General features: G+C 51.5%; 53 protein-coding genes (2 of these 53 cut by a window edge). 35 read left to right on the forward strand and 18 right to left on the reverse strand.

Translation table 11 applies throughout. The features are described from left to right. The 3 genes in view from HP555_RS07795 to HP555_RS07805 are tightly spaced (at most 3 nt apart) and all read right to left on the reverse strand, a layout consistent with a single transcriptional unit that may run on beyond the window. Positions 1 to 90, reverse strand: partial view of an efflux RND transporter permease subunit gene (locus tag HP555_RS07795; protein ID WP_199261236.1) — the beginning only. The gene continues 3159 nt to the left of window position 1, outside the view; the window shows 90 of its 3249 coding nt (coding positions 1–90); the start codon lies at positions 88 to 90; the stop codon falls past the left edge of the window. Beyond that, complete coding sequence (locus tag HP555_RS07800; protein ID WP_199261238.1) at positions 87 to 1127, reverse strand: efflux RND transporter periplasmic adaptor subunit; 1041 nt, start codon at positions 1125 to 1127, stop codon at positions 87 to 89. The genes HP555_RS07795 and HP555_RS07800 overlap by 4 nt, the downstream gene beginning before the upstream one ends. Before the next feature lie 3 nt (positions 1128 to 1130). Next, entirely contained in the window at positions 1131 to 2468 is a 1338-nt protein-coding gene (locus HP555_RS07805; protein WP_233249109.1) for a TolC family protein, read from the reverse strand. A gap of 209 nt (positions 2469 to 2677) precedes the next feature. Between HP555_RS07805 and HP555_RS07810 the strand changes: the two genes are divergently transcribed. Further along, on the forward strand, positions 2678 to 3163 hold the full coding sequence (locus tag HP555_RS07810) for a hypothetical protein (protein ID WP_199261242.1): 486 nt from the start codon (positions 2678 to 2680) through the stop codon (positions 3161 to 3163). 85 nt (positions 3164 to 3248) lie between these two features. On the opposite strand, the gene HP555_RS07815 is transcribed toward HP555_RS07810, so the two are convergent. The 4 genes from HP555_RS07815 to HP555_RS07830 form a co-directional block, all read right to left on the reverse strand. Continuing rightward, on the reverse strand, positions 3249 to 4637 hold the full coding sequence (locus tag HP555_RS07815; protein WP_199261244.1) for an MBL fold metallo-hydrolase: 1389 nt from the start codon (positions 4635 to 4637) through the stop codon (positions 3249 to 3251). Between the two features lie 475 nt (positions 4638 to 5112). Then, positions 5113 to 5688, reverse strand: coding sequence for an HDIG domain-containing metalloprotein (locus tag HP555_RS07820; protein ID WP_199261245.1), 576 nt, complete (start codon positions 5686 to 5688; stop codon positions 5113 to 5115). A gap of 24 nt (positions 5689 to 5712) precedes the next feature. Beyond that, a complete protein-coding gene (hemE, locus tag HP555_RS07825) occupies positions 5713 to 6738 on the reverse strand; it encodes a uroporphyrinogen decarboxylase (RefSeq protein WP_199261247.1) in 1026 nt (341 codons plus the stop codon). Between the two features lie 21 nt (positions 6739 to 6759). Then, entirely contained in the window at positions 6760 to 7860 is a 1101-nt protein-coding gene (locus HP555_RS07830) for a radical SAM/SPASM domain-containing protein (RefSeq protein WP_199261249.1), read from the reverse strand. A gap of 300 nt (positions 7861 to 8160) precedes the next feature. On the opposite strand from HP555_RS07830, the gene HP555_RS07835 reads away from it, so the two are divergent. Together HP555_RS07835 and HP555_RS07840 are read left to right on the forward strand one after the other, a co-directional pair. Continuing rightward, positions 8161 to 8625 carry a universal stress protein gene (locus tag HP555_RS07835; RefSeq protein ID WP_199261251.1) on the forward strand — a complete coding sequence of 155 codons (465 nt, stop codon included), beginning with the start codon at positions 8161 to 8163 and terminating at the stop codon, positions 8623 to 8625. A 257-nt stretch (positions 8626 to 8882) separates the two neighbouring features. Continuing rightward, positions 8883 to 9074, forward strand: coding sequence for a hypothetical protein (locus HP555_RS07840; protein WP_199261253.1), 192 nt, complete (start codon positions 8883 to 8885; stop codon positions 9072 to 9074). A 4-nt stretch (positions 9075 to 9078) separates the two neighbouring features. Here the strand turns inward: HP555_RS07840 and HP555_RS07845 are convergent, their stop codons facing one another. Next, positions 9079 to 10179: a hypothetical protein gene (locus HP555_RS07845; protein ID WP_199261255.1), complete on the reverse strand. Its 1101-nt coding sequence runs from the start codon at positions 10177 to 10179 to the stop codon at positions 9079 to 9081. Here HP555_RS07845 and HP555_RS07850 point away from each other — a divergent pair. Continuing rightward, the gene (locus HP555_RS07850; protein WP_199261257.1) at positions 10178 to 10543 is read left to right on the forward strand and encodes a hypothetical protein; all 366 of its coding nucleotides are present in this window, start codon (positions 10178 to 10180) and stop codon (positions 10541 to 10543) included. The two genes, HP555_RS07845 and HP555_RS07850, sit on opposite strands and share 2 nt — an antisense overlap. Here HP555_RS07850 and HP555_RS07855 read toward each other — a convergent pair. After that, positions 10497 to 11297 (reverse strand): LbetaH domain-containing protein, encoded by an 801-nt coding sequence (locus HP555_RS07855; RefSeq protein ID WP_199261259.1) that lies wholly within the window; start codon positions 11295 to 11297, stop codon positions 10497 to 10499. The genes HP555_RS07850 and HP555_RS07855 overlap by 47 nt on opposite strands. Before the next feature lie 225 nt (positions 11298 to 11522). Here HP555_RS07855 and lon point away from each other — a divergent pair, with 225 nt between their 5' ends. The 6 genes from lon (at position 11523) to HP555_RS07885 (ending at position 20454) form a co-directional block, all read left to right on the forward strand. Next, a complete protein-coding gene (gene lon, locus HP555_RS07860; RefSeq protein ID WP_408639847.1) occupies positions 11523 to 13916 on the forward strand; it encodes an endopeptidase La in 2394 nt (797 codons plus the stop codon). Between the two features lie 101 nt (positions 13917 to 14017). Next, the gene (gene mltG / locus HP555_RS07865) at positions 14018 to 15007 is read left to right on the forward strand and encodes an endolytic transglycosylase MltG (RefSeq protein WP_199261263.1); all 990 of its coding nucleotides are present in this window, start codon (positions 14018 to 14020) and stop codon (positions 15005 to 15007) included. 231 nt (positions 15008 to 15238) lie between these two features. Beyond that, a complete protein-coding gene (locus tag HP555_RS07870; protein WP_199261265.1) occupies positions 15239 to 15439 on the forward strand; it encodes a cold-shock protein in 201 nt (66 codons plus the stop codon). A gap of 172 nt (positions 15440 to 15611) precedes the next feature. Continuing rightward, positions 15612 to 17240, forward strand: coding sequence for an NAD+ synthase (locus HP555_RS07875; RefSeq protein ID WP_199261267.1), 1629 nt, complete (start codon positions 15612 to 15614; stop codon positions 17238 to 17240). A 121-nt stretch (positions 17241 to 17361) separates the two neighbouring features. Next, positions 17362 to 19134, forward strand: coding sequence for a hypothetical protein (locus tag HP555_RS07880; protein WP_199261269.1), 1773 nt, complete (start codon positions 17362 to 17364; stop codon positions 19132 to 19134). 108 nt (positions 19135 to 19242) lie between these two features. Then, the gene (locus HP555_RS07885) at positions 19243 to 20454 is read left to right on the forward strand and encodes a pyridoxal phosphate-dependent aminotransferase (protein WP_233249110.1); all 1212 of its coding nucleotides are present in this window, start codon (positions 19243 to 19245) and stop codon (positions 20452 to 20454) included. 72 nt (positions 20455 to 20526) lie between these two features. On the opposite strand, the gene HP555_RS07890 is transcribed toward HP555_RS07885, so the two are convergent. Beyond that, positions 20527 to 21510, reverse strand: coding sequence for a LysR substrate-binding domain-containing protein (locus tag HP555_RS07890; protein ID WP_199261271.1), 984 nt, complete (start codon positions 21508 to 21510; stop codon positions 20527 to 20529). A gap of 259 nt (positions 21511 to 21769) precedes the next feature. On the opposite strand from HP555_RS07890, the gene HP555_RS07895 reads away from it, so the two are divergent. From HP555_RS07895 to HP555_RS07955, 13 genes are all read left to right on the forward strand, one after another. After that, positions 21770 to 22177: an NADH-quinone oxidoreductase subunit A gene (locus HP555_RS07895; RefSeq protein WP_199261273.1), complete on the forward strand. Its 408-nt coding sequence runs from the start codon at positions 21770 to 21772 to the stop codon at positions 22175 to 22177. Then, entirely contained in the window at positions 22147 to 22665 is a 519-nt protein-coding gene (locus tag HP555_RS07900; protein WP_199261275.1) for an NADH-quinone oxidoreductase subunit B, read from the forward strand. Before HP555_RS07895 ends, HP555_RS07900 begins: the two co-directional genes overlap by 31 nt. Before the next feature lie 13 nt (positions 22666 to 22678). Further along, on the forward strand, positions 22679 to 23218 hold the full coding sequence (locus HP555_RS07905) for an NADH-quinone oxidoreductase subunit C (protein WP_199261277.1): 540 nt from the start codon (positions 22679 to 22681) through the stop codon (positions 23216 to 23218). Then, positions 23215 to 24333 carry an NADH-quinone oxidoreductase subunit D gene (locus HP555_RS07910; RefSeq protein ID WP_199261279.1) on the forward strand — a complete coding sequence of 373 codons (1119 nt, stop codon included), beginning with the start codon at positions 23215 to 23217 and terminating at the stop codon, positions 24331 to 24333. The genes HP555_RS07905 and HP555_RS07910 overlap by 4 nt, the downstream gene beginning before the upstream one ends. Positions 24334 to 24351: 18 nt before the next feature. Next, the gene (gene nuoH, locus HP555_RS07915) at positions 24352 to 25344 is read left to right on the forward strand and encodes an NADH-quinone oxidoreductase subunit NuoH (protein ID WP_199261281.1); all 993 of its coding nucleotides are present in this window, start codon (positions 24352 to 24354) and stop codon (positions 25342 to 25344) included. A gap of 2 nt (positions 25345 to 25346) precedes the next feature. Further along, entirely contained in the window at positions 25347 to 25802 is a 456-nt protein-coding gene (locus HP555_RS07920; RefSeq protein ID WP_199261282.1) for a NuoI/complex I 23 kDa subunit family protein, read from the forward strand. Then, on the forward strand, positions 25790 to 26362 hold the full coding sequence (locus tag HP555_RS07925; RefSeq protein ID WP_199261284.1) for an NADH-quinone oxidoreductase subunit J family protein: 573 nt from the start codon (positions 25790 to 25792) through the stop codon (positions 26360 to 26362). Before HP555_RS07920 ends, HP555_RS07925 begins: the two co-directional genes overlap by 13 nt. Before the next feature lie 3 nt (positions 26363 to 26365). Further along, positions 26366 to 26692, forward strand: coding sequence for an NADH-quinone oxidoreductase subunit NuoK (nuoK, locus tag HP555_RS07930; RefSeq protein WP_199261286.1), 327 nt, complete (start codon positions 26366 to 26368; stop codon positions 26690 to 26692). A 15-nt stretch (positions 26693 to 26707) separates the two neighbouring features. Then, positions 26708 to 28204 carry a monovalent cation/H+ antiporter subunit D family protein gene (locus tag HP555_RS07935; protein WP_199261288.1) on the forward strand — a complete coding sequence of 499 codons (1497 nt, stop codon included), beginning with the start codon at positions 26708 to 26710 and terminating at the stop codon, positions 28202 to 28204. Then, positions 28186 to 28479: a hypothetical protein gene (locus HP555_RS07940; RefSeq protein WP_233249111.1), complete on the forward strand. Its 294-nt coding sequence runs from the start codon at positions 28186 to 28188 to the stop codon at positions 28477 to 28479. The genes HP555_RS07935 and HP555_RS07940 overlap by 19 nt, the downstream gene beginning before the upstream one ends. Beyond that, the gene (locus HP555_RS07945; protein ID WP_199261290.1) at positions 28476 to 30266 is read left to right on the forward strand and encodes a Na(+)/H(+) antiporter subunit D; all 1791 of its coding nucleotides are present in this window, start codon (positions 28476 to 28478) and stop codon (positions 30264 to 30266) included. Before HP555_RS07940 ends, HP555_RS07945 begins: the two co-directional genes overlap by 4 nt. Before the next feature lie 12 nt (positions 30267 to 30278). Next, positions 30279 to 31796 carry a complex I subunit 4 family protein gene (locus HP555_RS07950; protein ID WP_199261292.1) on the forward strand — a complete coding sequence of 506 codons (1518 nt, stop codon included), beginning with the start codon at positions 30279 to 30281 and terminating at the stop codon, positions 31794 to 31796. A gap of 91 nt (positions 31797 to 31887) precedes the next feature. Continuing rightward, positions 31888 to 33303, forward strand: a complete 1416-nt coding sequence (locus tag HP555_RS07955) for an NADH-quinone oxidoreductase subunit N (RefSeq protein WP_199261294.1) — start codon at positions 31888 to 31890, stop codon at positions 33301 to 33303. Between the two features lie 83 nt (positions 33304 to 33386). Here HP555_RS07955 and HP555_RS07960 read toward each other — a convergent pair whose 3' ends face one another. After that, entirely contained in the window at positions 33387 to 34640 is a 1254-nt protein-coding gene (locus HP555_RS07960; RefSeq protein ID WP_199261296.1) for a serine hydroxymethyltransferase, read from the reverse strand. 491 nt (positions 34641 to 35131) lie between these two features. Here HP555_RS07960 and HP555_RS07965 point away from each other — a divergent pair, with 491 nt between their 5' ends. Next, positions 35132 to 35572: a gamma-glutamylcyclotransferase family protein gene (locus tag HP555_RS07965; protein ID WP_269846836.1), complete on the forward strand. Its 441-nt coding sequence runs from the start codon at positions 35132 to 35134 to the stop codon at positions 35570 to 35572. Between the two features lie 121 nt (positions 35573 to 35693). Here the strand turns inward: HP555_RS07965 and yhbY are convergent, their stop codons facing one another. From yhbY to HP555_RS07985, 4 genes are all read right to left on the reverse strand, one after another. After that, positions 35694 to 36038, reverse strand: a complete 345-nt coding sequence (yhbY, locus tag HP555_RS07970) for a ribosome assembly RNA-binding protein YhbY (RefSeq protein ID WP_199261300.1) — start codon at positions 36036 to 36038, stop codon at positions 35694 to 35696. 185 nt (positions 36039 to 36223) lie between these two features. After that, entirely contained in the window at positions 36224 to 37672 is a 1449-nt protein-coding gene (locus HP555_RS07975; RefSeq protein ID WP_199261302.1) for an SDR family oxidoreductase, read from the reverse strand. A 165-nt stretch (positions 37673 to 37837) separates the two neighbouring features. Next, positions 37838 to 39616 (reverse strand): LysM peptidoglycan-binding domain-containing protein, encoded by a 1779-nt coding sequence (locus tag HP555_RS07980; protein ID WP_199261304.1) that lies wholly within the window; start codon positions 39614 to 39616, stop codon positions 37838 to 37840. A gap of 27 nt (positions 39617 to 39643) precedes the next feature. Further along, the gene (locus HP555_RS07985) at positions 39644 to 39787 is read right to left on the reverse strand and encodes a hypothetical protein (protein WP_199261306.1); all 144 of its coding nucleotides are present in this window, start codon (positions 39785 to 39787) and stop codon (positions 39644 to 39646) included. Between the two features lie 387 nt (positions 39788 to 40174). Here HP555_RS07985 and HP555_RS07990 point away from each other — a divergent pair, with 387 nt between their 5' ends. Continuing rightward, positions 40175 to 43447, forward strand: coding sequence for a transglycosylase domain-containing protein (locus HP555_RS07990; protein ID WP_199261315.1), 3273 nt, complete (start codon positions 40175 to 40177; stop codon positions 43445 to 43447). A gap of 316 nt (positions 43448 to 43763) precedes the next feature. Next, a complete protein-coding gene (locus HP555_RS07995; RefSeq protein ID WP_199261317.1) occupies positions 43764 to 45470 on the forward strand; it encodes a tetratricopeptide repeat protein in 1707 nt (568 codons plus the stop codon). Between the two features lie 13 nt (positions 45471 to 45483). Here HP555_RS07995 and HP555_RS08000 read toward each other — a convergent pair whose 3' ends face one another. Next, positions 45484 to 46500: a Card1-like endonuclease domain-containing protein gene (locus HP555_RS08000; RefSeq protein WP_199261319.1), complete on the reverse strand. Its 1017-nt coding sequence runs from the start codon at positions 46498 to 46500 to the stop codon at positions 45484 to 45486. 236 nt (positions 46501 to 46736) lie between these two features. Here HP555_RS08000 and HP555_RS08005 point away from each other — a divergent pair, with 236 nt between their 5' ends. From HP555_RS08005 to HP555_RS08045, 9 genes are all read left to right on the forward strand, one after another. After that, positions 46737 to 47336, forward strand: a complete 600-nt coding sequence (locus HP555_RS08005) for an alpha/beta fold hydrolase (RefSeq protein WP_199261321.1) — start codon at positions 46737 to 46739, stop codon at positions 47334 to 47336. Between the two features lie 20 nt (positions 47337 to 47356). After that, the gene (locus HP555_RS08010; protein WP_199261322.1) at positions 47357 to 49837 is read left to right on the forward strand and encodes a DNA topoisomerase III; all 2481 of its coding nucleotides are present in this window, start codon (positions 47357 to 47359) and stop codon (positions 49835 to 49837) included. Between the two features lie 67 nt (positions 49838 to 49904). Next, complete coding sequence (gene rsfS / locus HP555_RS08015) at positions 49905 to 50297, forward strand: ribosome silencing factor (RefSeq protein ID WP_199261330.1); 393 nt, start codon at positions 49905 to 49907, stop codon at positions 50295 to 50297. A 24-nt stretch (positions 50298 to 50321) separates the two neighbouring features. Continuing rightward, the gene (gene gpmI, locus HP555_RS08020) at positions 50322 to 51896 is read left to right on the forward strand and encodes a 2,3-bisphosphoglycerate-independent phosphoglycerate mutase (RefSeq protein WP_199261332.1); all 1575 of its coding nucleotides are present in this window, start codon (positions 50322 to 50324) and stop codon (positions 51894 to 51896) included. A 55-nt stretch (positions 51897 to 51951) separates the two neighbouring features. After that, positions 51952 to 53343 (forward strand): threonine synthase, encoded by a 1392-nt coding sequence (gene thrC, locus HP555_RS08025; RefSeq protein WP_199261334.1) that lies wholly within the window; start codon positions 51952 to 51954, stop codon positions 53341 to 53343. Between the two features lie 30 nt (positions 53344 to 53373). Further along, positions 53374 to 54213, forward strand: coding sequence for a purine-nucleoside phosphorylase (locus HP555_RS08030; RefSeq protein WP_199261336.1), 840 nt, complete (start codon positions 53374 to 53376; stop codon positions 54211 to 54213). Next, positions 54210 to 55541, forward strand: coding sequence for an amidohydrolase family protein (locus HP555_RS08035; RefSeq protein WP_199261338.1), 1332 nt, complete (start codon positions 54210 to 54212; stop codon positions 55539 to 55541). The genes HP555_RS08030 and HP555_RS08035 overlap by 4 nt, the downstream gene beginning before the upstream one ends. 68 nt (positions 55542 to 55609) lie before the next feature. Then, complete coding sequence (gene tatA / locus HP555_RS08040; protein ID WP_199261340.1) at positions 55610 to 55792, forward strand: twin-arginine translocase TatA/TatE family subunit; 183 nt, start codon at positions 55610 to 55612, stop codon at positions 55790 to 55792. A 36-nt stretch (positions 55793 to 55828) separates the two neighbouring features. Next, positions 55829 to 56077 (forward strand): twin-arginine translocase TatA/TatE family subunit, encoded by a 249-nt coding sequence (locus tag HP555_RS08045; RefSeq protein ID WP_199261342.1) that lies wholly within the window; start codon positions 55829 to 55831, stop codon positions 56075 to 56077. Between the two features lie 87 nt (positions 56078 to 56164). Here the strand turns inward: HP555_RS08045 and HP555_RS08050 are convergent, their stop codons facing one another. After that, positions 56165 to 56926, reverse strand: a complete 762-nt coding sequence (locus tag HP555_RS08050; RefSeq protein WP_199261351.1) for a glycosyl hydrolase 108 family protein — start codon at positions 56924 to 56926, stop codon at positions 56165 to 56167. Between the two features lie 36 nt (positions 56927 to 56962). Further along, positions 56963 to 57383, reverse strand: partial view of a lysozyme inhibitor LprI family protein gene (locus HP555_RS08055; RefSeq protein ID WP_199261353.1) — the 3' portion only. 35 nt of this gene lie beyond the right edge of the window; only the last 421 of its 456 coding nucleotides appear in the window; its start codon lies beyond the right edge, outside the window; its stop codon occupies positions 56963 to 56965.

Genomic DNA, 57383 nt, shown 5'->3' on the forward strand with positions numbered 1-57383 from the left:
GATGAGGACTATCGGGATCAGCTTTGAATGGACAGAGGCCGCAGCAAGGCTGCCGGCAAAACCGAGCCTGGAGTTCTTCTGTGCACTCATGGCTGAACCTGTACAGCCTGACCGTCAACAAGCCGGCTGCTGCTGGTTGTCACCACCTTTTCACCCCGGGTAAGGCCGGCCAGGATTTCCACCATGGCATCATCTTGGGTCCCGCTGCGTACAATGCGCAACCGTGCCTGTCCGTCGGCAACAACGAAGACGGTTTCCATCTGTCCGGATTGGATGAGCGCACTTTTCGGCACAAAGAGACTGTACTTTTCATGGTCTGGTACCAAGACCCGACTGAGTTGGCCGGAACGCAGCGCAGTATTTGATGGAACGGCAAGTTTGATGACAGCACTGCGCGAGCGGGGATCCACAGCCGGGGCGATTTCGATGACAATGCCTGTGGTTGTCAGGGGTATTGTTTCAACGAGAACCGTGAGTTCATCACCAGGGTGAATGGTGTGCAGCAGCCGTTCCGAGATCATCACCTCTATCTGCAAGGATTGGTCGTTTTCAAGATGGAGCAACACGGCCCCTGGTGTTGTCAGATCGCCGCTGGTCAGTAATTTTCGAGCCACCACACCAGCAAACGGGGCAGTGATGCGTGTGTAACCGGCCATGGCTCTGGCCTCGTCATATCCTGCCTGGGCAATGGCCGTCTGTTCAGCCGCGGTTTTTGCACTCTCCGGAGTGGTGGCGTGTTTTTGAAGAAGAGTCTGTTCTCTTTTCAGTATGCGCCTGGTCTGCGCCAGGGTCGCTTCGGCCTGGTGGAGACGGGCGGTCAACTCTTCAGCATGGATTTTGGCCAGAAGATCGCCTTTTTTGACGCGTGATCCTAACTGTACCGGCATGGTGACAACAGTACCGCTGATCTTTGCTGCGATGGCTGCCTGTTCGGCAGCCTGCACTGTTCCTGTCACCACGGTGAAATGGGGGATTTCCTTTCTATCGACCGTTGCAATACGCACCTGTACCGCTGCCCCGGCCCCCCGGGGTGCCGCCTCTACTCCTGCCGTAAAAATGACGAGCAGCCATAACCACAGGACACCGGAGATAAAAGACTGTTTTGTGAGCAGTTGGTGTAGAGGCATAAATCATCTCTCCTGGTCGAATTGGCGCAGACCGATGGCACGGCGTAGATCAGCGATGGCAGTCTTTCGGGCGGCCGTGGCCTGATCATGGCTTAAGCGGGCGTCAGTGAGTCTGTTTTCAGTGTCAATGAGCTCTGCGGTCAGCAGGGTTCCCTCTTGAAAACGAAGCCGGGCAAGTCGAGCGCTTTCAGTGGCTGCAGCCACTCTTGCCCCGGTTACTTTCAGCCGTTCTTCTTCCTGGCGGAGGGCAAGAGCTGCCTGCTCCATCTCCAGATTGCAGTCCAACTCCATCTTTCGCTGTTGCTCTTTAACAGCTCGCCATTGTGCTTCCGCCCTGGCAACAGATGCTTCGACCTGTCGACCTTCATAGAGCGTGTAGTGTAATCGGACTCCAGCCACCCAGGAGTTGCCGGAGCCTTTTTCCAGCTCAGTTCCTTTGTCTGTCTGCACACTGCCAAAGGCATCGGCTGTCGGTAAAAATGCTGCTCTGGCCTGCCGGATATGCGCTTCCTGTGCCTTGACAAGCGCTGCAATACCAGCCAGCTCCGGGCGATTGTGGGTGTGACGCTGGGTAGGAACCTCGGGGCCTGATTCGGTTGTGGCGTCAATGGACACCGTTTTTTCAGGAAGTCCGAGTAGTGAAAGAAACGCATGTTTCGCAAGCTTCAGACCATGTTCAGCCCGGATATACAGCTCCTGAGTCCTGGCCTGCTGGACTTCAAGATTCAACACTTCCTCGTGCAGGAGACTGCCCTCTTCAAAACGGGCCCGGCCCACCTGCAAAGATGCCTGTATCGCCTCAACTGCAGACCGCATGATTTTTACCGTATCTTCACTCTGGGCAATGGTGTAGAAGGCCCGCACAACCTCATACTCCAGGCGGTTACGGACGGCCTGGTGGTCATATCGTGACATCTTGCTGCGTTCATCGGCGGCCTGGATAGCGGCCAGATCATGTCCACCGTTGTACAGCTGGTACTGCACGGTCGCCTTGGCCCGCAGGTTGTCGGTGGTACCGGGGTTGTTGAAGTTGATGGTCTCGTTAAATACTCCCTGATTGAGGATGTTGCCGAATGAGTACATGGGATTGTCTGTACGATGATACTCGGCGCTGACCCCAAGGCGCGGGTAAAGAACAGCCCTGACGCGCTCTATGTCGTGATCCGCAGCCCGGATTCGTTCCAGGGCGGCCCCGATGTCTGGATTGTGGGTAAGAGCATGCTGGACCGCTTCACGAACAGTCCATTGTTTTTCTGCAGAAGGGCGGTCATCGGCTGACAGGAGCAGCGGAGCACCTGTTGCTGCACACAGCAGAAGGAGGATGAGGAGATAGCGGAGCATAAGCATTGGCTATAAAATAAAGTTTTCAGGTACAGAAAAAAGTGATTGTCAATATATGCAGAATTTATGTAATAAATAGCTGTAAAAGTGTAGAAAAAAATTCTTCGAACGAGATTTTATAAATAGAGTATCAGTCTGTATTTTGCAATAACAATACAGGTCCGTACGGCCATACACTCATACGGTCGAGTGATGAAGAGGAGAGAGCAATGAAAGCGATGCAGAGAATACAGCGATTATGGCTGCTGCCTCTTGTGGGAATACTGACGGTTCTGCCCGTGCAAGGCGCAGAGCAGCCGCCGCCGGAAGAGAATGTTCCCCAGGAAAAAAAGATCGAGCAGCAACCGGATAAGTGGAGTGAGGCCGGTAGAGAGGTGAGGCAGGCAACGGGCTCAGTGGCGGATGCCACGAAAGAGAGCGCCGGTACAGCCTGGGAGTCCTTAAAAACGGGATCAACAACAGCCTGGGAAAAGACCAGGAGCGGCTCTGTGCACTTATTTGAGTCAGTGGGAGAAAAATCAAGAGAAGCGTGGTCAGTTACCAAAGAAGAAACCGCGGATTTCTGGAACAAGGGGAAATCTCTGATTCATGAAGCCACAGCTCCTGATCCACCAGCACCCCCGGTGCCGCCACAGGAGCCGGTCCCGCCCCCGCCGGCCGACGTTCCCTCCGGCGACACAGGTCAGTCTGACTGATTCGGGAGCAGGGGCCGGATCGATATCCTGTGAGCGGCAATGATGATGAAAACGGTCACATCAATGCCGCGGTATGGCCGTGCACCTACAGATCAAAGGATTGGTGCAGCATGGGCATCTCGACATGGGTTGCCGTGAGATGATCTGCCAGGGCAAGCATGGCTTTTTCTTCACCATGCACCAGAAAGGTTCGTTCGGGTTTGCCGGTTTGGCTGTGCCAGCGAAGGAGTTCGCGCTGATCGGCATGGGCTGAAAAACCACCGATTGTGTAGATGTCAGCGTGAACTTCTATCTCTTCCTGAAATATTTTAACGACCTCTGCCCCGTCAATGATCTGCCTGGCCAATGTTCCCTGGGCAGCATAGCCGACAAAGACAATGGCCGCCTCTTTGCGCCAAAGATTATGGCGAAGGTGGTGACGGATACGACCTCCGGTGCACATGCCCGAGCCGGCGATGATCACCGAGCCACGGGTATGTTTGAGTGCCGTTGATTCGGCAACATCGCGAACAATTTCAAGGTCGGGCAGATCAAAAGGATCACGGCCGGCTGAGATAACCGCCCAGGTCTCTTCATCAAAACATTCCCGGTGTCGCCGGAAAATCTGGGTGGCTGAAACAGCCATCGGTGAATCAAGATACACCGGCAAAAAAGGTGGCAGTTGCTGTTGTTCAATACCTTCCCGTAAATAGTAGAGTAACTCCTGTGTACGCTCCAGGGCAAAGCTGGGGATGAGTACATTGCCGTTACGGGCTATGGTGGTGTTGATTGCCTGGTACAGCTCATCAAGGGAGGGGGCAAGTGATTTGTGGAGTCGGTCGCCATAGGTGGATTCCATGATAACGATATCGGCATGGGGAGGCACGGCAGGGTCCGGCAGAATGGCCCGGCCGTTGTAACCGAGATCACCGGAAAACAGTACCCGCCGCTGTTTGCCGTCTTCTTCCAGCTCCAGGAGGATGCAGGCAGAACCGAGGATGTGACCGGCCTCGTAGAAGGTTGTGCGGATACCTGGACAGAGATCATGGGGACGGGTAAATGAGGCAATATCGATGAAGGTGTCCAGGCTGTTGAGCGCGTCCAGGGTATCGTACAGCGGCTGCACCGATGCTTCCCGTCCTCGTCGTCTGCCGGCTCTGGAATTACGGTATCGGGCCTCTTCCTCATGGATTCGGGCTGAATCAAGCATCACAAGGCGGGCCAATTCCCGGCTGGCAGCACTGGTTACGATGGTTCCCTTAAAGCCCTGTTTGCAGAGAAGCGGAATGCGTCCGCAGTGATCAAGATGGCTATGGGTCAGTAACAGATGATCAATGTCGGCGGGATCAAATCCGAAGTCGTTTAAATTTTCTTCATCTGTCTCCCGTTTTCCCTGGTAAAGGCCACAGTCAATAAGGATACGCTTATCCCTGCATTCGACCAGGAAACATGAACCGGTTACATTGCGGGCAGCTCCATGAAAGGTGATACGCATGGTCAGTCCTCTCGTGCACTTGATTGAAGATGATCGGTTGGGTGATGCTTGTCTCTGATTAAGCTGTTTGTTTGAGCTCTAAATGTCTGTGGGTGTGCTCAGGAAGAGCGGTTCTGCATCAGCGCATCGGGATACCGTGATGCTGGTGTTTTTTAGTGCCTTTGTCCCTGTGCAGTGGAGCGGTGGATGCTGCTGGTCCTCTGCAGTGTCTTCTGATCACTTCTGTCTTTAAAACTATACCGGATTTTTTCATAGGCGTAATGAAGATCTTCGGTCTTGCTGTTTTGCTGTGGTCAACGAACCTGAGCAGGGGGCATTGTGCCTTGCCGGTTGTCTGGCGGACTTTTTTTGCATGGTGGTACAACTATATCGACCAGTCAGGGGACTGGCTGCTGCAGGTAAGCATGGCTAGGGGTTTTTTCAGCCGGCCGGAGATGTTGAACAAGATAGGGTGTTTTTTTAAGAAAGAGGCGGGTCAGAAGCGTCCCAGATCTTTCGGGTCAAAGGAGATCCAACGAAAAAGAGAGTCTTCCAGGGTGACACATTGGTCAAAGTTATCCCTGATCAGACCTTGGCGGGTCGGATTGCCTTTGCCGTAGTGGTCCAGGATGTATTCCAATCGTTCGCTCAGATGCACCACAACATTATGACGAACGCGTTTATCGGCATAGTACACAATTTCAGGGGCAGTGAAACGACCGTCCAGATACCGTTGCGGATCATAATCGGCAAGAAGTACATGCTGTTCAACAATTGTCGCAATATCCGGATATCCGTGTTGCCGGCAGATGTCACCGCCGATCTTGGCGTGGTCACAGGTGCTGTTCAGACACGGGGTTTTGGCGATGTCATGGAGCAGGGCGCCGGCGATCACCAGGCGTTGATCGGCCTGGGATCGGTCGGGCGCAAAGGCACATAACCCTGACAGCAGATGGTCAGCCAGCCGGGTAACGACCAGGGAATGATGACGGATATTGGCGAGCATTCCATACTGATCCATGAGCTTGATGCACTGTTTCAGGGAAGGGATGGAGGGGCGCGATGGTTCCATGCTCGTTAAAAGGTATGTTGTTGTTCACGATTTACCGCTGAATCGGTGCACTGCGTTCACTGCAATCCGGACGTGTTCTGTTGGCGTCTCCGGTTGGATGCCATGACCGAGGTTAAAGATGTACCCCTGCGCATCCTGGGCATCTATCAGCATTGTCCTGATGCGTTCTTCCAGTTGTTTTGGCGGTAAAAAGAGGGCGAGCGGGTCAATATTGCCCTGGACGGCGTGCCGTCCGGCCCGGGCAACAGCCTCTCTGATGGGCAGCCGCCAGTCAAAACCAAGCACATCAGCACCCACGGTGGTGGTGAGGTCGGTCAATGTGGCACCGTTATTTGCAAAGTAGATGATCGGAACATCGGTGCCGGCCCGCAGATCTCTGATAATGGATCGGGTGTAAGGAAGAACAAATTCTTCGTAATCGCAGGGGGCCAAAATGCCGACCCAGGAGTCGAACAGCTGCAGCGCCTGGGCTCCGGCTCTGGCCTGTGCTTGAAGATAGACACTGGTGCAGGCGGTAATTTTTGCCATCAGGTTATGGAAGAGCTGCGGCTCCTGGAACATCATCTTCTTGGTGTGAAGAAATACTTTGGAGCTGCCGCCTTCGATGAGATAGGTCGCAAGCGTGAAGGGAGCACCGGCAAAACCAATGAGCGGCACCTGCAGGGTGAGACGCAGGAGGCGAATTGTTTCCAGCACAAAGGGAAGTTGTTCTTCAGGTACGGGAATCACCAGGGCATCAACAGCTTTCTGGCTTCGAACCGGTGTGGGGAAAAGCGGACCCCTGCCCTCATGAAACTCGAGTTCAAGGCCCATGGCCTCCATGGGAATGAGGATGTCGGAAAAGAGTATTGCCGCATCAAAACCGAAAATATCAATGGGCTGTAACGTCACTTCAACAGCAAGTTCAGGTGTCTTGCACAGTTCGAGAAAACTGACTTTCCCTCTGATTTTTTGATACTCAGGTAAATATCTGCCGGCCTGCCGCATGAACCAGACAGGTGTGTGGGTTGTTTTCTGACCCCGGCAGGCTTGGAGAAATGTGTTGTTCATCGAATATCCGTGTTTGTGGGTTTATGATTCACAGGTTGTCTGTGTTGGGGTACCAGGTTGTTGGCTCAGGTGCCGGCCGGGAACATGGTTGCAGAAGGGCTCGCCAGCCAGGTAATCTCCGGTCAGTGCATAAGCTCTGGCCCGACAACCGCCACAGACCCCGACATATTCACAACGGCCACAGTTACCTTTATAGCCGGAAAAGTTGCGCATATCGAGCATGAGCTTTGAATTCTCCCAGATATCCTGGAAGGATTGCGTCTGGAGATTACCGGCAGCCAGGGGGAAGTAGCTGCACGGCAGAACATTGCCATCAACATCGATCAAACAGATCAGCTGTCCGGCGAGACAGCCTTTGGATCCGCCGGTGGAGAATGAAAGACTGCGGCGTTTGAAACGCTCTCCCTCAGCTTTGGAGCGCTGGAGTACAAGGCGATAGTACTGGGGGGCACAGGTCGGGCGGACCAGGAGCTCATCCTCTTCCTTCTCCATATCATAATGCCAGTTGAGCATCTCCTCATACTCATCAGCCGGAATCAGTTCTGCCAGGATATTTTCACCACGGCCGGTGGGTACAATCATGAACAGGTACCAGGCAGTGGCTCCCAGTTTTTTTACCAACTGATAGATTCTGGGTGCTTCTTCTTTGTTACGTTGAGTGAAGGAGGAGTTGATGAGAAAATCAATACTATGCTCGTTGAACAGGCGAATGGCGTTCATGACTCCGGAAAAGGCTCCGGGCTGGTTTCGGAAATCATCATGCACCTCGGCGGTGGCACCGTCCAGGCTTAAAGAAACCATTTTGATACCACTGTCTTTAATGTGTCGGCAGGTTTCGGCATTCACCAGTGATCCGTTGGTTGCCAAACACATGCGTAAACCAAGCTCCGTCCCGTGGGCGGCAATATCAAATACATCCGGCCGCAGGAGCGGTTCACCGCCGGAAAGCACGACGACCGGATTGGCATAGGAGCGGATCTCAGCCAGGATTCGCTTTGCTTCGGCTAAAGAAAAATCGGGATGTCCATCAATCTCAAGCTGGGAAGAGGAACGGCAGTGTACACAGTGGAGATTACAGCGGCGGGTAATTTCCCAGGCAATCCATTTGGGGACGAAATCCATAGTCTGATATCCGATCTTGTGAAGGCAGTAGCGATGTTGACACCAGTTTGAACAGAGTATAAACCGGATACTCCAGATCGTAAAACGACCAGAGAGAAAAAGAAGAACAAAAGATATAATCAGTTGAACAGGTTGGACTATATATATGATTGATTGGTCTTGCGGTCAACAGCTTTATAAGGATGACGCACGATGATGGCGGGTATCGTGGTTATTTCTGATGAAAAAATCTGTAAACGATTTATCTTTATATCATAAAGTAGTTGATCGCCCACCTTCTTTTATGCAAGGAGTCGCCTTATGCAGAGTATTAAAAGTATCCTGACCCCCATCGATTTTTCAGACAATGCCGAAAAAATCATCAAGGCAGCTGCTTATATGGCAGGAACATTCAAGGCGGAACTGCACCTGGTGTTTGTGGCACAGACTTTTGAAGATTACAGTGGTTTTTTTGTTCCTCCCATAAATCTCCCGAACCTGGAGGAGGAGCTTTTTGCCTCGGCCCAGCAACAGATGGAGACCTATATCGAAGAAAACAGGGCCGGACTTCTCGAAGCCGGAGTACAGCATGTGACAGGGAAAGTACTTTCCGGTGATATAGCCGAAGAAATTCTGAAGTATGCCGCAAAGAAAAAAGTGCAGCTGATTATTATGGGGACCCACGGCTACAAAGGTCTTGAGCGAATCATGTTCGGCAGTGTTGCTGAGAAGGTGGTGAAGTCGGCCAGTTGTCCGGTTATGACTGTTAATCCGTATCGTGAGTAGTATGAAAACCGGGCAGCCTAGGCGCGGGGAAGCGTTTTGTCGCCTCGATGGTCCTGACCAGGAGCGCATCCTGATGATAAAACCACGACGCAGGTCAGGAGGGTAACGCTATAAAAAAACGAAAGTATCCACGGGTGCTGGTTACCAATATGTTTATTGATGTCTCTGACGGCATAGGCTTCTGTACAGGGACGGTCCAAGACGTTTCGCAGGTGGGTCTTTGTCTGACTGATTTAGCCAAAAGATTCGGTCAGGATATGGATACCTATACCGCTGTGACCTCCAGTGGAAGTGAGTATTTTAAGTTCAGGGTTCGACCACGATGGGAGCAGACCGGAAGTGTCAGCAAGCGAATGGGAGTGGAGATCACCGAGCCGTCCGGATCATGGATGGATTTCGTTTCCAGGCTTGAAGCCCGGAACAGAAAGGGGGCACAGCAGGGCCACTGAGACCCTATTGCGGAGCCAGTATGCCGACAACACAACCCGCTGCCGGTTGCGTTGGTCGACAGTACTCCTGTCCTGCGGCATAGCTCTTGGCGAACAGCGAGGGCAGGGAGATGTTTTCAAACAGGTAGAGTTCAAGTTTCCATTGAACATGTTGTGTCGAATCGGAGTTGGCAGCCGTACATTGCGACCATTCCAAGATACCCTTTTCAAGAAGCTGGATCAGTTTCTCACGAGAGTACGCCTCTGTCCGGCCGGTGTACAGTGTGCTGAGTGCCATCTTGAGGCTTTGGCATTGTTTTGCCGGCGACACTTCCAGTGTCTGCGCAAATTCAGAGTCTTTTTGTGTTGCGGGGATCTTCAACGTGGCTAACAGGCGAGGACTCTGTCGCTCTTGTTTTTCATAAAATTCGTGGAGCAGGTCCAGTGCGGTTTGGTACCTGGTGATCAGGAGCCCCGGGATAACGGGTTGAGCAGCCGTGTGAAAAACAAGCCGGGTCCAGGCCCTGAGCCGGTAACGCAGAAAACTGTCCATCTCCTGATCGGACGTTAAGGTTGCAGCGGGAAGGGTGAAGAGGTTGTTCTCATCGTCGCGCAACATTGCTAAGAGCTTGTTTTCCTGTTCAGTAATATCCTGAAAGGCCAGTCGCAGCCCGGCACGTTCTCGGTCGTACATCTCTGCCAACTGAAGAATAAGTCGCGATTGCCAGAGGAGTTGTTCAGTCTCCTGTTCCGGACGAATACCGCTGTTGTTGAGAATGTCACTGATGATGGTCCGGCGTGACTCCGACTGATCGCCGCGATTAAGACCTGCCAGGGTGAGCATGCCCAGCTGGCTGATATACTGACTGCCTCTTTGCTGCAGGTCCTGGTTGAGGGCAATGAACCGTTGACGTTGCTCGCCAAGGGGTACAGCGGTGAAGTACTGGAGCCTGTCTTCTGCATGGTATCGGCTGATCAGCTGCGATTCGCTCTTTGTCAACGGTAGACCATGTTCAATTGTTTGCAGGTAGACAACCTGATCGAAAACTTGTACAAGGGGGCGGAGAAAACGCTCTTCAGGCAGCGTGTCTGGAAATATGCAGGCAATACTTTTGTTTGGAACCATGGCAACACTTCGAGAAAAAATAACGTTTATTGGAACAGCACTGGCGTACATCCTGTTTCATCTGCGTTTAGGGGCTGACTGGTATGCCGTTTTTACAGGCACCCTGTACCAGGTTTTGCTCACAGCGCCCTATGCACTGGGGTTTACCTATATCATTGCCGTTATTATCCGGCGCTTAACCGGTAAAGGATGGCTGCCGTGGGACCGGTTGTTGCGTCTTTTTTTTACTGTGGGCATTCTTTTCGCCTTTTATTTTGCGCTGTACGAGTATGCCGGTCAGCAACCACCGCTTACGGATCGGCAACTGGAGTCTGACTCTAGCGTATCACGCTTTTTTGAGGATGTACTCCAGCGAGTGCGGTAGAGTTGGGCATAAGAAGGCTGTCCGGCCCTATAAGGGTACCCGGGCTGGTTACCGCGTTACAACCGGTTTGCACATTGTCCCCGAGCACAGCACCGAGTTTATGTAAACCGGTGTCAACAGAGCCGTTGCTGGTCCGAAGTTTGACCGTTCCTGTAAAGAAACGTAAGTTTGCACACTTGGTCCCTGCACCAAGGTTGACTTTTCTGCCAAGGATAGAGTCACCAAGATAGGCAAAATGACCGGCTTTGGCATCGTCCAGAAAAATGGAGTGCTTGACTTCAGTGGTATGACCAACCACACAACGCCTGCCGATGAGACAGTTGCCCCGCAGATAGGCGCCTTGGCGAATTTCCGAACCATCGCCGATGATGGCCGGGGATTTAATCATGGCCCCGGATTCAATGAGAACCCCTTTACCGATTGCAACATGCTTGCCCAGGATCACAGCACCCGCCATGATGACCGAGGCCCCTTCCAGAATCTGACCGTTTTCCCAGACTGAAAGACCGCCTTTGGTCGCATCTCCATAGGTGATAATGCACTCTCTGGCATTGCGCAGTTTGCCGTTGAAGGAGATGTACGGGCTGTCAAGAGGTACACCGTCGGTGATGCACAGGTGCTGGAAAGTCGGTTTGACCAGGCCGGCGATGTACTCCTTCAGCTTTTTTAAAGGAGCCCAGACATGGGGGCAATCTGCAAAAAGTTCCTGATGAGTGCAGTCATCAAGGGAAAAATAGGATTCGACTGATAGCATAGGGGGCTCCGATATAAATGAAAAATGAAACGGATGAATGATCTTTTGTATATTGAGCGGCTGGTAATTATTCAAGGAAAATCTTCGTTTACTGCATGTAGCGTCTGCTTGACTTCGGAAAGGGTCATGTTTACTGTCGTGGGACTATTTTGAGCATAGAAGCCATTACCTGAGGTAATGTTGAGGAGGAAAGACGTGGAATTTGATGATTCGTTGTCCACCAGTATGGGTGATTTTGACGAGCAGGCACAGGATTTAGAGATCCCGGATTCTCTGCCGATGATGGCGGTGCGAGATGTTGTGGTCTTTAATTATATGATTATTCCGTTGTTTGTCGGCCGTCCAGGTTCCATTGAGGCGGTGAATGAAGGGCTGGCCGCCAACAAGCTGTTGATGCTGGTTACCCAGAAAGATGCCACCAAGGATGATCCTGAAGAAAAGGATATCTATGAGGTGGGTATGGTCTCAATGATTATGCGGACTCTCAAGCTCCCGGATGGACGGTTGAAGGTGTTGGTCCAGGCCTTGTCAAAAGCCCGCATTCGTTCGTTTCTTCAGGAGAAGCCGTTTTATCGGGTGGAAATTGATCTGATTGAGGAACCCGAATCTCCTGAAATGACAGTGGAGATCGAAGCGCTGATGCGTAATGTGCGTGAGCAGACCGAAAAGATCATGTCGCTTCGCGGACTCCTTTCCTCAGACCTGATGACGATCATTAATAATATTGAAGAGCCGGGGCGCCTTGCTGACCTGGTAGGTTCCAACCTCCGATTGAAGATTGCAGAATCTCAGAAGATCCTGGAAACCATTGATCCGGTTGCACGCCTTCGTCTTGTTGCGGATTTGCTGCACAAGGAACTGGAAGTCTCGACTGTGCAAGCTAAAATTCAGTCGGATGTCAAAGAGGAGATGACACGCAGCCAGCGGGAGTATTTTCTCCGTGAACAGATCCAGGCGCTGAAGCGGGAACTCGGTGACGAGGACAGCTATTCTCAGGAGATTGAGGAGCTCCGTCAGCAGCTGCGCAAGAAGAAGATGCCGAAGTATGCCAAAAAAGAGGCCCGCAAACAGCTGCGGCGCCTGGAGATGATGCATCCGGAAGCTTCCGAGGCAACCATCGTCCGCACCTATCTTGACTGGTTCCTTGATTTACCGTGGCGGCAGTCCTCACCCGATGTGCTTGACCTGAAGGAGGCGGCAGCGGTTCTTGACGAGGATCATTACGGCCTTGACCGTATCAAGGAACGCATCCTGGAATATCTGGCTGTCCGTAAGCTTAATGCCGATACCAAGGGGCCGATCATCTGTTTTGTCGGTCCGCCGGGTGTTGGCAAGACTTCCCTTGGGCAGGCGATAGCCAAGGCCATGGGGCGAAAGTTTTACCGTCTTTCGTTGGGTGGTATGCGGGATGAAGCAGAGATCCGCGGTCATCGCCGCACGTACATCGGTGCCATGCCCGGTCGGATCCTGCAGGGGTTGAAAAGTGTCGGTGCCAACAATCCTGTGTTTATGATGGATGAGATCGATAAGATCGGTGATGACTACCGGGGTGATCCCAGCTCAGCCTTACTTGAAGTGCTTGATCCGGAACAGAACAACACCTTCTCCGACCACTATATGAACTTACCCTTTGATCTCTCCAAGGTCATGTTCATCACTACAGCCAACCGCAGTGATACTATTCCAGGACCATTGCTCGATCGTATGGAGGTGATCCAGCTTTCGGGTTACACGCTGGAAGAGAAAATGGCAATCGCCACCAAGTATCTTTTACCCCGACAGATCCAGGAAAACGGGATCAGGCCCAGCCAGATCAGGATTGACGACGCCACTCTGGAGACAATTATCAGCAGATATACACATGAGGCAGGGGTCAGAAATCTGGAACGTGCCCTGGGCAAGGTCTGCCGCAAGATCGCACGTAAGGTTGCCGAAGGTGGTAAGGGGCCGTATGTTGTTTCCGGAAACACACTGGAAAAGTATTTAGGTCCGTACAGGTATCTTCCTGAAACCGAACTGGATACCACCAATCAGCCCGGGCTTGTCATCGGTCTTGCCTGGACAGAGGTCGGTGGTGAACTGTTGCATATCGAGACCTCGGTTTTGCCGGGGAAGGGGAAACTGTTACTGACCGGTCAGCTGGGTGAGGTCATGAAAGAGTCTGCCCAGGCGGCTCTCAGTTACTGCCGGAGTCGTAATAAGGTTCTTGGTGTGGATCCGGAGTACTTTGATGCCGTGGATATTCATATCCACGTTCCTGCCGGCGCCATCCCCAAAGACGGCCCTTCCGCCGGTATTACCATGACCACGGCACTGTTTTCAGCAATCAGCGGCAAAGCGGTGAAACGCGGTTTTGCCATGACCGGTGAAGTGACTCTGCGCGGGAGAATTTTACCGATAGGTGGATTGAAGGATAAGGCGCTGGCTGCCCTGCGAGCCGGTATCAGCAAGGTGATTATTCCTGAGGAAAATAAAAAAGACCTGGTGGAGATTCCCGAGGAGTTGCGTAAGAAGATCACCTTTTTTCCGGTTAAACACATGGATGAGGTCATTGAGCTGACACTGGGTAAGATTCCGAAAGGGAAACTGCAGCTAAAAAAGATCGACAAAAAAGAGTGATCGCTTGGTCGGAGAACAGTGGTGAGCAAGGTTGCGCTGTTGTGCCGGCGACTTTCACCCTTTAACTCCCCGGATGTTTTGAATTGTTACAGGTCCCGCTTATGCGTCGTATTCTGCTGCTGCTTCTCCTTTTCTTCCTGATCATCGGCAGTGGTGTCGGATTGTGGTACCTCTCCTATCTGACGACGAGAGCACCCGGAGAGGGTGATGTTGTTCTTCTGATTCCCAAAGGATCAGGTGTACGCTCCATTGGCAGACTGCTTGCCACCAGTGGACTGCTTGAAGACGATGCCCGTTACCTGGCCCTTGTTTATCTGTCCGGGGCCAGGTCCAGGTTGAAGGCAGGCGAGTACAGCATCCCCAGAGGCCTGACTCCACCCGAGATCTTAGATCTGCTTGTACAGGGGAAAACGCTGCGACATTATATCACTGTCCCCGAAGGAGTGACTGCTGAGCAGATTGCCGCTATCTTTGCAAAAGACGGCTGGGTCGAACAGGAGCGTTTCTTGTCGCTTGTGACGGACCTGTCTTTTATCAGACAGTTTGGGATTAAGGCTCCGCATCTTGAGGGGTATCTTTTCCCGGAAACATATGCACTGGTTCGAAATGAAACGAGTGAAGAGGCCATCATTCGCAACATGGTGGGCCGGTTTCAACAGGTCTGGCACAGTCTTGAAGTGCCGGCCCGCACAGCATTAAATCAGCACCAGCTGCTTACGTTGGCATCAGTTGTGGAAAAAGAAGCAGCCGTTGCAGCTGAACGACCACTGATTGCCAGGGTTTTTTATAATCGATTGGACAGGAAGATGCGCCTGCAATCAGATCCGACCGTAAGTTATGGGGTTCGCGATTTTAACGGCAAGCTGACCAGGGCTGATCTTAGACGACCCACACCCTACAACACCTATGTTATTCCGGCCTTGCCACCCGGGCCTATCTGTAGCCCGGGACGGGCATCTTTAGAGGCAGTGCTTCATCCAGTTGAGTCTGACGCGCTCTACTTTGTCTCAAAGAATGACGGTACACACGTCTTCTCAACCAATTTAACCGATCACAATCGGGCGGTACAACTGTATCAGCGTGGTTTGTAATGGTTTTAAATGAAAACGACCGGCATCTCCTTTGTGTAAGGAGCAGGGGCGGCCGATAACCGTGCCATCAAATTTCTTGTTTTTCATGCTGAGAATGGTATGTTTGCACGGAGAGGCAGATTAGACGACGCTGTGTCGAGTGCAGTCTCGCGAGTTTTTTTGAGGCAAAAAATAGGCGACCCTGTCGCATGAATACAACGTATAGCCCACGTTAAGGAGTAAAAAGGAACGATGCTGGAAGGAAAAGTAAAATGGTTTAACGAGTCGAAAGGTTTTGGTTTTATTGAACACGAAGCAGGCAAAGATGTCTTTGTCCATTATTCAGCGATCAGCGGCTCGGGATTTAAAACGCTTAATGAGGGCGATACGGTCCAGTTTGAAATTGTTGACGGACCCAAGGGGCCGGCAGCAGCCAACGTTATCAGGAAGTAATTCAACGTTCTTTGCAGCCCGGCTACTTTCTGTTGCCGGGTTTTTTGTGTGCGCAGAACAGGCGACCATCTGCTTCGCATATCGAAATCCCCGGCCAACGAGGCTGGATTCAATAGAGCCGCACATCCATTGTACTGTGCAATGGCATTAATCAGTTTTCCTGGTTGGTAAGATGGCGAAAATCGCACTTGTGCAAACAAATCCTATCATCGGTGCTTTTGAGCGGAATCTTCGCCAGGTCCTTCAGTGGATTGACAAAGCCAGAGAGGCCCGTTGCGACCTGGTGATCTTTCCCGAACTGACACTGAGCGGGTCTCCTCCCTATGATTTTCTGGAACGCTCCTCATTTCTTGAGACACATGACCGTGTTCTGGCTGAGCTCATTCAAACACTGGAAGGTGTCACCTGTATTGTTGGTGTGCCGGAGCGGCGACAGGGACCGGGCAAACCGTTGTATAACTCGGCTTTGGTTCTGGAACGTAACAAAATCGTCTTTCATGCACGGAAACAGTTGCTTGCATCCAACTGTGTGTGTGAGGAAGCCCGCTATTTCGAACCTGGAACAACCCCGACGATCTTTCCCTTCCAAAAAATGTACTACGGTTTGACTCTTGGTGAAGACATCCTGCCGGAGAGTCGTTCAGGTCGGGTGCATCCACTTGCCGGTTTGGCCGTGGAACCGGTTATGCCGGATGTACTGATCAATATCGCCGCCTCTCCCTACTATTTCGGAAAGTTGAAAGCCTATCAGGACACTTTCAGTCAGATGTGCAGGCAGAACAACATCCCCCTGCTGTACGTGAACCAGATCGGTGCGCAGGACGGGTTGGTTTTTGACGGGCATTCCATGGTCATGACAGCCGGTGGTGTGCTCCATCAGATTGGTGCCGGTTATGCAGAGGATATGTTGATCGTTGACAGCGATGAGATTGACACAACGAGTGTTCCGTTTGTCGAAGAAACCGTTACTCAGGTCTATAAAGCGCTGGTGCTGGGTGTCCGTGATTATTCCCGTAAGACCGGACTGACCAAAGCAGTGTTGGGACTGTCCGGAGGGATCGATTCCGCGGTTGCCGCAGTGATTGCCTGCCATGCCCTGGGGCCTGAAAATGTGCTTTGTGTCGCTCTGCCATCTCCGTACACGTCCCCGCAATCCGTTGAAGACGCTGAAAAATTAGCAGAGATTGCCGGCTGTGATTTTGAAGTTATCAATATATCTGCAGCCATGGAAGCTTATCGGCTCGGTTTGGCCGCTTGTTTTACCGGATACCCTGAAGATACAACAGAACAAAACATCCAGTCCCGGATTCGGGGCAATCTGCTCATGGCCCTGTCCAATAAATTTAACCGGTTGCTTTTAACTGCAAGCAACAGATCGGAGCTAGCCATGGGATACTGTACGCTTTATGGTGATATGTGCGGTGGGCTGGCTGTTATTGCTGATGTACCGAAAACCCTGGTGTATACTCTGGCTCACTTTATCAATAAGGAAAGTGAACGTATACCTGAGCAGATCATACTTCGCCCACCGACCGCAGAGCTCAAGCCCAATCAATATGACCAGGATGACTTGCCGCCGTACGATGTGCTTGACGCTGTTTTGCAGGCTTACCTGGAAGAGGGAAAGGGTGTTGAAGAGATTGCAGCCCTGGGATTTGATACCTCGTTAGTGCGTGATATCATTCGTCGAGTAAAAACAAACGCCTATAAACGTCAGCAGGCTCCGCCTTGTATCAGAATAACCACCAGGTGTGCGGCTCCCGGCTGGCGTTATCCACTGGCGCATGGGTTTGTTGAGTGAACGTCCGGGATATCCTCAGATCTGTAGTATTGTTTTTTTGCCGCTGCTTTGTTCTGTCTCTTAGATAAACCTGCCCATCTCTTCCAATCTCAATGCGTATCTGAGACAATCTACATGCACTATGGCCCGGTCGTCTAAAAATCCTGCTCCGATTATAACCTTTGTTCTCGTTGCCCTTGTTTTGGTCGGTGTTCTCATCACCCGTGAATATACAACTTCGCGACCGGAACAGCTTGCCGTGACCACCTCCGGTATGGTTGAAATGTGCTTGAATTGCCATACCGATGAAAAGCTGGATGGCGCCCATGATCGTTTAGTCGTCGGCTGTTCACCCTGTCATCTCGGTGACCCGTTGGCTATTGATAAGGACAAGGCGCATGCGGGTATGGTGCTCAACCCCGGTGATTTACGATGGGTTGAAAAGACCTGTGGTGTCGAGGGGTGTCATCCCGCTGATATCGGTAAGGTGAAAAACTCGTTGATGGCGACAAATCGGGGTATTTTAGCAACACTCCTGTACTATTGGGGAGAAGAGGAGCACCAGCATGCTGACATAAGCGTTGAGCAACTGCTGAAGACCGGTAAAAACTCCCTTGCCCTTGATTACTACCGCAAGTTATGTGCAACCTGCCATTTGTGGAAACAGAAGAACGATCTGCCCGGTGCACCCGCCTTTTTTAACGAGAAGGGTGGTGGTTGTTCAGCCTGCCATTACATCCTTCCCTCAGAGGTACCGAGAAATACGGTCACCACGGAACTCTCTGACAAGACTTTGAAGGCAGTCAAAAAAAGTCTTCCCCACCCTCAGGTGGTTAAACAGATACCAACGGAAAACTGTGTGCGCTGTCATAACCGGTCCGCCCGGATCGGCCTGTCGTACACGGGGGTTTTCGAATCTGAAGGGTATGGAACCCCTTATGAGAAGGGGGAGCAGACCACGCAACGGCTGCCCGGTGATCGTTTTTACTTGCAGATAGCTGATGATGTTCACCATGCAAAGGGGATGGAGTGCATTGATTGTCACACCCGTGAGGAAGTCATGGGTGATGGGACCAGCTATGCACACTATGAGGAGCAAATTGAGATAACGTGTGCAAGTTGTCATAGCGACAGCCCCGGGTTAACCCGTAAAAACAATCCGTTGAATAACCTTTCCCGCAAACAGGGCCAATGGTTTCTTACTGGTAAGGTTGATGGAAAAGAACGGTTGCTCCGGCCGGCATCACAGCAGGTTTGTCTGATGCCGGCGCATAAACGGGTCTCTTGTTCGGCCTGTCATTCCTCCTGGGTCCCCCAGTGCTACGGGTGCCATATAAAGCGCGATAAACGGGAATCACATCTTGATAAACTGACGTTGAAAGAGACCCCGGGCTGGTGGGAGGAGGGACGGTCGTACATCCGCTATGAGAGACCAATGCTTGCTGTCTGGGGAGAGGAGGTGGTGATAGTCACTCCCGGATGCCAGGATCTGGTCACGCTTGTTGACGAGCAGGGTGCGGCAGAGGGCGGGTTTAACCGGTTTACGATGGCTGCCATCAACCCGCACACCATCCAGGCTAAGGGCCGGACGTGTAAAGACTGTCACGCCTCTTCAAAAACAGTTGGACTGGGAGAGGGGAGTGTTGAGAAGAAGAACGGGCAGTGGCACTTTACTCCGGTTGATCGCGGTGTGGAAAATGAACATGGCCGGACACCCGGTTTTGACAATTTTGTGACCATCGATGGTACTCCTCTGCAGCATGGCTCTCGTGCCAACTTGCGACCCTTTAATGGCGAAGAACTTCGACGTATCCTGCGGGTCGGTCTGTGTCTTGAATGTCACCCGCAGGCAGATGATCCAGCCTATCGAAATTATGATTCGCAGCGCCCCTGTCCGGTTTATGTTGAACCGTAGTTCTTTGTATTTTTAACAAGAGTTGTTTTTTGTTCTTGTGCATTTTGATGAAACACGTTACAGCGCACTGCTTTTTTTACCAACAGAGAAACAAGAGGAAGGGGGGCGATGATTTTTTCAAAAAAATTTGTCTTGGCTGACCGGGTTCTGCAAATTGCACCTTCATTGACACTGGCGGTCAATGCCAAGGCCAAAGCTTTGCGGGAAGCCGGGGTGGATGTGTTAAACTTCAGTGTCGGTGAGCCTGATTTGGAAACACCGGCTCATGTCTGCGAGGCGGGAAAGAAGGCCATTGACGACGGACGCACCCGTTATACACCTGCTGCCGGAATCCTGGAATTGCGCCAAGCTGTTTGCGATAAGCTGCAGAAAGAGCAGGGCTGGGAGTATGAACCCGAAGATGTCCAGATCAGCTGTGGCGGCAAACATGGTCTTTACAATATCTTTCAGGCGATTCTGAATCCCGGCGACGAAGTGCTTGTCCCTGCACCTTATTGGGTTTCATATCCACCCATGATTCAGTTGGCCTGTGGCACACCGGTCACCGTCCCCCTGAAAGAGGAAGATCATTTTGATATTGCTCCCGAGATCCTGCTCAAGTGTGCAACGGAAAAAACCAAGGCTATTGTTTTAAACAGTCCGTCAAACCCCACGGGAGCTGTCTACTCCTATGAGGCCCTCGCCGAGGTCGGTAAGCTGGCTTATGAGAACGGTTGGTTGATCATCAGCGATGATATGTATGAAGACCTGTATTACGGTGAAGGGAAAGTGCCGCACATCTTGCATGTCGACCCGCGGTTAAAAGCACAGACAGTCCTGTGTAACGGTGTGTCCAAATCGTTTGCCATGACCGGGTGGCGCATCGGCTACTCTATCGGCCCGCGTGATGTTATCCGGATGATGAACAGAATCCAGAGCCAGTCAACATCCAATCCGGCAGCGCCGTCCCAGTATGCTGCACTGGCGGCCCTGACCGGGCCCCAGGAATTTCCTCATCTGCTGCGTGAGGCGTTCATTCCGCGTCGATCCTATATTGTTGAGGCCCTGGACGCGTTACCGGGCGTCACCTGTGTTGCACCCATGGGTGCTTTTTATGTGTTCCCTAACTTCTCAGCCTATTATGGCAGGTCCTTCCGCGGCACCACCATTGATGGTTCAGTCTCGCTTGCCGATTATTTCCTCAGTGAGGCTCAGGTTGCCTCTGTGCCGGGAGCAGCGTTCGGCGCTGATGATTTTGTTCGATTTTCCTTTGCCACCTCCATGGACATCATTGAAAAGGGGATGGTGCGTATTCAGCAGGCCTTGGCAGCTCTTCAGTAACTGATGCGGCAGCGGCCGCCGATTGATCGCATGCCGGGCAGCTGGTTCGCCTGGAAGGAGCGCGGAGGAAAGTCAGCTGTCTGCCGGCGGTGTCGAGAGTTGACTTTTATTGAGGAGAGACTGCAGTTTCCAGGGGGAAGAGAGGCATTCACGGCCAAGATGATTTTTGGCCACAACCTCACAGAATCGGAGGAACTCGGCCATCAAACGGGTGATGATTTTGTCCTTGTGCTGAATGATCCAGAGCTGGCGGCTCATGTCCATACCCTCAATGGGTAAAATTTTAAGCCAACCCTCCTCAGCCTCTCGACCGACCGTCAACATAGAGAGACAGGCCGCACCCACACCGGCTTCCACCGCCTTTTTTATGGCCTCAGTGTGGCCGGTTTTAGTGACTACTCGTAAGAAAGAAGCGTGGCGGCCGAGTTTTTTTGTAAAGATCTCAGCTGTCCCTGATCCTTCTTCCCGCATAACCCAACTTGTTTCCTTAAGATCGTCCGGAATCCGAAAGGTTGTTCTCTTGGCCAGGTTATGGGTTGAGCTGACAATAATTCCCAGCTCGTCTTCAAACCATGGGGTGGCTACCAGCGCATCCACATTGATATCCCCTTCCACAAAACCAAGATCAGCCTGACCCGTGGCTACTAACTTTTCTGCGGTCATGGTATTGACGACCAGCATGTTGATATGTGCCTCCGGGTGGAGGTGCATGAAGGTGCCGATGAGATAGGGGAGAACGTAGTTACCGAGGGTGGTGCTGGCGACTATTTCGAGAACGCCGGCAACAACATCCTGCTGTTCCGTGAGGATGGTCTCAATATTGGCGACCTGATGTAAGATATTTTTGGCAAGAGGGAGGAGGTAGCGACCACGATCATTGAGCAGTAAGCTTCGACCGTGTCGGTCAAAGAGGTGACCACCCAACTGGTTCTCCAGTTCACCAAGGGCCATGCTGACAGCAGACTGAGTAAGCAGTAATTTTTTGCTGGCCCGTGTGACCTGTTGTGTTTCAGCGACGGCAATGAATATTTCTATCTGCCGGAAAGTAATTGGCATAGCGTATCAGTACAGCTGTATCAGTTTGACTGAAGAGATTCATGATCTAAATTGAAACAGCAGTAACCGTAACACGTTCCGGAAATTGGTCAACGTTTTTTCGACTGTTCGAGAAAATATCATGGCTGGCCAGCGCGATATCCATAGACTTTTAAATTGTGCTTGACACAGAAGCGGGTATTCGGTAATTTAATAAGCTGTGTTGATATGAAGTATCAGTTGAATTGATACCGGTCTCATGGCTGACGAAGGAGCGGAAATGGATCAGGTTGTTCTCACCGACATCATCTACATTGCCATTTTCTTAATGGGAGCCCTCCTGTTCGGAGTCGGGCCGATCATCATAGTCAAGCTGGTGAGCCCCACCTCACATACCAGACAGACAGCCGACCGCACTGATCAGTTGATCGAGTGCGGTATGGAACCCATCGGTACCGCCTGGATTCGTTTTGGTATCGTTTATTACCTGTACGCCTTGATTTTCCTCGCCTTTGATGTTGATGTCATCTTTCTTTTTCCCGCAGCGGTTGCTTACAACCATCCGGAACTTGGCGTTCAGGACTTTTTTGAAATAGTACTGTTTGTTGCCATCCTTTCATTGGCCATTGTTTACGCCTGGCGCAAAGGAGTTTTTACATGGGAGAAGAAAGCGTACCTTCGTCAATAGAAAGTGTACCTTCGTCGATAGTTCAGTTTGCACAACTGGATAAGCTGCTGAATCTCGGTCGGGCCAATTCATTGTGGCCCATGACCTTCGGGCTTGCCTGCTGCGCCATTGAGATGATGTGCACCGGTGGTTCCCGTTACGACATCTCCCGGTTCGGGGCTGAAGTGTTTCGACCCTCTCCGCGACAAAGTGATGTGATGATCGTCGCCGGAACCATCAATAAGAAACTCGAGCTGGCCGTTAAAACACTGTACGACCAGATGCCTGAACCCAAATGGGTGATTGCCATGGGGAACTGCGCCATCAGTGGCGGACCGTTTAAAGTCAAAAACAATTATAATGTGATTGAGGGAGCGGACAAACTTTTTCCTGTAGATGTCTATATCCCCGGTTGCCCTCCCCGACCCGAAGCATTGCTTGAGGGTATTATGACCCTTGAGGAAAAGATAACCGGCAAACGGCGTTGGCCGCGAGTAGAGTCGTGCTGAAGAGGGCAATCTTATGACGATATGCGAAAAACTTCAGCAGGCATTGCAACCGCTTTTCCCCTTGTGTGATGTGTCTTCTGAACCACTGGTAAAGGATGAACCTCAGGTCGCTGATTCTGAAAAAGAGGAGTCGCAGACTGCTGATACGCCGACTGTCGGAGTGCTGTGGACTGATGCAGGCAGGTATGGCCATCATCTTGATATCGTCTGCCTTCCAGACCAGGTGGTGCCTGTGGCCGGTATTATGGACAGGGAGGGGTTCTTCCTTGAGGCCATTACCGGCGTTGATTGGCTCAAGCGACAGCAACTTGAAGTGGTGTACGATTACAATCGGTTGGGCGGTGAACATTGCCGGGTCATGGTCAGAACATTTCTTCCCCGCAATAATCCGGTCGTACCGACGGTCTCCTCGGTTTTTCCGGCTGCTGACTGGCATGAACGAGAAACCTATGACTTTTATGGAATACAGTTTCAGGGTCATCCAAACCTGATCCGCATCCTGCTGCCTGAAGATGCTGATTTCCATCCCCTCCTCAAGGATTATACCCCATGAGCGTTCCTCTCCATCTGCGGTCGGATGAAGTTTTTGTTCTCAATCTGGGGCCGCAGCACCCTGCCACCCACGGTGTCCTCCGGGTGAAGCTCACCATGGATGGCGAGTATATTGTCAAGGCGGAACCGGTATTGGGATACATTCATCGCATGCATGAAAAGATGGCGGAAGACGGCATCTTTGCTCAGTTTATGCCCAATACCGCCCGTATGGATTACCTGCATGCCCTTGCCTTTAACCATGGTTGGGCCCTGGTCGTTGAAAAGGCAGCCGACATTGAAGTCCCTGAACGTGCCGAGTATATCCGGGTTATCACCGTTGAACTCAACCGTATAGCCAGCCACCTCTTGTGGTGGGCGGCATTTCTTTTGGATCTGGGTGGCTTTACTCCGCTGTTGTATGCCTTTGATGATCGCGAAAAAATTATTGATCTGCTTGAGCGTGTCACAGGATCGCGGTTGACGTACTGCTACATGCGTTTCGGTGGCGTCTTAAACGACATTGACGATGAGTTCATCACCGGTACCCGTGACTTTATCAAACGGCTTCGCAGCCGTCTGCCGCGCCAGTATCATGATCTGGTCACACACAATATTATTCTCATAAAACGAATTAAAGATATCGGTTTTGTTTCAGCTGAGCAATGTCGTCGTTACGGTGCAACCGGACCTGTGGCCCGCGGTTCAGGCATCAACTACGATGTCCGTAAAAATGAACCGTACTCGGTTTATCCGGAGTTTGATTTTGATATCCCGGTTTTTCCGGAAGGCGATTCCATGGCTCGTTACATGGTCCGCATGCATGAAATTGAGCAGTCGATGCGTATCATCGAACAGGCGCTTGACAAGCTGCCTGCCGGTCCGGTGATGGGCAAGGCACCACGGCAGTTGAAACCCGATGCCGGTTACTACTATTCGGCGGTTGAAACTGCCAGAGGGTTACTCGGTCACCGACTGGTCTGTGATGGAGACAAAAATCCCTACAAACTGAAACTGCGTTCACCAACCTTTTCCAACCTGAGTCTGTTCGGCGAAGTCGCTGAAGGCATGCTGCTGGCAGATGCTTTGGCCTTCATGGGGAGCCTTGACCTGGTTATTCCCGAAATAGATCGCTGACCGGCGGAGGAGTCATTGATGGAAACAAGTGTGTGGCGTGCCCTGCTTTATCTGGTGGGTATCATGGTCTTTGCCGGACTCAATGCCGCCTATCTCGGCTGGTGTGAAAGAAAGGGAGCCGGCCGGATTCAGCGTCGTATCGGCCCCTGTGAGGTGGGGTATGCCGGTTTGCTCCAACCAATAGCCGATGGTGTGAAGCTGTTGAGCAAGCAACTCCTGGTTCCGCGCGGTGTTGACCATATCCTTTTTCGCACAGCACCGGTTTTGGCTATGATTCCGGCCATGACCTCGATGGTGGCGATACCTTTTTCAGCAAACATTCAGGCACGTGCTATTGAGCTGTCTGTCCTCTTACTTTTTGCCCTGGCATCAATCGGGATGATGGCTGTGCTTCTGGGAGGCTGGGCTTCCGGAAACAAGTACGCCATCATCTCCTCGGCTCGGGCCGTCTCCCAGAATCTGGCTTATGAAATCCCAATGCTGGTGACAGTCATCACAGTGGTGCTGCTCACCGGCTCCCTTGAACTGCGGGAGATCGCTCTTAAGCAGCAGGGTGGGTTCTGGCACTGGAATGTTTTCCGTCTGGAAAATGGTCATTTTCTGACCATGTGGATCTCGTTTATCATTTTTTTCATCTGCTCTGTTGCGGAGACCAACCGGGCACCGTTTGATATGGCTGAGGCGGAAAGTGAACTGGTGGCCGGATATATGACGGAATACAGTTCCATGGGGTTCGGCCTTTTCATGATGGGCGAGTATCTTAACATCGTGGTTGGTGCTTGTCTGACGACGACGCTCTTTCTCGGAGGGTGGGACTGCCCCCTTGGTCTGACACCGGGTGTCTGGTGGTTTTTAATTAAAATTTATATCCTTATCTTTACATTTATCTGGATTCGCTGGACCTATCCGCGCACGCAGATCTATAAGCTCCTGAATCTTTCCTGGAAGTTTCTGATTCCTTTTTCTTTTGCGAATCTTTTGATTACAGCCGCTTTGATTAAGGTGTTTTGACGATGAACCAATATTGGACAGATATTATTTATGGCGGTAAAAGCCTGCTCACCGGGCTCGCCATCACTGCACGGGAGTTTTTCAGTCCGGTGGTTACGGAACAGTATCCGTACGAAGTACCGACCATGACGCCGTTGTTTCGCGGGCATACTGAGTTGATCGGCAATGAGGAAACCGGTCTGCCGAACTGCGTTGTCTGCGGGGCCTGTCCCAGGGCCTGCCCGTCCAACTGTATTACACTGGAGGGTAAAAAGGCGGAGAGCGGCAAGGGGCGGGTGTTGACCCGGTATATCCTTGATTTCAGCAAGTGCAGCCTCTGTGGTCTGTGTGTTGAAAGCTGTAAGTTTAATGCGCTGCGTTTTTCCAGGGATTACAATCTTGTCAGTTTCGATAAAGACGATTTTATCTATATGGATTTAATGAAAAGATTGGAGGAACAGAACAGATGCAAGAAATAATCTGTCAGACCGAAGCTCCTGCCGATCTTTTTTCTGCAGAGGCAATGGTCGGGTTGATCTTTCTGATGGCCGTGTTTCTTGTTGTTGCAGGTGCCGTTGTCGCCGTGGCAAGCGGGGGGCGAGTGCGTTCAATGCGTTTAGTCCGTGCGATCGCCGGTCTGGCTGTCTGTTTTTCCGGGTTAGCCATAGTGTATTACTATCTGCTCAGTCCGTTTCTGGCGATGATGCAGCTGTTGATCTATGTCGGCGCTGTATCGGTTCTGATCGCTTTTGGAATTATGATGGCTACGCCGGATGCCGGCAAGCTCTCAGGTATGAAAAATCCTGCAGCTCTGGCGGGGCCCCTTGCCCTCGGGGTCGGCGGATTGCTGTTTGCGGGGTTGACGGTCCTCGTCGCCAGAACCCAGTGGCAGCCTTGGCCACGTCAGAAATCAGGGGATATTGAGGCAATCGGCTTATCCCTTTTAACGACTCATTCCATGGTCTTCGAACTCATCTCCATTGTTCTGTTAATGGCTATTATAGGTGCTTTGGTCCTGGCGCGAAAGGGAAGGAGTTGATCTATGTTTCTTCTGAATTTGCACAACTGCCTGACAACTTACCTGGTGCTGGCCGCCCTGTTGTTTGCTTTTGGCATGTACGGCATGGTCACACGACGCACGGTCATCGGCATGTTGATTTCATCCGAACTGCTTCTTTCCGCTGCATCCACTAATTTTATTGCGTTCAGTCGATTCTTAGCCCCTGATCCTGCTACTGGTCAGATTTTTGCACTGTTTATCATGGCGATTGCCGCTGCCGAAGCCGCCATTGCTGTCAGTATCATGATTGCCGTCTACCGGAACTACAAATCGGTCGACACTGAAGATCTTGTCGACCTGCAAGGGTAAACGGAGAACTGGTCTATGGAAACCCTTCTTGTTCATGCCGATATCATAGAAAATTCGAATCTTTTACTGGCAGTCATCATACCGTTGTTCGGCAGTCTGGTGGTCATGACGTTGCGGGAACATCCGAATTTAAGGGAGTTTGTCTCGTCAAGCGCATCGGTTTTGTTGTTTTTGATGGTGCTGTCGTTTATTCCGGCACTGCAATCCGGACAAACCCTGGTGTACCCGATCTTTCAACTCCTTCCCGGCCTGTCGATCACCCTTCGGGCAGACGGCTTTTCCATGATCTTTGCCCTGGTGGCTTCATCATTATGGATGATAGCCGTGTTCTATTCCCTGGGGTATATGCGGGCCCATGATGAACCGTGCCAGACCAGGTTCAATGCCTGCTTTGCCCTGGCGATTTTCGGGGCCATAGGTGTGGCTTTTTCCGACAATCTGCTGACCCTGTATCTTTTTTATGAGATTGTCTCGATCTGCACCTATCCGCTGGTGGCGCATCATCAAGATGAAGAGTCGTATGAGGGGGCCAGAAAGTACATTGTGTATCTGACCGCAACAGCCAAATTTTTTCTCCTGCCGGCGTTGATTCTTATTTATGTTCTTTCCGGAACGCTGGATTTTCCACACAATATCAATACCGGCATCATCCCTGCCTCCACTACTGAGTGGGTAGTGATCATGCTCTATATCTTTTGTCTCTTCGGGTTTGCCAAAAACGGGATCATGCCTTTTCATCACTGGCTTCCCGGTGCAATGGTGGCCCCGACTCCGGTCTCCGCCCTTCTCCATGCAGTGGCTGTGGTCAAGGTCGGCGTGTTCTGTACGACCCGAACCATGTTGTACATCTTTGGCGTTGATCTCATGGACAGTCTGAACCTTGGGATACCAACCGCCTACTTTGTCGGTTTTACAATTATCGTGGCATCGATGATTGCCCTGTCCAAGGATAACCTGAAGGCACGACTCGCCTATTCAACGGTGAGCCAACTGTCCTATATTATCCTCGGAGTGGCGCTCCTGACACCACACGCCATAGAAGGCGGACTCCTCCACATTGTCAATCATGCCTTCTCCAAGATAACCCTGTTCTTTTGCGCAGGTGCCATTTACATCGCAGCTCATAAGAAGTGTATCTCGGAAATGGGTGGACTCGGGCGAGTTATGCCCTTCACATTCGGGGCCTTTGCTGTGGCATCTCTTTCCATGATCGGTGTACCGCCGGTAGCGGGCTTTGTATCTAAATGGTATTTGCTGGTCGGTTCGATGGAGGCACATCAAGTGGGTATTGTTCTCATTCTGATAGCTTCCACGGTGTTGAATGTCGCTTACTTTGCGCCGGTCACCTATAAGGCTTTTTTCGGAAAGCCACCGGAAGGAGAGGTGACGGGCGGCATTAAAGAAGCACCACTCAGTATGCTTATCCCGTTGTTGATTGCGGTGACTGTTTCGGTGATTATCGGCATTTACCCTAACTTCATGATGCAATTTGTATGGATGATAACAGGATGACCAACTGTACGACTTTTTTACAAACCCGACAAAAAACACTGGTTGCACTTGGTTGGACGCTGCTGGTGCTGATTGCCGGTGCGTCTTTAGTGGTTGACTCTGGAAGCGCTCATTCGTGGGCTGAGCAGCATGTACCTTTTTTCTGGTCGCTGTTCGGTTTTATCGCCGCAGTTGTGATCATCGGCATTGCCCGATGGCTCGGACGTTCCGGTATTCAGGCCCCGACCGACATATATGATCGCTCCCTGACTCCAATCTGTGAGGAAGAAGAATGAGCTTTGGTTTCATCCACCCCTCTTTGCTGCTGATACTGGGTGCGTTTCTTGTGCCATTCATTCGTGGACCGTTGCGGCAGCCGTACCTCTTTTTCATTCCCCTGCTGACCCTGGTGACGGTGGTGTTCAACAGTTCATTGACCGGTAATTTCGGAGTGGTGTCATTTCTCGAGTGGCAACTGGTCTTTGGTCGCATCGACAGGCTGACCACGGTATTTGCCCTGATCATGGCCCTGATGGCCGTTCTTGGGACGCTGTACGGACTGCATGTTGATCGGGCTGCAGAGCACATCGCTGCCTGGTTGTATGCGGCTGGATCCCTTGGTGTCATTTATAGCGGCGATTATCTCAGCCTCTTTGTATTTTGGGAGATGATGGCTTTTTCCTCGGTTTTTCTCATCTGGTTCAGAAGGGGTCCACAATCGATACAGGTTGGGTATCGTTATCTTCTTATCCATACCATCGGCGGTATTATGCTGCTTGGCGGTATCGTCTTACACTATAATTCGGTGGGTAATCTTGTTTTCACGCATTTGGATGTCACTGCCCCTGATCTCTCCACCTGGCTCATTCTGATTGGTTTCGGGTTAAATGCCGCCATCGTTCCCCTACATTCCTGGTTACCCGAAGCTTACTCTGAAGCCTCGTTCAATGGTGCGGTCTTTCTCTGTGCCTTTACCACCAAAACAGCAGTGTATGCCCTGGCACGGGGCTTTGCCGGTATGGATATTCTCATCGTACTTGGCGTTATCATGGCGCTGTACGGTGTTATTTATGCGGTTATGGAAAATGATATCCGTAAGCTGCTGGCCTGGTCGATTGTATCACAGGTAGGGTATATGGTTGCCGGTATCGGTATAGGGACTGAGCTGGCCATCAATGGAGCCGTTGCCCATGCAGTTATCCATATCCTGTATAAAAGTCTGCTGTTTATGGGAACCGGAGCGGTTTTGTACATGACCGGGAAGACCAAGTTCACAGAGTTAGGTGGACTGCATGCCAAGATGCCTGTCACCTTCTTTTTTACTCTTGTCGGCTGTCTGTCGATTTCAGGGGCTCCATTTTTCGCTGCATACGCCAGCAAATCGATGATCATCACCGCTGGGTTTGAACACCACCTCAACTGGGCTCCATGGTTGTTGATGTTTGGTGCCACCGGAACCTTTCTGTACAATGGACTCAAGTTGCCTTATTTCCTCTTTTTTGGACGGAACAACTGTACCGGATCCACGTGGGAGCGGGCAGCCGATCCATCCTGGAACATGCTGGTCGCCATGACTCTGGGTGCCACCCTCTGTATTCTGGTCGGCACCGGGCCCGGTTTTCTCTACGCGCTTCTACCCTATGCGTCCGCCTATACACCACATACCCTCTATCATTTTGTGGAAACCCTGCAGTTACTCGGGTTTGCAACGTTGGCCTTTGTTTTGCTGAAACGATACCTTGAACCGGTTGATCGCCTCCTGGTTGATCTTGATTGGCTGTACCGGCATGTGGGATGCGCCTTTTTATGGCTGGTCAGGCATCCACTGCAGTGGCTTGATACAGCATGGGGGGAAGCTTACCGGACGGTGGGCATTTATTGTTTGATGGTTGTCAGCCGCTTTTGGAGCTGGTTTGACTGGCACGCCATTGATGGGGTCGTTGACGGTCTTGCCAGGTCGGTGAAAGGGACCGGTAACAGGCTTCGCATCCTGCAGAGCGGCCAAATCCAGCTGACTTTGTATGCAGTGTTTACGCTTGCTGCTATTTTGCTGGTCACCTTTATTTTCTATCAGTTGCTCTAAAGGGAAGGAAAGATGGAATTATTGCTTATCAAAGAGGGGTTTCCTCTCCTGAGTTTTCTCATTTTTCTCCCCCTGGTCGGAGCTGTTGTCTTACTGTTTTTCCATGGACAAACTTTTGCCCGCTTCTGGGCGTTACTTGTTACCGGGGTAACTGCCGTCAGCTCGATTCCCCTGCTCATAAGTTTTGATAGCAGCAGTACGAAGTACCAGTTAGCCGAAGCCTACTCGTGGATTCCACGGTTTCACATCAACTATATTGTCGGTGTAGACGGCATTTCAATTCTTCTGGTCCTTCTGACAACGCTCATCATGCCGTTTTGCGTACTGGCATCCTGGAAGTACATCCAACAGCGGGTGGCACCTTTTATGTTTTGCCTGCTGGTCATGGAAACCTCCATGATAGGCGTGTTTGTGGCGCTTGATTTTGTCCTGTTTTATATTTTCTGGGAATTTATGTTAATCCCGATGTACCTGCTGATAGCTGTTTGGGGTGGTCCACGCAGGGTGTACGCTTCGATTAAATTTTTCCTGTACACCCTTGCCGGATCAGTCCTTCTTCTGGTAGCCATCATAGCCCTCTATCTCAAGTCAGGCAGTTTCTTTATCCCTGAGATGATGTGGCAACCGTATTCACTTACCTTTCAGATTCTTGTATTTTTAGCCTTTTTCTTGGCCTTTGCCATCAAGGTACCGATGTTTCCTTTCCATACCTGGTTGCCTGCAGCTCATGTGGAGGCGCCGACCGCGGGATCCGTTATCCTGGCATCGGTCCTGCTCAAAATGGGAACATACGGCATGCTCCGCTTTTGCCTGCCCATCACACCTGATGCCACCTTCCTTTTAGCAACACCCATTCTCTGGTTATCGATAGCCGGTATTATTTATGGTGGTTTCACTGCTTTGGCGCAGCAGGATATGAAAAAGCTGATAGCCTATTCTTCGGTAGGGCACATGGGGTTCGTCACCCTGGGGATCTTCGTTCTTAACACCCGCGGAGTTGAAGGCGCAATCTTACAAATGGTCAATCACGGTGTAACGACCGGTGCTCTCTTTCTTTTAGTGGGTATGATCTATGAACGCACCCATAGTCGGGAATTGGCCCTGGCAACGGGTGTGGGGCGGTATATGCCTTGGTTTGTCACACTGCTGACCTTTTTTTCACTTTCCGCTTTCGCCTTTCCTGGAACCAATTCGTTTATCGGTGAATTTATGGTGCTGGCCGGGGCATTCCAACACAACACTGCATTGGCCCTGGCAGCTATCCCGGGTGCCGTGCTGGCCGCTGCCTATATGTTGAGGATGCTGCAGAAAATTGTCTGGGGAGGAACAGCTAATCCTGATCAATCGTATCTGACCGATCTCGGTGTTCGGGAAGTAGTGGTGCTCACGCCTTTCCTGCTGTTTGTTTTTTGGATAGGGTTGGGACCGCAGCCCTTTGTTAACCTGATCCATGGATCGGTAAACCATTTACTTGAACAGTTGCAGGACTGGCAACAACACCAACAGGTAGCCAGTGTGCTGTGGCATTGATGCATTCCTTCTGTTTTGGGTTTTCATATCCATTGATGATCGGACCGCTGTCAGCGGTTCAGGTTGAGGCAATACGTTGCAAGGCATATATATGACTATCTTTCCCGAACTTGTTCTGGCCGCTGGCGCGCTGACTCTTTTTCTGGTCAGTCTTGCCAAGACACCTTCTGAGCGACTGTCCTACGCAGTGGCTTTGGTGTTTGGCACGGCAACATTCGTTGCGACTCTGCTTTCGTTTCACTCCCAGGGGCTGCTGTTTTACGGTGCGTATGCTGTTGATCAGTATTCGCAACTGTTTAAGGTATTAATCGCTTTTTCCCTGCTCATCAGCCTTGGTTTTGTAAAAAATCTCAAAGGGGTAAGTATAGACATCCATGCAGAGTACTATCTGTTCCTTCTGCTCTGTGTACTCGGCCTGATGATGCTTGTAAGTTCGGTTGAACTTATTGCGATTCTTGTGTCATTGGAGCTCTCTTCTTTTGCTCTCTACCTTCTGGTTCCCATGCGGGATGATCGTACCGGTCTTCGTATGCAGATGGAAGCCGGTATGAAGTATATTCTGTTTGGTATCATGGCAACCGGATTTATGCTGTACGGGATGAGCCTCCTCTTCGGCCTGACCGGTACCACCTATCTGAAAGACATTTTAGTCTTTTTGGGAAACAGTCCGCCTCAGCCTGTTGTGGTGATTGCCATTCTCATGGTTCAAGCCGGCTTTCTTTACAAATTGGCCGCATTTCCCATGCATTTTTGGGTACCGGATGTGTATCAAGGTGCATGCAATGCGACTGCCGGTGTCATAGCAACACTCCCTAAATTTGCAGCTGTAGCCCTCCTGATTCGATTTTTTATTCTGCCGACCGGTCATGCACCAATGGTCGTGGAGTTGCTTGCTGTTCTGGCTCTGTGTTCGATGTTTTACGGGAATCTCTGTGCTCTGGTACAAAAAGATTTGAAGCGGATGCTTGGATTTTCAGGCATTGCCCATGCCGGTTTTATCCTCTTGGCACTGCTGACCCTCAAGGCTGAAGGATATGGCGTGGCGATTTACTATATTGCCGGTTATGTACTGATGAATCTGGCCTGTTTTCTGGTCATTAATCAGGCTTCTCAAGGTGGTGAGAATGTACGAATTGATGATTTAAGCGGATTGTACAAACGACAGCCAATGCTCGCGTTTGTGCTGGCCACCGGGTTGTTTGGATTGGCCGGCATACCCCCGTTTATCGGCTTTATGGGCAAGTTTCTGGTGTTGACCACTGTGCTGCGTGCAGATCATTTACTTGTGGTCTGTTTGGCTGTAATCAACACCGCCATTGCCATTTATTACTACCTGTCGGTTGTCAAGGTCGTCTATACGGTTGAGCCTGAGGACAGACCAGCTATTGCGGTTGGACCGATGGTGCAGCTCAGCGGTATTGTTTTGGTCATTATGATCACGCTGCTTGGTGTTTTCCCGGGAAAACTTGTCGATTACGCCAGTACGGTCGTGCAATCGTTACATTGATGTATCCTGGTGAGGGCAGAAAAAAGGGAAGCCGATATGTACCGGTCTTCCCTTTGATCTTGAGTATAGTGTCGGTTGTGTGTTCAGGCTGCCAGGTGCTCCAGGCCGGGAGCTGGAAAGCCGATACAGAGACGTTGCACAGCTGTTGCAGTTTCCTGTTGTAATTGAAGGTTGGATGGATCGGCTACAATGGCATCGATCCATTTGCCGATCTGCACCATCTGCTCTTCCTTGAACCCCCGTGAAGTCACTGCAGCGGAGCCCAGGCGTATGCCGCTTGGATCAAAAGGCTTGCGCGTATCGTAAGGAACAGCATTGTAATTAAGGACAATACCTGCGGCATCAAGTGCTTTGGCTGCAACTTTTCCGGTTATTCCCTTGTTGGTCAGATCGATGAGCATGAGATGATTCTCTGTTCCACCGGTAACGAGGTTGAACCCTCTGTCAAGCAGGGTCGCTGCCAGGGCCTGAGCGTTTTTGACAATCTGTTGCGCATAGAGTCGAAAGTCATCGGTTGCAGCCTCCTTCAGGGCTACGGCAATGGCTGCGGTGGTGTTGTTATGCGGACCACCTTGCAAGCCTGGGAAGACGGCCTTGTCAATGGCTGCAGCATACTCTTGTTTACAGAAGATCATGGCGCCACGTGGACCACGCAGTGACTTGTGGGTCGTGGTTGTGACCACATCAGCATAGGGGATGGGAGTGGGATGCACACCTCCCACCACCAGGCCGGCGAAATGGGCCATATCAACGAGCAGAAGAGCTCCACAGGCATCTGCGATTTTTCTGAATGCAGGGAAATCCAGGATACGTGAATAGGCCGAGTGGCCGGCAATTAAAATTTTTGGCTTGCAGCGCAGGGCTGTTTCGCGAATAGCGTCATAGTTAAGGCGGCCCGTGGTCTCGTCAAGAGTATAGAATTCGGCATTGAAATACTTGCCGGAGATGGAGACCTTGGCGCCATGCGTAAGATGGCCGCCATGGGGAAGGGCCATACCGAGAATTGTGTCACCGGGCTTGAGAAAGGCGAGGTAGACTGCCAGGTTAGCCGGAGATCCGGAGTAGGGTTGCACATTGACATGTTCTGCCTTGAAAAGAGTTTTTGCCCGTTCTATAGCTATGCTCTCAACCTGGTCAATGTACTGTTGGCCCTCGTAATACCGTTTCCCGGGATATCCTTCTGAGTACTTATTGGTCAGAACTGAACCGGTGGCCGCCATGACTGCAGTTGATACATAATTTTCAGAAGCAATGAGACGAATTTTGTCCCTTTGGCGTCGTTCTTCCTGTTCAATCAGATGAAAGATTTCAGGGTCATACTGTTGCAGGTTATTCATAGAGTCTCCTTCGGTGTTTCTTACTGAGCGACAAACACGTTTTCCTGCTCTTGCAGGAGCAGGTTGTTTGTACGGATAGCATGAGAGTACAGCAGTACATATATCTAAGAAAAAAAATTGTACTATACTCAACCTTCCGGTTGTTGAACAGTACAAAAAATGGTCGCTGAATGGACCTTTTGTTGACGGCAGGTTTTTGCTCTCGGTTCTGCAGGGGGGCTGATTTTTTTGATATACTGCTTATGCACTTGGAATTTAACCGATAATCGAGTAACTTCAGCCTTTGTTTTGATTCGTACATATTCTGTCGTTCTTGCCCCACTCCGATGGACGGGACGGAGGAAATGTACGCAGTTGCGTGTATCAAAAAGGAGAAAGGACTGCGTGTTGTTGTTTGCCGAAAAATGAAGCATCTGTAATGGTTGTAGCGTTGGAATGGTAATGCAGGGAGTCGAAAGGCCCCACAAATCAGCTGAAGAGTGGTCGAGAGTATGGAGAAAACAGCCTTGTTTTGTTATGGGACTTTACAGTCTCCACTCGTGATGAAGGTTGTAACCGGTCAGCCCTATGAGGGCCGGGAAGCCACATTGATTGATTGGGCAAGATACCGAGTTCGTGGTTCAGAATATCCCGGGATTGTGCCGCAAGAGGGTTCTCTTGTCTGCGGCAAGCTTTATTGGGGATTAGATGAGCAGGCAGTTGAAAAGCTCGATGCCTTTGAAGGTGACAAGTATGAACGTGTGCTTGTCAACGTTATCCTGGCTGATGGCAGTAACCAGCAAGCCTATGTATATGCTATCCGGCAGGACTGCCGGACAATGCTCTCAAATGACCCCTGGGATTTTGATCGTTTTTTGCAAAACGGGTTGGAGAGGTTCATTCATTGGTTTGTTGAAGACCGTCGAGACCTCTTTGACAGAGGAGACCTCTAGCCGCTATTTTCGCGTTCAGTACTTTTTTTAAAGACAATAACGGCACCCGGTCGGCTGTGCGCGGGATGGCGTTCTGCTTGGGGGTACACAGTCGTGCTCAATTCCCCTTATGCCCATCGCATCAATGGTCTGTGGCGGCTGTCATAAGTTTAAGCTGTTTTTCCGGCGGCAGGTCAGGATTCGCCAGATAAAGGGTAACGACCCGACCAATAGACTGCACCAGGTCAGCTCCAGTGATGTCAACCAGTTCCTGTGTCGCAACTTTTCTTTCCACAGGGCAGTTCTGCCCAATTTTAACCTTAATCAACTCATGCGTCTTTAAAGCAGCCTTGAGAGCCTGGCACATGGTGGGTGAGAATCCCTCCTTGCCGACATAGACAACCGGGGCAAGATGATGGGCCCGGCTGCGCAGGAATTTTTTCTGTGCACTGGTCAGTGCAGATGGTGCAGTCGTTTTGTCATGCATGGCAAGATCCGTTAGTATAGTAAATGTCCACACGCACTTCAGTTTCAGAATACAGCCATTACCGGTTGATGAATGTGCGGGTCGTTTTTGCCAAGTCTGTACTCTATATTGTCTTGTGGAGCTATAACAAATGAGCTCAACAGACGTCACAGATCGATATTACCGTGCTGTGCATTCACTTTGCTTTAAGAAAGAGAGGTCTGTCTTTTGAGAGCACGAGTTGCAATCTGCTGACAGAGGCGGGGAAAAACCAGGTTGTGGAAAGGAAGAACCGCATACCAGTACAGGTATCCCATAAGACCGTTGGGCACAAAACCAGCAGTTTGTCTCAGCGTCTCCTGTTGAATATCAAACTCCAACCACCCTTTTCCCGGGAGCTTCAGCTGGGCCACCAGGAGCAGCCGTTTGTCGGGAATGAGGTCTGCAACCTTCCAGAAGTCCAAAGCATCGCCGATGCGCAGGTCGCAAATTTTTCTTCGTCCCCGATTTACTCCGTATCCGCCGACGATTTTATCCAGCCATCCCCTCAGGTTCCATAAAAATGAATAAGAGAACCACCCATTTTTACCACCAATACGTGTCACGATGGCAAAGACCTGTTCCGGCGCTATACCGGTGATGGAGATGGTACGGACATCGTAGAAGATTTTTCGGTTTGTGGTGAGGGGTTTGTCGATATCACAGACAGGGCCCGGGGTGGAGTCACACCAGCGGCTCAAGACATGGTCCTTGTGTACTTCATCAAGAGCCTGGCGTATCGTCTCTGGAAACGGGTGAAGTCTGATCTGGGGAAAATACTGGTTGGCAGAGGTGTTCTCATCCACTGCTTTTGCTTGTAATGCCTTAATGAGTGCAGCTGCTCTTTGATAGGAAACTCGCGTCAACAGCATGAGCAATGAGGAGCTGAGGCGAGGAGCAGAGGGAAAGCCGGGTAAGAGCCGACAACGGATCCCCATGACCTGAGCCGCCTGGCGCAGCATCTCCAGAAAGGTTATCTGAGGAAGCCCGATGTTAACCGTTACGTTTTCATCCGGTGTTACATCAAGAGCCGCATTAAGATAAGCAATAACATCTTCTACCCCTATGCACCGGGTTTTGGTTGCTGCCCAGCGGGGCATGACCATGGCAGGAGTTTTTTTCACTAAATCGTGAAGTATTTCAAAGCTGTGACTGCCGGAGCCGATGATGATACCTGTCCGCAACCAAAGAGTACGAATGCGGTCTGGACGGCTGGAGAGTATTTTACCCGTCACAGTATGGCTTGGTATCTGTGAAGAACCTGATCCATGAGCCTCAAGGCCACTCAGGTAGATTATCTTTTTAACCCCCTGGGTCAGGCAGGCACGGAGAAAATGTGTGGCACTGATCTGGTTGAGGTGACTGAGTCGGCGGTTTTCCTCTACCGGTTGTACAAGATAGACAGCGGTATGAACCCCGGTGAGAGCGTGTTGTAAGATCGGTAAACTCAACGTGTCTCCTTCGATTATATCTACATCAGAAGAGGGGTGTTGAGTAAACTTTTGAACATGACGAACCAGCAGGCGCAGATGTATATCAGGACGGGTTCGCAGTATTTTTTCGAAACGTCGTCCAATATAGCCGGTTGCTCCGGTGAGAAGAACGGTACGTTTCATGGCCGATGTGCTGGTTGCCTGTGTCGACCGGGTGTGGGAAATATGGCAGTCCCTTCAGAGACACTGCAATCATACCCTGTTGACGAAAAATGCAAAATCGCGAGCTGAAAAGATCTCAATTCATTGCTGACGGAGGATATGTAAAGTGCGTATCTGCGGCTGGGATTACCCTTTTTTTACAATGAGCTTGTTGCCGATCTGCACAGTTGTACTGCTGAGTCTGTTCCAGCTGCGAAGATCTTGAGGAGATGTTTGAAATTTTTTGGCGATGCCCGACAGGGTGTCACCCTGTTTGACCACATACCAGGTGTTGGGTATTTTTTTCTGTGGTGAGGATGCGACAGATTTTACCACTGGTTTGAGTTGTGTTTTAGCAAGACCAGCTTTTGGGGTCGGTGGGGAGGCTTGTTTGTGTGCCGCCACCTTGATGTTGGTCGCTATTTTTGCAACAGAAGCGTTCTTATGGGCAACAGAAGGAGAACCCGCTGTTTTTTGCGGGGCAGCTGTGGAACGCAGGGTGATCTGTTGACCCTGTTTGACAATGGTTTTTGCGTCAAGTTTATTTAAAGCGAGAAGGTTTTTAAGCGGGATCTGGTGTTTTTTGGCCACAGCTTCCAGCGTATCGCCGGATTTCAACGTATAGGTGGTTTGCTGTGGCTGATTGCCTTTTTTACCGGCAATCGCTATGCGTCCAACAGGTTGTTGATGTTTTTGAGCCACAAGGTATTTGGTTGACGTCGACGGGATACGAAGCCGGAGCCCTTGTGGAAGCCGGGAAGAACGGAGATTGTTGGCCTTGAGCAGTGCTGTTTTGTTGGTGCCATACTTTTTGCAGATGCTGGTCAGCGTTTCATTCTTTTTAACCACATGGGTGATAAAAACAGTGGTCGTCACTGGTTGCAGTTTATTGATATTCGCGGCAATTAGTTCTTTGGTGCCGACAGGAATGCGGAGCGTGTACTTTTGGCTCGGAGGAGTCTGACTTTTTCGTAACTCGTTGTTTAAAGAGCGCAATGTCTTTACCGAGGTATTGGCGGTGGCGGCAACGGCATCAAGGCTGACTCCGCCCGGTACACTGATGACCTCATATTGAGTGGGTTGCATGTACTGCGTGTTCCTGAAACCGTACTGTTCCGGATTGCGTGCAATGATGATGGCAGCGATCAGTTTGGGAACATAGCGTTTGGTCTCCATGAAAATACCATCGGAAACAGCGACCTCCCAGAAATCTTTGGCATTGTGGGTCTTCATGGCATTGCCTATTTTACCCTCGCCGGCATTGTACGCTGCAACCGCAAGATGCCAGTCACCAAACTGATTGTACAGATTGGCGAGATAGCGCGTGGCCGCCTTGGTGGCCTTTTCCGGTTCCCGGCGTTCATCCACCCATGAGTCGATCTTGAGTCCGTATCGGGTGCCCGTACCGGCAATAAATTGCCAGAGACCGCAGGCATTGGCCGGTGAGTAGGCCGAGGGATTGAAACCCGATTCGATCATCGCAAGATAGACGAGATCCCGGGGTAGACCAGCCTTCTTCAGTTCCGACTCGATATAGGGTTGGTAGATGGTGGATCGGGCGAGCCACTGGCTGAAATAATTTCTCTGTTTGCCTTGAAAGAGTTCCAGGTAGTACAGAACCTGTTTGTTGATGGTGATGGGGAAATCGTATCTGGAAGGATCAATTCCGAACTTTTCGGGAGAATAGTTTTGATTGGCTCCATACTCCCACATACCGGGTTTATTCAGTGCTTCAAGTTCTTCGAGGGCGGTTTCCTCGGGCTCTGCCGGCTCGACATCCTCTTCTTCCACATCATGTGATATATCTGTTTTGCCGTAATTGCTGTACGACTCAACCGGTGCTGGAGAGTGCGTGGTACAGGCTGAAAAGGAAAGTGCAAGAAACAGGATCAAACAGTGCGTCAGCAAAGTGGTCGATGTTTTCATATGGAATAGTGTGATGTATGCAATGAATTATGCTGCATTTAAAGCGATATCATTTTGATCTGATTGCTGTTTGAGAAAAAGTACGACGTTTCTATTTAACTTTTCACCACAAGAATGACAAGCAAAAGTCTTTGTTTGCGTTGTTTTGTTTCTTTTTTCCGCCTTTTTCACGCTGCTCTGTTTTTTGTGTACTTTATGTTTTCCGATTTTTCGATTGCAAATATTAATGAAATGATTATCAACCTATCCCCGGTTTTTAATGAGGAGAGTTCTGTTAAAAGATGAATTTAACGTGAATGTCACTGGCTGTTTCCGCAAAAATCTTATGTGGAGCCACTCTGTTCTCAGTACAGGGAAGGGGGTGTGTGGCCCGAGCTGTGTGTTAACCTGTCGTTTGTTTGCGACGGTAAAAAAAACACCCTTTTTTTTAGGAACATGCTACAACTTCTCGCGTTGTGTGCATGAATAGAAGCTTGCAGCACGTTGACGATACTTTTTTGGATCGTGTGGAGATTGTATCAGTCAACTGCACAAGTGAAACATATTTTTTTAACCTGTATGCTGAAACTCATAAAGTACTGTTGTGCTCTCTTTCTCTTTCTGCTGATCCTGCTTGCCGCACTTGGAGCGGGAAGTTTTTATTATTTTATTGTTCTGGCACCGGCACCGGAGACTGAAGAAGCAGCTATTAGTGAAATTTTAGGTCGGGAAAGCCCGGTCTATTATCGTGACGGACAGACGAAACTAGGGGTGATCTTCGAGGGGATTCATCGTCAGTACGTGTCGTATGAAGATATCCCCAAAGCATTTGTCAGTGCTTTATTGGCCGCTGAAGACAAGCAGTTTTTTCACCATGTCGGTTTTGAAATATCTGGAATCATCCGGGCGTCGATTGCCAATCTGAGGGCCGGTCGGGTAGTGCAGGGGGGGAGTACCATTACCCAGCAGACCGCCAAAAATTTATTTAAACGGGAATCACGAAGCATCAGGGCCAAACTGAAGGAGCTGGTGTACGCCTTGCGGCTGGAGCGTAAGTACAGCAAGGAAAAGATCTTTGAGTTTTATACCAATCAGTTTTTTGTCAGTGGCAATGGCCATGGGCTTGGTGTTGCTGCCCGATATTTTTTTGATAAGGAACCGGAAGAGCTCACATTACTGGAGTGTGCGTTTATCGCCGGCAGTGTCAAGCGGCCCAATTACTATAACCCTTTCTTAAAGAAAAATTTGGCCAATGCTGAAGAGGTCCGGCAGCGTATCGACGAGCGTGTCCGTTACGTTCTTGATCAGATGCGTAAAGAAGGCATGCTCAGCGAGGCTGAGTACACCTCTTTGCAGACAGATGATCTTGTCTTTAAGCAGGGGAAGATGGGATTTTCTCAGAGCACGGCAATGGACCTGGTCAGGGAAGGGGTGGAGACGCCATTTATTGCCGACTCTCTTGAGGAGAACGGTATTTCAAACATTTCCACTTCCGGCGTCCGCATTATCACCTCATTGGATCCGGAAGTGCAGCACAGTACCATGCAGGCTTTACGAAAACATCTCTCTCAGCTTGATGTGCGTTTGCGGGGGTACCAGCAAACGAAAGTGCAAGCCGAGTACAATGACATGGAATACCGGGGAGATGAGGATGTCAGTCCGGGTAACTTTGTTTTTGGTTTGATCGCTGCTGTTCATGATGCCAGGGGTAAAGAACCAGAGGTCCGCGTGCACTTTGATGATGGTCGCCTTGAAGGTCTGATTGACGCAGCGGGATTGACGCGTCTGGCCAATGCCTATGCCATGTATACGCGGGGTGCCGGTACAGCGACGATGGTGGACCGTAAAGCGCTCGTGCGCCAGATGAAAGTCGGCGACAAGGTGTATGCCAGTGTCCGCGGTCGTGTGGAAACTGGTGGCCTGCTGCTTGATCTTGAGCGATATCCCAAAGTTGAGGGAGCGGCTTTTGTTGTCCAGGAAGGAGCGATCAGAGCCATGAGCGGCGGCATGTCGAACCTCAATTTTAATCGGGCGACAACTGCCAAACGGCTGATGGGATCAACGTTTAAAACTTTTCTGTTAACTGCAGCTCTTCAGATGGGATGGAGTCCTGTAGACATGATCAGTAACAGCCGGCAGACCTTTGTCTTCTCTAACCGGCCTTATTCACCCCAACCGGATCATAACAGCCCGTTTAGCTCTGTATCACTCAGCTGGGCCGGCGTTACCTCTGAAAATGTCGCTGTTATCTGGTTACTGTATCACCTGACTGATCATCTTACCTTGCCTATGATCCGGGAATTAGCGACCAAAGTGGATATGGCTCCTCGTGTGGTGAATGGCAAAACCGAAGATAAACAGCGTTATCGAGAGAGGATTCGTGATTCCTTTGGCATTACCATTTCACGTCAGTACCTGGATTACGCCGCCTATGCCGGAGCGGTTCGGGCGTTGCAGCCGGACTTTATTTTTGATGGTCGTGAAGAGGAGTACAATCAGCTGCAGCGCATGCGCTTTGATGACTTTCATGCCGCCCGTTCGTTGATTCCGGCTCTGCAGGCTTTTCGTACCGATCTTGCCTTTTCCGGCCACCGTATCAATCCGGATGTCATTTTTGAAGATCCGGAGTCGGCTATGGCGATGAGTGGTGGGCAGATGGCGCGTACCGGTGGCGGCCGATATGTGTTCACCCTGCGCCAGAACTTACCGGATCACTGGGTACCGGTCAGCCCGGCTGAGCTTATTGATCATCTGACGCTCCTTGATGCCGCCGACCTTGACACATTCTGGCAGGATCAGGTCCTGCTCAACGGCACGGTCACGGCAACGACTGTGCAGCAGGTTGAGCAGCAGTTGCACGTTGAACGGGGGAAGTTGGGACCGGATACGCTGTACTCATTGGATGTGTTGGCTGAAGTGCGTGATTTCAGAGTGATGCTTGGCCTGCAGTATTTAGTGCAGTTTGCCAGGGAGTGTGGTGTCAACAGCAGGTTTGAACCGGTTTTATCGTCTCCGCTCGGATCGAATGTGGTGTCCTTGTCGGAACTTACCCGTATGTATGAAACCCTGATTACAGGTTTTCGCTACGATTCGGCTGATGCCTCCACATTAATTCTGGCCGAACTCGACGGCAAAGTGGACCCTGACAGTGCCGCCATCATTGAACGGATCGAAACACCGGAAGGCCGTGTTGTCTACTCGCGACAGGCGCATAAGGTCAGGGTGGTGGATGCGAAAAGTGCTGCCGGCACAGCCAATATCCTCCAGAATGTCATTTCGTACGGCACGGGAAGATATGCCCTCAATCATGTAAAACTGCGCAGTGATGCTGCTGATCGCAACAGGTTGCTCGGGAAATCAGGTCAACCCTATCCGCTGCTCGGGAAAACAGGGACAGCCAACGAGTATCGGAACTCCGCCTTTGTAGGGTATGTGCCTGTTCTCAATGCGGATCAGTCCAGCCTGGTCCTCGATGGAGGGTACACTGTCGGGGTGTATGCCGGATATGACCATAACGCCCCCATGGTGAGAGGGGGATTTCGGGTTACCGGATCCGTGGGGGCCCTGCCGGCGTGGAGCGCCATTGTGCAGAGTCTGTTGGAGACAGAGAAGATAGCTGATCGAATTGATATTGCCGACCTGGCTTTTAATGGCCTGACATTGCAGTATCCAGAGGTGCAACAGGTGTTTCTGCCGGTTCTTCCGCGCCAGGGAGGGGCGGTCAGAGGGACGGCCGGGCTGCGACAGACAGCTGCCCCAAAATATCCGGCAAGCCTTTGTTTTGGGAGCGTGGATGCTGATGGTCGTTTTAAGCCGAATCGATTATTCATGCCCTATTGGAAAAATCAATAAAGTCAAAAAGAGCTGTCTGTCATCTGTCGTTGTATCGCCTTGATGTACGGTTTTTTTAAGAGCAGAGGAGAAAGCGATTGTCCAGTCAAAGCTTATTTGCTATCTTTTCTGCGCAGCGGCCATGGTACGGTTGCATCATCCCAGGCGGGCCGACAGTGCAGACTCTGTTCAATCGTTTATGGTAACGGGTGTTGCTGTTGATAGTGACTGCCCGGTTCAATGATAAACCATTGATAAAAACAGCTCTGCCCAGCTCCATGAATTTTGGCAACAGTGACAGTGCGTCTGATCTTTCATCTACTGTGATAAGCGAATCATGAAACATGCATCTTGTTTAATACCCTTACGGTTGGTCATCGCCATCGGCACCTGCGTACTTGTTCTTGCCGGTTGTGCAATGGATGGGGGAGTGGTGGATCCTTATGATGCACGGGCCCGCCGGGAGGCGGCCGGACAGCAGACAGGGGCCGGCCGGACAGAGGCCGAAGCTGCACAGAGGGACGTGCTGACGCCGGTGATGAGTTCGATCAACAGCCGCATCAGAGCCAGTGAAAAGAAGATTGAGGAATGGAAGGACATTGAACAAAAAACCGCCTCTATGTCGCTGCCGCAGGAGAAACTGAACCGGATTGATGAGTGTCGCTCGCACCTGCAGCACATTTTACTTGAGTACACCTCCCTGAAGAAGCAGCTGCAGGAGGAAACCCAGGTTGAGGCGGCTCAGGTCTTTGCCGGCACCTCTTTACTCCGGCTTAATCAGCAGGATATTGAATATCTTGAAAGTGGCTGTGTGAAATTTTTAACTGAGCTGAAAGCAGCCGGCCAACCAATGGTTATCCAGCCTGACCCCCAAATTAAGGCTGCCTATGAAAATCATGATTATGACCAGGTCATCAATCTTTACTCGAGGATTGCTGCAACCCCGGGTCAGGTGATGGCTGCGGAAACAACGTATCAGTACGGTCAGGCTCTTCTTAAAAATTATCAGGAAGTGGAGGCGAAACGGGTTTTTTCTGATCTGTTGTCCGGGATTCGCTCACAAAAAGGGCAGGGTGAGCTGCAGTTGTATCTGTTGCAAAAGGTTGCTGATGTGAACTTCAGTTTAGAATCTTTTGATGAGGCCCGTAAACAGTATGAGGAACTGATTCAACTTTCCATTGAAAAAGGTGCAAGCCGTGATGAATGGGCTGGTCTGCAACTTGCCGCACTGCAATCATCGGCGCTGATGGCGCCTGAATTTAAAGAGTATATCGTACTGCTTAAGAGACACCTTGCCTTTGTTCCCAAACGTGATGGGTACAGTGTTGCTGAACTTGCGGATAAGTTTTTGCTTGCCTATCCGGCATCAACACTGACAGCAAACGTCAACCTTATAAAACGTTCCACTCGAGAGCAGCTGGATGCCTGGTTGAGTCAGGGTGTCAGGCGGGTGGAAAACCAGGTTGAGGAACGAAAGGCTGCTGATCTGCCGGTGGTTCCGGATGGGCAGGGAACAACTGCACCAGCCCCGCAGGAAAAACCGTTTATTGGTGCTGCGGGTTCGGCTGCGAGTACACCTGTTGTTGACGGCGGTGGCGAAAAAAATCTGCAGGAGGAGTACGATCGGGGGGTTGCCCATCTGCAGGCCAGGGAATATGACAAGGCGATTGAATGCTTCAATCGACTGCAACACACAGCTTTGGAAGCGCAGGCCCGACCTCACATGCAGGAGGCTTCTCGACTTGCAGTCCAGGATGCACGGCAGAAGGCTGCGGAGTTATTCGTTCGCGCCGCCAACAGCCGGGATACGGATGAAAAGCGAAAGCTTCTGCTGTCATCAAGGGATCTGTTGCAGGGTGCTCTGGTCAAATACCCGCAGTCCGGCCTGACCGACAGGGTACAGAAGAACCTTGTCCGGATCGAGGCTGAGCTGCAAGCCGTTGGGACTGGTTTGACGCCAAGGCCGGTAACCAGCGGTGGTGCTTATGTCCCGTCGAGCTCTGGAACCGGCGGGGGAGGTGGAACTCCGCCGGCATCACTGTAGAGCGTTTTTACTGTCAGGTGCAGGTAAGCAGCTGTTTGACGTGCTCAAATATACTTTTTTCGTTTGTCACTGTCATCTCGTACATGCTGCTTAGCCCCCGGGCCTGCTCTTCGTTCAACCCGGCGACACAGAGAAGAAAGTGCTCCGGTGCTATCTGCATCCGGCTGCGTAAGCGTTGCAGTTTGTCGAGGTCGCGACGAAATTCTCCGGACTTGCATTCGATGCAAAGAAGGATGGACTGGTTGATCAGAAAAACAGCATCCAGCTCATGGGTATCTTCATTGGCAAAGCGGATGTTCATCCGCCGTGTTCCGGAAAACGGCAGCTGTTTTTCCTGGAGTATGTTTGCCAGTTTGATAAAAACAAACCACTCAAGCCAGGAACCCTGGAAGAATTGAACAATAGCCGGTGAGGTCTGCAGGCTGATATGGGCAATTTTTTCTTTTTTCTGGTAAAAGTACTTGGCGATAAAAGAGTACGTGTACAGTTGTGAAAAGAAACTGGTGATTTTCTGAATATTTTTCTGGCTTTCCTGGGCAAGGGGGAAGTTGAGGTTGGTATATCCCTTGGTATGAGCTCGTCTGATCTTTTCACCTATTTTTCCGAAAACATCATACTCATTGCCTAGTTCAAGGGCGACTTCATCGAAAAAACCGGTGGTATCGAGTTCTTTCTGATCCACAGAGGCCTGCATCTGTTTTTGCGCAAACCAGTCGACTATCGGTGCGTACTGTTCGCTGGTTGCCAAAACTGTGGTGTTATGAATATCGATATCCTGCAGCGAGACATACTCTTCGCCCGGTCTGTCAACCACTTCCATCTCCAGGTGATCAGGTGGGCTGGTTGACTGACGCAGGGCGGCCAGTTCTTTTTGCAGAACCATAATCTGCTCAACGATCTTCTCGATGAAGAGGAGGGTGTCGTAAATTGGCGAGACCTCCCGGCACTGTGTACACTTTGCCTGTTTACCGATATGTTCCTGTGCAACTTCACGAAGATGTCCGCAGTGTCTGCAGTGAAAAAGAGCCATATTGCACCTGCCCGGTAAAAGAGATGTCTGATTTTGATGGATATAGATTTTCTTTAAGCACAGGCAGAGTTGCGCTGTTAAATAAAATGCAGATCCGGTTCTTTATTGACCGGTCATCCCGCAACTTAAGGAATTCACCTGGTTGACAAAGTGAGCTGAGTCGCTTACTTCTGTGACAACTTCTCTGACAGACAGCAGTTGTTGATCAGGGAGGAAGGAACAGGAAGGAGGAGAGAATGGAAACGATCCAAGTAAAAAAAATCGATTGCAACGGGTGCTCTGTTCACTGCCTTGAAAGCGGTCCAACAGACGGACTGCCGGTTGTTTTGTTGCACGGGATGAAATTTCAGGCAGAGACATGGCGGGAGCTGGGAACCATCCAGGCGCTTTCTGCATTACAACTCCGTGTGACAGCATTGGATATGCCGGGGTTTGGCAAAAGTCCGGACTGTACGCAAGAGCCCGCAGAGATCCTGGTGGAGGCGTTGCAGCAGTTGGGGGTGCAACAGGCTGTTTTGATCGGCCCGTCCATGGGGGGGCGAATTGCTCTGGAATTTGCCATGGCGCATCCGCAGAGGATCACCGGCCTGGTTCTGGTTGGTGCGGTGGGTGTGGAAGAAAATAGAGCCCGGCTGGGTATGATCACGGTCCCCTGCCTGATTGTCTGGGGTGAAGATGACCAGGTGTCTCCCCTTGCCAACAGTGATATCCTGCTCAGCAAACTGCCGGACGCCCGCCGTGAAATAGTGGCCAAAGCGTCTCATCCCTGTTATCTGGATCAACCTGCGCATTGGCATGATCTGCTGCGTACCTTTTTCACCACTCGGTTTTCTTGAGGATGCTCAGCAGTACGTTCATGGGAAAGACACTGATTATTGCCGAGAAGCCAAGTGTTGCCGCTGATATTGTCAGAGCGCTTCCCGGTAAGTTTACCAAGAGTAAAACCCATTTTGAGGGTGACGAGTATATTGTATCGTTTGCCATCGGCCACCTGGTTTCCATTGCCTATCCCGAGGAGATTAACCCGGAGTACCAGAAATGGAGTCTGGATACTCTACCTATTCTTCCTGAAGATTTTCCTCTGGCTGTTTTACCGGAGACCAAGGCACAGTTTAATGCCCTGACCAAACTGATCCGTCGCCGGGATGTGGATGTGATCGTCAACGGCTGCGATGCCGGTCGTGAAGGTGAACTGATTTTCAAGTATATCCTCAAACAGGCGACCAATCGGTCGCTTGGCCACAAGAAGATCAAGCGTTTATGGTTGCAATCCATGACCCTGGACGCCATTCGCGATGGGCTGGGTAAACTCCGTGATGACGCTGAGATGCGACCGTTGGAAGACACGGCGCTGTGTCGCTCTGAGGCTGACTGGTTGATCGGTATCAATGCCACTCGGGCTCTGACCTCTTTTAATTCCCGCTTCGGTGGTTTTCGTAAGACTCCCTGTGGTCGTGTACAGACACCGACCCTGTCGCTTCTCGTCAAACGGGAATCTGAGCGTCGTGGATTTGTGCCACAGACCTACTGGGAGCTGCACGGACATTTCCACTGTGGTGGAGTTGACTATACAGGTGTGTGGATTGACCCTGAGTATATCAAGGATGAGGAACAGACCCACGGTCGCCGCAACCGGCTTTGGCAGGAAGAGCAGGTTGCAGACATTATCCAAAAATGCACCGGTAAACCGGCGCTGGTTGAGGAGACCAGTAAAAAGTCAACAAAGGGCGCCCCACCGCTCTACGACCTCACCCTCCTACAACGGGAGGCTAACAACCGTTTCGGTTTTTCCGCTAAAAACACCCTGGCCCTGGCTCAGGCCCTGTATGAACGGCACAAGCTGATCACCTATCCGCGAACAGACAGCCGCTGCCTGCCTGAAGACTATCTGGCAACAGTGAAAAAGGTGGTGCATCAGCAGCAGAACTGGCAGTATGGGCAGTTCGCCACTGAGATGCTTGCTAAAAAATACCTTCGCCAAGATAAGCGGATCTTCAATAATAAGAAGATTTCCGATCACTTTGCCATTATACCGACCACCGGTTTACCTAAAACACTGTCCGAACCTGAACAGAAGATTTACCAGATGATTGTTCAGCGTTTTCTTGCCGTCTTTTTTCCGGTAGCAGTGTATCATAACACCCGGCGCCTGTCTGTGGTTGAGGCGGAGACTTTCCTTACCGAGGGGAAAATTCTGATAGAACCGGGATGGAAGGCCATCTATGGATCGGTCAGCGAAGAGGGTGACGATAAGGAGCTGCAGGCATTGCCGCCGGCAACCACGGTACTGTGCCGGGAAATCGAACAACAGGAACACCAGACCAAGCCACCGCCACGCTTTACTGAAGCAACGTTGCTGTCAGCCATGGAGAATTCCGGAAAAATGGTTGAAGATGAGGAGCTGGCAGAGGCCATGAAGGAACGTGGCCTGGGGACTCCGGCTACACGTGCTGCAATCATTGAAAAACTCCTCAATGAGAAATACGTTGTCCGCGAGCAACGTGAGCTCATTCCCACAGGCAAGGCTTTTGAACTGCTGAATTTGCTGGAAGCAAGGAATATTGATGTACTGGCTTCACCGGAGTTGACCGGTGAGTGGGAATACAAGCTGAACCAGATTCTGAAAGGCACCATGACTCGCCCGCAGTTCATGGGCGAAATTCGCCGGATGACAGCGGATATTGTGGATAAGGTCAAGCAGGGAGGGACTGAGAAGCGTCGGGAGGCCGACTTTTCTCCAGTAGCCGGCCGTCGGTTTTATGAAACGATCTCTGCATATGAGTCAGAGGACAAAGAGCTTGTCATCCGCAAGGTACTGGGCGGGCGGGTAATGACGGAAAATGAGATTCTGGCCCTGGTCAGGGGAGAAACCTTGGGGCCCTTCACTGATTTCCGGTCAAAGAAAGGGCATCCGTTCACTGCTTCGATCCACCTGGCTGATTCTAAGGTGCAGTTTCTCTTTGCTGATTCCACAGCTGAACTTGACCTTGAGGCAATCCGCGATCAGGAGCCGTTGGGGTTTTCACCCATTGATCAGTCAAAGGTGTTTGAAACCCCGATTGGCTTTTTATCTGAATCGGCCCTGGGCGGAGATCAGAAAAAGGGTTTACGCATTGCCAAGGTTATTCTTGGTCGACAGCTTGATGCACAGCATATCAGGCAACTGCTGACCGCCGGCAGGACCGGATTGATCAGCGGGTTTATCTCGAAGAAAAAAAGACCTTTTGATGCCTTTTTACTTCTTGATAAGAAGGGCAAGCTGAGTTTTGAATTTCCACCCCGCGGTTGGAAAAAAGATGCCGGACAGAGAACGGGGAACGAATCTGCCCCGTTGTAATGCAAGGACGTGTCTCAGACATGCAGGCGACCGGCTTTACCGACGAACTTTACAGAATAAAGGATAGATGAAGCATCTCAAGAAAAAATATGCTGATAAAGAGGGCAGGGAGCTCGTCGCTGTTTGCACCCGGATTGCGCTGGAAACAAAGGCGGAAGATGTGATGGTGCTGGATGTACGCGGGCTGGCATCTTTCACGGATTACTTTGTCATTATGAGCGGTCGATCCACTCGCCATGTGCAGGGGGTGGCTGAGGCGATTGTCGGGGAGCTGCAGACCAAGCGCATCAACAGTAAGAGTAGTGAGGGGTTGAATGAGGGGCTCTGGGTTCTCCTTGATCTTGGTGATGTGGTTGTTCATATTTTTTATCATGAAAATAGGGGCTTTTACAATCTGGAAGGACTGTGGCACGATGCTCCGCGAATTGATGTGGAAGCACTGCTCACTGTTCAGGCTTAACAAGAAGCAGCAAGAGAGGTAACCATGCCCGTCCCTGTTCCGATTATCCTGACGATCCTTGATGGCTGGGGGATTGCGCCCCCAAGCTCCACGAATGCGGTCTCTGTTGCCAAGACTCCGAATATGGACCGGTTGAGCAGCTCGTTTCCGATGACGACCCTGACAGCTCACAACGGGATGGTCGGGCTGCCTGAAGGGCAGATGGGGAACTCTGAAGTCGGGCATTTGAATATCGGTGCCGGTCGGATCGTATACCAGGATTATACCCGGATCAACCGTGCGGTTGATGCAGGAGAATTTGCTGCCAATCCGGTGTTCAACAAGATACTGGACGCAGCCGGGACCGGTGGGGGATGTCTTCATCTCTGCGGCCTGGTATCCGACGGGGGGGTGCATAGCCATATACGTCATCTGATCGCTCTTCTTGAACTCGCTGCCGGCAGGAAGGTTGAGGTTGCGGTGCACTGTTTTATGGATGGCCGTGATACTCTGCCCACCAGTGGCCTTGATTATATCCGGCAACTGACTGCAGCCATGGCGCGTCTTGGTCATGGCCGGGTGGCCACCGTTTCAGGGCGCTATTGGGCCATGGATCGTGATAAGCGTTGGGACCGTGTGAAAAAAGCCTGGGATGCCATGGTCAGGGGCGAGGGGTTAACGGCTGTGGATGCGGTGACCTGTGTTGCAGATGCCTATGAGCGGGGTGAGACCGACGAGTTTATTACGCCGACGGTGCTGGTGGATGACCGGGGAACGCCTGTGGGGCGTATCAGCAGCGGTGATACGGTATTCTTCTTCAACTTCCGTGCTGACCGGGTTCGGCAACTCTGCCATGCCTTCAGTGATGTCGATTTTTCCGGTTTTGATACCGGTGCTCGACCTGCCTTGCGATTGCTGGCCACCATGACCGAGTATGAGGCGGACTTTACCTTTCCGGTTGCCTTTCCGCCGGTCAGCCTGACCCACATCCTTGGTGAAGAGATCAGTCGTCACGGGAAGAGACAGTTGCGGATCGCTGAAACCGAAAAGTATGCCCATGTCACCTATTTTTTCAACGGCGGCAATGAGGAGCCCTATGCAGGTGAAGATCGGGTTCTCATCAATTCTCCCCGTGATGTGGCAACCTATGATCTTAAGCCCGCCATGAGTGCGGTGGAGGTGACTGACACACTGCTGCGCGTGCTGACCGAGCAGGAAGTGGCCGGTACACCCTATGATCTGGTGATCCTCAACTTTGCAAACGGGGACATGGTCGGTCATACCGGGGTTATGCAGGCAGCAGTGGCAGCCTGTGAAACTGTTGACATCTGTGTCGGCCGGATTGAAACCTTTGTTCGGGAGCGCGGTGGGATCATGCTGATCACTGCTGATCACGGGAACGCTGAACAGATGGTTGACCCGGCAACCGGGGGGCCGCATACCGCGCACACCGTCAATCCTGTCCCGTTCATCGTGGTCGCTGATGGCTGTGCAGGATGCCGGCTCCGTGCCGATGGGGCATTGAAAGACATTGCACCGACTATCCTCGCTCTGATGGACCTGCCGATTCCATCAGAGATGGGAGGCGAACCACTTCTTCTGCCCCGTTGCTGCCGTTAAAAGATCGCTGACCAGTCCACTGGGGAGTTGATTCAATCTTACAGAGAGAAACACTATGCGCTATATCAGTACCCGGGGCGGTATCGAGCCTCTTGCGTTTCAGGATGCCGTCATGATGGGGCTGGCCCGGGACGGTGGTCTGCTTCTACCACAGACGCTGCCGACAGTGGGTAATCAGGTGGTGCAACGCTGGCAGCAGCTCCACTATCAGGCCCTGGCCAGGGAAGTGCTGTCCCTGTTCATCGACGATATCCCGGAGACTGATCTTGAGGATCTGATTGACCGGTCCTATGCCTCTTTCGCACATCCGCAGGTGACGCCGATCACCCAACAGGGGGATCTGTATATCCTGGAACTCTTCCATGGCCCTACGCTGGCATTCAAGGATGTGGCCCTGCAACTGCTGGGCAATCTGTTTGAATATGTGCTGGCCCGCCGCGGCGGTTTTATGAATATCCTCGGCGCCACTTCCGGTGATACCGGCAGCGCCGCCATTGCCGGAGTGCGCGGCAAGGCCAATATTAACATCTTTATTCTTCATCCGCACGGTCGGACCAGCCCTGTTCAGGCGTTGCAGATGACCACTGTTCTGGACCCCAACGTGTTTAACATCGCGGTACGCGGCACCTTTGATGATGCCCAGGGGATTGTCAAGGCCATCTTCAATGACCTTGATTTCCGCGATCAATATCAGTTGGGAGCGATTAATTCCATCAACTGGGCTCGGGTTCTGGCGCAGGTGGTGTACTATGTGTTTGCTTACTGCAAGCTGTCCAGACTGGGAATGAAGAGTGTTGATTTCTCGGTACCAACAGGAAATTTCGGCGATATATTTGCCGGTTATATCGCCCGTCGGCTGTTGCCTCCCGGGTGTATTCACAGGCTGATCCTGGCAACGAACGCCAATGACATCCTGACCCGGTTTGTCACCAGTGGTGATTATTCCTGCAGTCAGGTCCAGGCTACCTTCAGTCCATCAATGGACATCCAGGTGGCATCCAACTTTGAGCGCTACCTGTACTATTTCTTGAATGAGGACGGGGCAGCGGTCAGGCGGTCGATGGAGAGTTTTGTCGCCTCGGGTCGACTTGATCTCACTGCAGATCGTCAACGGATAGGGCAGGATTTCAGCTCCCGTTCAGTGTCTGAGGAAGAGACCATCGCCACGATACGTGACTTTTATAGTGAACATCATTATCTGCTGGATCCGCATACGGCGGTCGGTGTCAAAGCAGGACTGGAGTTGCGCGATCCCGGCCGGCCGGTGGTCTGCCTGGCAACGGCACACCCGGCGAAATTCGGAGAGGCGGTCTCTTTGGCCATCGGTAACGAGCCGCCGTTACCTCCGGCGCTGGCTGAACTTCAAAAGCGTGAAAGTCGCTGTGTGATCCTTGATGCACAACAGGATACCATCAAGGAGTATGTTGCCGCCAACGCTCTTCACTGATACCCGGACTGGACAAGGGGGCGCGCAAGAATGATAGACCTGACCGAACATCAGCAGCAGGTTGAGTCGGCTGTTGCATTTATCCGTTCCCGTATCAGCGAGCCATTTGAAGTTTTAATTCAGCTGGGCACCGGTCTGGGCGAGTTGGCCAGGGCCATGCAGGTCGACTGCTCTTTGAACTACGCGGATATTCCCTATTTTCCCGAGGCCACGGTTGCCAGCCATGCCGGTAATCTGGTGGTCGGTACTTTAGCCGGCAAACGTACCGCTATTCTGCAGGGCCGTTTTCATTACTATGAAGGGTATACCGCCCGTGAAGTTGCCTTTCCGGTACGGGTTCTTGCCTTATTAGGGGCCTCCACGGCCATCATCACCAACGCCGGCGGTGGCCTTAATCCGACCTTCCAACCCGGCAATATCATGGTGTTGAACGACCATATCAACCTGCTGGGGGACAATCCGTTACGTGGACCTAACATCGATGCCTGGGGACCGCGTTTCCCTGATCTGTCCACCCCCTATGATCCTGAACTGTCACAACTGACCATGAAACTGGCCAGTCGGCTGGGCCTTGAAGAGGTGGTCAGCGGAACCTATGTCTGCGTTCCCGGACCCAGTCTGGAAACACCGGCGGAAACCAGATTTCTGCGCATGATCGGGGCTGATGCGGTGGGTATGTCTTCGGTGCCTGAAATTCTGGTGGCCCTGCATGCCGGAATGCGGGTACTGGGGTTATCGGTGGTGGCCAATGTCAACGATCCTGATCACTTTCAGCCGATTCTGATCGATGATATCATCACTGCTGCGAGCAGGGCTGAACCACGTTTGCAGCAGCTGATTGTTCAGATTCTGGCGGAGCTTACTCCATGAGCGCACCAACTGCTGACCTTCTCCTCACCGGCCGTTTCGTTCTGCCGATGGATACGAAGAAGACCGTTATTAAAGACGGGGGAGCGGCTATTGGTGGTGACACTCTTCTTGCGGTTGATACGACTGCAGAGCTGCTGAGGCGTTATCCTCAGGCAGAGGTGCTGCACGAGCCGCACGGCCTGATCATGCCCGGACTGGTCAATGTCCACACCCACGCCGCCATGGCGCTGTTCCGTGGCCTTGCCGACGACTTACCGTTGATGCAGTGGCTGCAGGACTACATCTTTCCGGTGGAGGCGTCGTTGACCGGTGAGCTGGTCTATCAGGGCAGTCTGCTGTCAATCTGCGAGATGATCCGGTCGGGCACCACCTCATTTTGTGATATGTACCTCTTTGCCGATGAGGTGGCGCAGGCAGCGGCAAAAGCAGGTATCCGGGCCTGGGTCGGCGAGGTTCTCTATGATTTTCCTTCGCCAAACTATGGGGAATCGGCAAACGGTCTTGCCTGTACGAAAGATCTTTTTGCCCGTTGGCGGAACCATCCCCTGATTACCGTCACTGTTGATCCCCATGCCGTGTACACCTGTTCGCCCGACTTACTGACAGAGCTCGGAGGGATGGCTCGGGATGAGGGGGCACTCTATGTGATTCATCTGGCGGAAAATGCGGAAGAGGTGCGCATCTGCCGGGAGCGCTACGGCTGTACCCCTGTGGAACATCTGGAGGCCCTTGGATTGCTTGGTCCGCATGTGGTGGCCGATCACTGTGTGATGTTGACGGCAACGGAGATTGCCCTGCTGGCGGAACGGGGCGTCAAGGTGGCGCACTGTCCGGAATCGAACCTCAAACTGGCTTCAGGGATTGCTCCTGTCGCTGAGATGCTGGCAGCCGGCATCACCGTCGGCATCGGCACTGACGGTAGTGCCTCGAACAATGATGTTGATATGTTCGGTGAAATGAATACCGCTGCCAAGATCCAGAAATTTCGATGTATGGATCCGACCGCCATGAGCGCAGATCTGACCCTCACGGCTGCAACCAGCGGCGGGGCTAAGGTGTTGGGTGCTGAAGCGTGCATTGGCAGCCTGGAACCCGGTAAAAAAGCGGACTGTATTGTGGTCGACTTTGATCAGCCGCACCTGACCCCTGTCTATCATCCGATCTCCCATCTGGTCTACGCCGCCCGGGGTGCCGATGTCCTGCATTCGGTGATCAACGGTCAGGTAGTAATGCGCAATCGGGAGCTGCTCACCATAGATGAAAAGGCGGTCCTGGCTCACGCTGCTGAAATCGGCGCTAGATTTCGCAGGCTTTGTAATGGCGGTTGACAGACAATCCGGCCAAATGGTAGTATCAGCTGCCATACACTCCTAATTATACGATACGAGGTGGTACCATGTTTGGACTCGGCATGCCGGAGTTAGTTGTTATCCTGGTCATAGTTGTCATCATTTTTGGTGCCGGGAAATTGCCGGAGATCGGCAGTGGTATCGGCAAGGGAATTCGCAACTTCAAAGAGGCCACCAGGAAAGACGACGAATCCAAGGTCATTGAAGAAGACAAAAACAAGGAGAGTTGAGCAGCTCCCCCATACTCTTTACAAAAGGTGACCGTAATGTTTGGACTTGGTACCCCGGAACTGATCGTTATACTGCTGATAGCCTTTGTCCTCTTTGGCGGCAAAAAGTTACCCGAAATCGGTGCCGGACTGGGTAAGGCCATCGGCTCCTTTAAAAGAGGGCTGAACGAGGTAGAGGAGGCGAAGACTGATCTTATCAAAAATCTGCCCGGGGCTCAGGAGGTCGTCAAAGTTCAGGAGACCATCAAGTCAGCGAAAGATCTGACCAGGCTTTCCAGTAAGTAAACAGCCTCTCCCCTCTCTTGAGGCACATTCCGGCAGCCTCGTCATGATGGAAGATGAGGCTGACCGTGATCTGCACTTTGGACCAGATCAGTCGATCAGCCCCAAGGCCCGGTATGTGAGTCGGCCGGCAATGCCATCTGCTTCCAGGCCGTTTTTCTTTTGAAAATCCCTGAGCGTTGCTTCAGTCTTGGGACCAAAGCGACCATCAGCTCTGAGGCCAAGAGCCTTCTGCAGTTTAACAACCCAGGGGCCTTTATCTCCCCGTCGCACAGTATCATAGTCTGCCTGCGCAGGAATTTGCTCGGTTTTGTCGACCTTTTCGTCGCTCTCCGGGTCGTCGCCGGCCATGGCAAGGGCGGTTTGTCGTACTTCGGCCACCCGTCTGCTCCATCCTCTGCCGAATGTGTCAAAGGCAGGTAGTCCCTTGAGGAAGGAGAAGCGCCTGTCACAGAGCGCGGTGATAATGGTTGCCGAATCCTGAGAGGTTATTGTCTCCAGCGTGACAGGACCAATAACACCGTCCTGGTCGGTATTGACCACAGACTGCAATGTTTTAACGGCCCGTCCAGGGCCGGAGTTGACGGCAAAGTCAAAGACAGCGTAATCAACACCGCGGGGTAATGCATCGCAGCTACACTTGTCCCAGTAACCGGTCCGATAGATGTGAGCAAGTTGTTCTTCGGTGATGTGTTGCAGATCGGACACTGTTTTCTCGGCACCAAAAAACCGGCGAAAGGTAAGCAGCGTGACACCTTTCATCGTGGCCCCGCCGGGATCCCTGGGGTGGTCGGTAAATCCGCCTTCATGAAGTAGAACATTGTGCAGCGATCTGGCGAAATTTTCTTGCATAATGCCTCCCCTTATGACCTTTTCGATGGTTAAAGGTTAATTGTTCTGCTGGTTTTCCTCCCTGGGGCAGTCCGTACCCCGGGTTGTTTCGGATGTGTCTGCTTTTTTGAGATATGCCCGCAACTGCTCAGTTCTGGCCTTGGTCATGGTGGTTAATTCGGCAGTTTCAAGAAGAGGGGCTATGCTCCCATCTTCGGCAACACCGGCGGCAAAGACGGCATTCTTGTCGCGAAAAGCAAGCCAGGCACGCTGACTTGCCTGCAGCTGTACCTTTCTTCGCCCGTTCAGTTCGGTTGTGAGTTGTCGGTAGACCCTGTTGAGTTCAGCATCAGCCTCCTGATACACCCTGGTGGCACAGTGCATCATCTCTGCCGTGGAAACAGCGCGCGAGCAGTCCGTATCGGTGCCAGCCGTACCTGCGATCAGTCCCAACGGCCCTGCCAGGAGTATTGCCGAC

The organism is Desulfobulbus oligotrophicus (genome assembly GCF_016446285.1).
GTDB lineage: Bacteria > Desulfobacterota > Desulfobulbia > Desulfobulbales > Desulfobulbaceae > Desulfobulbus > Desulfobulbus oligotrophicus.

What these genes read in the sequence shown, in the direction of transcription:
- mltG (WP_199261263.1), top strand. Translation starts at nt 14,018, where the DNA reads ATGCGTCGTATTCTGCTGCTGCTTCTCCTTTTCTTCCTGATCATCGGC.
- hemE (WP_199261247.1), bottom strand. Translation starts at nt 6,738, where the DNA reads ATGAACAACACATTTCTCCAAGCCTGCCGGGGTCAGAAAACAACCCAC.
- HP555_RS07945 (WP_199261290.1), top strand. Translation starts at nt 28,476, where the DNA reads ATGAGCTTTGGTTTCATCCACCCCTCTTTGCTGCTGATACTGGGTGCG.
- HP555_RS07850 (WP_199261257.1), top strand. Translation starts at nt 10,178, where the DNA reads ATGGCAACACTTCGAGAAAAAATAACGTTTATTGGAACAGCACTGGCG.
- HP555_RS07980 (WP_199261304.1), bottom strand. Translation starts at nt 39,616, where the DNA reads ATGAAAACATCGACCACTTTGCTGACGCACTGTTTGATCCTGTTTCTT.
- HP555_RS07855 (WP_199261259.1), bottom strand. Translation starts at nt 11,297, where the DNA reads ATGCTATCAGTCGAATCCTATTTTTCCCTTGATGACTGCACTCATCAG.
- HP555_RS07910 (WP_199261279.1), top strand. Translation starts at nt 23,215, where the DNA reads ATGAGCGTTCCTCTCCATCTGCGGTCGGATGAAGTTTTTGTTCTCAAT.
- HP555_RS07845 (WP_199261255.1), bottom strand. Translation starts at nt 10,179, where the DNA reads ATGGTTCCAAACAAAAGTATTGCCTGCATATTTCCAGACACGCTGCCT.
- HP555_RS07820 (WP_199261245.1), bottom strand. Translation starts at nt 5,688, where the DNA reads ATGGAACCATCGCGCCCCTCCATCCCTTCCCTGAAACAGTGCATCAAG.
- HP555_RS07960 (WP_199261296.1), bottom strand. Translation starts at nt 34,640, where the DNA reads ATGAATAACCTGCAACAGTATGACCCTGAAATCTTTCATCTGATTGAA.
- nuoH (WP_199261281.1), top strand. Translation starts at nt 24,352, where the DNA reads ATGGAAACAAGTGTGTGGCGTGCCCTGCTTTATCTGGTGGGTATCATG.
- lon (WP_408639847.1), top strand. Translation starts at nt 11,523, where the DNA reads ATGGGTGATTTTGACGAGCAGGCACAGGATTTAGAGATCCCGGATTCT.
- HP555_RS07995 (WP_199261317.1), top strand. Translation starts at nt 43,764, where the DNA reads ATGAAACATGCATCTTGTTTAATACCCTTACGGTTGGTCATCGCCATC.
- HP555_RS07880 (WP_199261269.1), top strand. Translation starts at nt 17,362, where the DNA reads ATGGCCCGGTCGTCTAAAAATCCTGCTCCGATTATAACCTTTGTTCTC.
- HP555_RS07800 (WP_199261238.1), bottom strand. Translation starts at nt 1,127, where the DNA reads ATGCCTCTACACCAACTGCTCACAAAACAGTCTTTTATCTCCGGTGTC.
- HP555_RS08030 (WP_199261336.1), top strand. Translation starts at nt 53,374, where the DNA reads ATGATAGACCTGACCGAACATCAGCAGCAGGTTGAGTCGGCTGTTGCA.
- HP555_RS07905 (WP_199261277.1), top strand. Translation starts at nt 22,679, where the DNA reads ATGACGATATGCGAAAAACTTCAGCAGGCATTGCAACCGCTTTTCCCC.
- HP555_RS07810 (WP_199261242.1), top strand. Translation starts at nt 2,678, where the DNA reads ATGAAAGCGATGCAGAGAATACAGCGATTATGGCTGCTGCCTCTTGTG.
- HP555_RS07805 (WP_233249109.1), bottom strand. Translation starts at nt 2,468, where the DNA reads ATGCTCCGCTATCTCCTCATCCTCCTTCTGCTGTGTGCAGCAACAGGT.
- yhbY (WP_199261300.1), bottom strand. Translation starts at nt 36,038, where the DNA reads ATGCATGACAAAACGACTGCACCATCTGCACTGACCAGTGCACAGAAA.
- HP555_RS07975 (WP_199261302.1), bottom strand. Translation starts at nt 37,672, where the DNA reads ATGAAACGTACCGTTCTTCTCACCGGAGCAACCGGCTATATTGGACGA.
- HP555_RS08050 (WP_199261351.1), bottom strand. Translation starts at nt 56,926, where the DNA reads ATGCAAGAAAATTTCGCCAGATCGCTGCACAATGTTCTACTTCATGAA.
- HP555_RS07920 (WP_199261282.1), top strand. Translation starts at nt 25,347, where the DNA reads ATGAACCAATATTGGACAGATATTATTTATGGCGGTAAAAGCCTGCTC.
- HP555_RS08045 (WP_199261342.1), top strand. Translation starts at nt 55,829, where the DNA reads ATGTTTGGACTTGGTACCCCGGAACTGATCGTTATACTGCTGATAGCC.
- HP555_RS08000 (WP_199261319.1), bottom strand. Translation starts at nt 46,500, where the DNA reads ATGGCTCTTTTTCACTGCAGACACTGCGGACATCTTCGTGAAGTTGCA.
- HP555_RS07925 (WP_199261284.1), top strand. Translation starts at nt 25,790, where the DNA reads ATGCAAGAAATAATCTGTCAGACCGAAGCTCCTGCCGATCTTTTTTCT.
- HP555_RS07895 (WP_199261273.1), top strand. Translation starts at nt 21,770, where the DNA reads ATGGATCAGGTTGTTCTCACCGACATCATCTACATTGCCATTTTCTTA.
- HP555_RS07990 (WP_199261315.1), top strand. Translation starts at nt 40,175, where the DNA reads ATGCTGAAACTCATAAAGTACTGTTGTGCTCTCTTTCTCTTTCTGCTG.
- HP555_RS07830 (WP_199261249.1), bottom strand. Translation starts at nt 7,860, where the DNA reads ATGGATTTCGTCCCCAAATGGATTGCCTGGGAAATTACCCGCCGCTGT.
- HP555_RS07870 (WP_199261265.1), top strand. Translation starts at nt 15,239, where the DNA reads ATGCTGGAAGGAAAAGTAAAATGGTTTAACGAGTCGAAAGGTTTTGGT.
- gpmI (WP_199261332.1), top strand. Translation starts at nt 50,322, where the DNA reads ATGCCCGTCCCTGTTCCGATTATCCTGACGATCCTTGATGGCTGGGGG.
- rsfS (WP_199261330.1), top strand. Translation starts at nt 49,905, where the DNA reads ATGAAGCATCTCAAGAAAAAATATGCTGATAAAGAGGGCAGGGAGCTC.
- nuoK (WP_199261286.1), top strand. Translation starts at nt 26,366, where the DNA reads ATGTTTCTTCTGAATTTGCACAACTGCCTGACAACTTACCTGGTGCTG.
- HP555_RS07835 (WP_199261251.1), top strand. Translation starts at nt 8,161, where the DNA reads ATGCAGAGTATTAAAAGTATCCTGACCCCCATCGATTTTTCAGACAAT.
- HP555_RS07955 (WP_199261294.1), top strand. Translation starts at nt 31,888, where the DNA reads ATGACTATCTTTCCCGAACTTGTTCTGGCCGCTGGCGCGCTGACTCTT.
- HP555_RS07940 (WP_233249111.1), top strand. Translation starts at nt 28,186, where the DNA reads ATGGATGATAACAGGATGACCAACTGTACGACTTTTTTACAAACCCGA.
- HP555_RS08035 (WP_199261338.1), top strand. Translation starts at nt 54,210, where the DNA reads ATGAGCGCACCAACTGCTGACCTTCTCCTCACCGGCCGTTTCGTTCTG.
- HP555_RS08010 (WP_199261322.1), top strand. Translation starts at nt 47,357, where the DNA reads ATGGGAAAGACACTGATTATTGCCGAGAAGCCAAGTGTTGCCGCTGAT.
- HP555_RS07900 (WP_199261275.1), top strand. Translation starts at nt 22,147, where the DNA reads ATGGGAGAAGAAAGCGTACCTTCGTCAATAGAAAGTGTACCTTCGTCG.
- HP555_RS07965 (WP_269846836.1), top strand. Translation starts at nt 35,132, where the DNA reads ATGGAGAAAACAGCCTTGTTTTGTTATGGGACTTTACAGTCTCCACTC.
- HP555_RS07935 (WP_199261288.1), top strand. Translation starts at nt 26,708, where the DNA reads ATGGAAACCCTTCTTGTTCATGCCGATATCATAGAAAATTCGAATCTT.
- tatA (WP_199261340.1), top strand. Translation starts at nt 55,610, where the DNA reads ATGTTTGGACTCGGCATGCCGGAGTTAGTTGTTATCCTGGTCATAGTT.
- HP555_RS07875 (WP_199261267.1), top strand. Translation starts at nt 15,612, where the DNA reads ATGGCGAAAATCGCACTTGTGCAAACAAATCCTATCATCGGTGCTTTT.
- HP555_RS07840 (WP_199261253.1), top strand. Translation starts at nt 8,883, where the DNA reads ATGGATACCTATACCGCTGTGACCTCCAGTGGAAGTGAGTATTTTAAG.
- HP555_RS07890 (WP_199261271.1), bottom strand. Translation starts at nt 21,510, where the DNA reads ATGCCAATTACTTTCCGGCAGATAGAAATATTCATTGCCGTCGCTGAA.
- HP555_RS07950 (WP_199261292.1), top strand. Translation starts at nt 30,279, where the DNA reads ATGGAATTATTGCTTATCAAAGAGGGGTTTCCTCTCCTGAGTTTTCTC.
- HP555_RS07885 (WP_233249110.1), top strand. Translation starts at nt 19,243, where the DNA reads ATGATTTTTTCAAAAAAATTTGTCTTGGCTGACCGGGTTCTGCAAATT.
- HP555_RS07815 (WP_199261244.1), bottom strand. Translation starts at nt 4,637, where the DNA reads ATGCGTATCACCTTTCATGGAGCTGCCCGCAATGTAACCGGTTCATGT.
- thrC (WP_199261334.1), top strand. Translation starts at nt 51,952, where the DNA reads ATGCGCTATATCAGTACCCGGGGCGGTATCGAGCCTCTTGCGTTTCAG.
- HP555_RS08005 (WP_199261321.1), top strand. Translation starts at nt 46,737, where the DNA reads ATGGAAACGATCCAAGTAAAAAAAATCGATTGCAACGGGTGCTCTGTT.